The organism is Variovorax fucosicus (assembly GCF_030316825.1).
GTDB lineage: Bacteria > Pseudomonadota > Gammaproteobacteria > Burkholderiales > Burkholderiaceae_C > Variovorax > Variovorax fucosicus.
The window spans coordinates 394,863-450,950 of sequence record NZ_JASZYU010000001.1 but is presented as its reverse complement, the minus strand read 5'-3'; the positions used below and the strand labels follow the sequence as shown (position 1 = coordinate 450,950).

50 protein-coding genes (1 of these 50 cut by a window edge) are annotated in these 56,088 nt (G+C 66.9%); 22 read left to right on the top strand and 28 right to left on the bottom strand.

Annotation, left to right across the window (positions count from 1 at the left end; all coding sequences use genetic code 11):
- Positions 1-5: 5 nt before the first annotated feature.
- The 3 genes from paoA to paoC are packed head-to-tail and all read left to right on the top strand — an operon-like array spanning position 6 to position 3,810.
- Positions 6-647: an aldehyde dehydrogenase iron-sulfur subunit PaoA gene (paoA, locus tag QTI05_RS02105; protein WP_286623332.1), complete on the top strand. Its 642-nt coding sequence runs from the start codon at positions 6-8 to the stop codon at positions 645-647.
- Positions 644-1,594, top strand: coding sequence for an FAD binding domain-containing protein (locus QTI05_RS02100; RefSeq protein ID WP_286622730.1), 951 nt, complete (start codon positions 644-646; stop codon positions 1,592-1,594). Before paoA ends, QTI05_RS02100 begins: the two co-directional genes overlap by 4 nt.
- 5 nt (positions 1,595-1,599) lie before the next feature.
- Entirely contained in the window at positions 1,600-3,810 is a 2,211-nt protein-coding gene (gene paoC, locus QTI05_RS02095) for an aldehyde oxidoreductase molybdenum-binding subunit PaoC (RefSeq protein ID WP_286622729.1), read from the top strand.
- A 40-nt stretch (positions 3,811-3,850) separates the two neighbouring features.
- Here the strand turns inward: paoC and QTI05_RS02090 are convergent, their stop codons facing one another.
- A complete protein-coding gene (locus QTI05_RS02090) occupies positions 3,851-4,270 on the bottom strand; it encodes a hypothetical protein (RefSeq protein ID WP_286622728.1) in 420 nt (139 codons plus the stop codon).
- A gap of 203 nt (positions 4,271-4,473) precedes the next feature.
- On the opposite strand from QTI05_RS02090, the gene QTI05_RS02085 reads away from it, so the two are divergent.
- On the top strand, positions 4,474-7,548 hold the full coding sequence (locus QTI05_RS02085; protein ID WP_286622727.1) for a helix-turn-helix transcriptional regulator: 3,075 nt from the start codon (positions 4,474-4,476) through the stop codon (positions 7,546-7,548).
- A gap of 7 nt (positions 7,549-7,555) precedes the next feature.
- On the opposite strand, the gene QTI05_RS02080 is transcribed toward QTI05_RS02085, so the two are convergent.
- Together QTI05_RS02080 and QTI05_RS02075 are read right to left on the bottom strand one after the other, a co-directional pair.
- Positions 7,556-8,932 carry an FAD-binding oxidoreductase gene (locus tag QTI05_RS02080; protein ID WP_286622726.1) on the bottom strand — a complete coding sequence of 459 codons (1,377 nt, stop codon included), beginning with the start codon at positions 8,930-8,932 and terminating at the stop codon, positions 7,556-7,558.
- Positions 8,933-9,068: 136 nt separating this feature from the next.
- A complete protein-coding gene (locus tag QTI05_RS02075) occupies positions 9,069-9,344 on the bottom strand; it encodes a DUF4242 domain-containing protein (RefSeq protein WP_286622725.1) in 276 nt (91 codons plus the stop codon).
- Between the two features lie 194 nt (positions 9,345-9,538).
- Between QTI05_RS02075 and QTI05_RS02070 the strand changes: the two genes are divergently transcribed.
- Positions 9,539-10,591, top strand: a complete 1,053-nt coding sequence (locus tag QTI05_RS02070; protein ID WP_286622724.1) for an adenosine deaminase — start codon at positions 9,539-9,541, stop codon at positions 10,589-10,591.
- Here the strand turns inward: QTI05_RS02070 and QTI05_RS02065 are convergent.
- Positions 10,549-11,856, bottom strand: coding sequence for an MFS transporter (locus tag QTI05_RS02065; RefSeq protein WP_286622723.1), 1,308 nt, complete (start codon positions 11,854-11,856; stop codon positions 10,549-10,551). The two genes, QTI05_RS02070 and QTI05_RS02065, sit on opposite strands and share 43 nt — an antisense overlap.
- A gap of 81 nt (positions 11,857-11,937) precedes the next feature.
- On the opposite strand from QTI05_RS02065, the gene QTI05_RS02060 reads away from it, so the two are divergent.
- The 3 genes from QTI05_RS02060 to QTI05_RS02050 all read left to right on the top strand — a co-directional run bounded on the left by QTI05_RS02060 (position 11,938) and on the right by QTI05_RS02050 (position 16,051).
- Positions 11,938-12,894, top strand: a complete 957-nt coding sequence (locus QTI05_RS02060; RefSeq protein WP_286623330.1) for a LysR substrate-binding domain-containing protein — start codon at positions 11,938-11,940, stop codon at positions 12,892-12,894.
- 72 nt (positions 12,895-12,966) lie between these two features.
- A complete protein-coding gene (locus tag QTI05_RS02055; protein WP_286622722.1) occupies positions 12,967-14,067 on the top strand; it encodes a BMP family ABC transporter substrate-binding protein in 1,101 nt (366 codons plus the stop codon).
- A gap of 58 nt (positions 14,068-14,125) precedes the next feature.
- Positions 14,126-16,051 carry an acyl-CoA synthetase gene (locus QTI05_RS02050; RefSeq protein WP_286622721.1) on the top strand — a complete coding sequence of 642 codons (1,926 nt, stop codon included), beginning with the start codon at positions 14,126-14,128 and terminating at the stop codon, positions 16,049-16,051.
- Between the two features lie 334 nt (positions 16,052-16,385).
- On the opposite strand, the gene QTI05_RS02045 is transcribed toward QTI05_RS02050, so the two are convergent.
- Both QTI05_RS02045 and QTI05_RS02040 read right to left on the bottom strand, forming a co-directional pair.
- On the bottom strand, positions 16,386-17,048 hold the full coding sequence (locus QTI05_RS02045; RefSeq protein ID WP_286542297.1) for an acyltransferase: 663 nt from the start codon (positions 17,046-17,048) through the stop codon (positions 16,386-16,388).
- The gene (locus QTI05_RS02040) at positions 17,045-18,187 is read right to left on the bottom strand and encodes a glycosyltransferase family 4 protein (RefSeq protein ID WP_286657778.1); all 1,143 of its coding nucleotides are present in this window, start codon (positions 18,185-18,187) and stop codon (positions 17,045-17,047) included. The genes QTI05_RS02045 and QTI05_RS02040 overlap by 4 nt, the downstream gene beginning before the upstream one ends.
- Positions 18,188-18,327: 140 nt before the next feature.
- On the opposite strand from QTI05_RS02040, the gene guaD reads away from it, so the two are divergent.
- The 4 genes from guaD to QTI05_RS02020 all read left to right on the top strand — a co-directional run bounded on the left by guaD (position 18,328) and on the right by QTI05_RS02020 (position 22,862).
- Entirely contained in the window at positions 18,328-19,668 is a 1,341-nt protein-coding gene (gene guaD / locus QTI05_RS02035; RefSeq protein ID WP_286622719.1) for a guanine deaminase, read from the top strand.
- Positions 19,669-19,762: 94 nt separating this feature from the next.
- Positions 19,763-20,329 carry a dCTP deaminase gene (gene dcd, locus QTI05_RS02030; protein ID WP_286542300.1) on the top strand — a complete coding sequence of 189 codons (567 nt, stop codon included), beginning with the start codon at positions 19,763-19,765 and terminating at the stop codon, positions 20,327-20,329.
- Between the two features lie 88 nt (positions 20,330-20,417).
- The gene (gene ypfJ, locus QTI05_RS02025) at positions 20,418-21,296 is read left to right on the top strand and encodes a KPN_02809 family neutral zinc metallopeptidase (RefSeq protein WP_286542301.1); all 879 of its coding nucleotides are present in this window, start codon (positions 20,418-20,420) and stop codon (positions 21,294-21,296) included.
- 78 nt (positions 21,297-21,374) lie between these two features.
- Entirely contained in the window at positions 21,375-22,862 is a 1,488-nt protein-coding gene (locus tag QTI05_RS02020; protein WP_286622718.1) for a DEAD/DEAH box helicase, read from the top strand.
- Between the two features lie 39 nt (positions 22,863-22,901).
- Here the strand turns inward: QTI05_RS02020 and QTI05_RS02015 are convergent, their stop codons facing one another.
- Positions 22,902-23,744, bottom strand: a complete 843-nt coding sequence (locus QTI05_RS02015) for a symmetrical bis(5'-nucleosyl)-tetraphosphatase (RefSeq protein WP_286622717.1) — start codon at positions 23,742-23,744, stop codon at positions 22,902-22,904.
- Between the two features lie 22 nt (positions 23,745-23,766).
- Here QTI05_RS02015 and QTI05_RS02010 point away from each other — a divergent pair, with 22 nt between their 5' ends.
- Entirely contained in the window at positions 23,767-25,080 is a 1,314-nt protein-coding gene (locus QTI05_RS02010; protein WP_286623329.1) for a hemolysin family protein, read from the top strand.
- Between the two features lie 7 nt (positions 25,081-25,087).
- On the opposite strand, the gene QTI05_RS02005 is transcribed toward QTI05_RS02010, so the two are convergent.
- The 6 genes from QTI05_RS02005 to QTI05_RS01980 form a co-directional block, all read right to left on the bottom strand.
- The gene (locus QTI05_RS02005; protein WP_286542305.1) at positions 25,088-26,401 is read right to left on the bottom strand and encodes an adenylosuccinate synthetase; all 1,314 of its coding nucleotides are present in this window, start codon (positions 26,399-26,401) and stop codon (positions 25,088-25,090) included.
- Between the two features lie 7 nt (positions 26,402-26,408).
- A complete protein-coding gene (locus QTI05_RS02000) occupies positions 26,409-27,386 on the bottom strand; it encodes a VWA domain-containing protein (protein ID WP_286542306.1) in 978 nt (325 codons plus the stop codon).
- Positions 27,387-27,406: 20 nt separating this feature from the next.
- A complete protein-coding gene (locus QTI05_RS01995; RefSeq protein ID WP_286622716.1) occupies positions 27,407-28,384 on the bottom strand; it encodes a BUD32 family EKC/KEOPS complex subunit in 978 nt (325 codons plus the stop codon).
- 102 nt (positions 28,385-28,486) lie between these two features.
- Positions 28,487-28,708, bottom strand: a complete 222-nt coding sequence (locus QTI05_RS01990) for a hypothetical protein (RefSeq protein WP_286542309.1) — start codon at positions 28,706-28,708, stop codon at positions 28,487-28,489.
- 105 nt (positions 28,709-28,813) lie between these two features.
- Positions 28,814-29,350 carry an Rrf2 family transcriptional regulator gene (locus QTI05_RS01985; RefSeq protein ID WP_286542310.1) on the bottom strand — a complete coding sequence of 179 codons (537 nt, stop codon included), beginning with the start codon at positions 29,348-29,350 and terminating at the stop codon, positions 28,814-28,816.
- Between the two features lie 21 nt (positions 29,351-29,371).
- A complete protein-coding gene (locus QTI05_RS01980; protein ID WP_286622715.1) occupies positions 29,372-30,067 on the bottom strand; it encodes a Bax inhibitor-1 family protein in 696 nt (231 codons plus the stop codon).
- Between the two features lie 119 nt (positions 30,068-30,186).
- On the opposite strand from QTI05_RS01980, the gene nhaR reads away from it, so the two are divergent.
- Positions 30,187-31,083 (top strand): transcriptional activator NhaR, encoded by an 897-nt coding sequence (gene nhaR, locus QTI05_RS01975; protein WP_286542314.1) that lies wholly within the window; start codon positions 30,187-30,189, stop codon positions 31,081-31,083.
- Positions 31,084-31,286: 203 nt separating this feature from the next.
- Here nhaR and QTI05_RS01970 read toward each other — a convergent pair whose 3' ends face one another.
- The 11 genes from QTI05_RS01970 to QTI05_RS01920 form a co-directional block, all read right to left on the bottom strand.
- The gene (locus tag QTI05_RS01970) at positions 31,287-32,489 is read right to left on the bottom strand and encodes an ABC transporter substrate-binding protein (protein WP_286622714.1); all 1,203 of its coding nucleotides are present in this window, start codon (positions 32,487-32,489) and stop codon (positions 31,287-31,289) included.
- Positions 32,490-32,527: 38 nt separating this feature from the next.
- Positions 32,528-33,442 carry a beta-keto acid cleavage family enzyme gene (locus tag QTI05_RS01965; protein WP_286542317.1) on the bottom strand — a complete coding sequence of 305 codons (915 nt, stop codon included), beginning with the start codon at positions 33,440-33,442 and terminating at the stop codon, positions 32,528-32,530.
- 375 nt (positions 33,443-33,817) lie between these two features.
- On the bottom strand, positions 33,818-34,519 hold the full coding sequence (locus tag QTI05_RS01960) for an ABC transporter ATP-binding protein (protein WP_286542319.1): 702 nt from the start codon (positions 34,517-34,519) through the stop codon (positions 33,818-33,820).
- A gap of 1 nt (position 34,520) precedes the next feature.
- Positions 34,521-35,267 (bottom strand): ABC transporter ATP-binding protein, encoded by a 747-nt coding sequence (locus QTI05_RS01955; RefSeq protein WP_286622713.1) that lies wholly within the window; start codon positions 35,265-35,267, stop codon positions 34,521-34,523.
- Positions 35,264-36,217 (bottom strand): branched-chain amino acid ABC transporter permease, encoded by a 954-nt coding sequence (locus QTI05_RS01950; protein WP_286622712.1) that lies wholly within the window; start codon positions 36,215-36,217, stop codon positions 35,264-35,266. Before QTI05_RS01950 ends, QTI05_RS01955 begins: the two co-directional genes overlap by 4 nt.
- Complete coding sequence (locus tag QTI05_RS01945; RefSeq protein ID WP_286542324.1) at positions 36,214-37,086, bottom strand: branched-chain amino acid ABC transporter permease; 873 nt, start codon at positions 37,084-37,086, stop codon at positions 36,214-36,216. The genes QTI05_RS01950 and QTI05_RS01945 overlap by 4 nt, the downstream gene beginning before the upstream one ends.
- Positions 37,087-37,230: 144 nt before the next feature.
- A complete protein-coding gene (locus QTI05_RS01940) occupies positions 37,231-38,400 on the bottom strand; it encodes an ABC transporter substrate-binding protein (RefSeq protein ID WP_286542326.1) in 1,170 nt (389 codons plus the stop codon).
- Between the two features lie 105 nt (positions 38,401-38,505).
- Positions 38,506-39,324, bottom strand: a complete 819-nt coding sequence (locus tag QTI05_RS01935; RefSeq protein WP_286542328.1) for an alpha/beta fold hydrolase — start codon at positions 39,322-39,324, stop codon at positions 38,506-38,508.
- Entirely contained in the window at positions 39,321-40,892 is a 1,572-nt protein-coding gene (locus tag QTI05_RS01930; protein ID WP_286622711.1) for a benzoate-CoA ligase family protein, read from the bottom strand. The genes QTI05_RS01935 and QTI05_RS01930 overlap by 4 nt, the downstream gene beginning before the upstream one ends.
- Positions 40,893-40,927: 35 nt before the next feature.
- Positions 40,928-42,484, bottom strand: coding sequence for a 3,4-dehydroadipyl-CoA semialdehyde dehydrogenase (locus QTI05_RS01925; protein ID WP_286622710.1), 1,557 nt, complete (start codon positions 42,482-42,484; stop codon positions 40,928-40,930).
- Positions 42,481-42,951 (bottom strand): DUF4863 family protein, encoded by a 471-nt coding sequence (locus QTI05_RS01920; protein WP_286622709.1) that lies wholly within the window; start codon positions 42,949-42,951, stop codon positions 42,481-42,483. Before QTI05_RS01920 ends, QTI05_RS01925 begins: the two co-directional genes overlap by 4 nt.
- Before the next feature lie 171 nt (positions 42,952-43,122).
- Between QTI05_RS01920 and QTI05_RS01915 the strand changes: the two genes are divergently transcribed.
- The 5 genes from QTI05_RS01915 (at position 43,123) to QTI05_RS01895 (ending at position 49,206) form a co-directional block, all read left to right on the top strand.
- A complete protein-coding gene (locus QTI05_RS01915; protein WP_286622708.1) occupies positions 43,123-44,031 on the top strand; it encodes a helix-turn-helix transcriptional regulator in 909 nt (302 codons plus the stop codon).
- Positions 44,032-44,173: 142 nt separating this feature from the next.
- Positions 44,174-45,853, top strand: coding sequence for a 2,3-epoxybenzoyl-CoA dihydrolase (gene boxC / locus QTI05_RS01910; protein ID WP_286542338.1), 1,680 nt, complete (start codon positions 44,174-44,176; stop codon positions 45,851-45,853).
- A 136-nt stretch (positions 45,854-45,989) separates the two neighbouring features.
- Positions 45,990-47,417, top strand: coding sequence for a benzoyl-CoA 2,3-epoxidase subunit BoxB (gene boxB, locus QTI05_RS01905; protein ID WP_286542340.1), 1,428 nt, complete (start codon positions 45,990-45,992; stop codon positions 47,415-47,417).
- Positions 47,418-47,449: 32 nt separating this feature from the next.
- Positions 47,450-48,727: a benzoyl-CoA 2,3-epoxidase subunit BoxA gene (gene boxA / locus QTI05_RS01900; RefSeq protein ID WP_286622707.1), complete on the top strand. Its 1,278-nt coding sequence runs from the start codon at positions 47,450-47,452 to the stop codon at positions 48,725-48,727.
- A gap of 53 nt (positions 48,728-48,780) precedes the next feature.
- Positions 48,781-49,206 (top strand): hotdog fold thioesterase, encoded by a 426-nt coding sequence (locus QTI05_RS01895; RefSeq protein ID WP_286622706.1) that lies wholly within the window; start codon positions 48,781-48,783, stop codon positions 49,204-49,206.
- Positions 49,207-49,214: 8 nt separating this feature from the next.
- Here the strand turns inward: QTI05_RS01895 and QTI05_RS01890 are convergent, their stop codons facing one another.
- Complete coding sequence (locus QTI05_RS01890) at positions 49,215-51,014, bottom strand: feruloyl-CoA synthase (protein ID WP_286622705.1); 1,800 nt, start codon at positions 51,012-51,014, stop codon at positions 49,215-49,217.
- Between the two features lie 11 nt (positions 51,015-51,025).
- Entirely contained in the window at positions 51,026-51,970 is a 945-nt protein-coding gene (locus tag QTI05_RS01885; protein ID WP_286622704.1) for a 3-hydroxyacyl-CoA dehydrogenase NAD-binding domain-containing protein, read from the bottom strand.
- Positions 51,971-52,127: 157 nt separating this feature from the next.
- Here QTI05_RS01885 and QTI05_RS01880 point away from each other — a divergent pair, with 157 nt between their 5' ends.
- On the top strand, positions 52,128-52,865 hold the full coding sequence (locus QTI05_RS01880; RefSeq protein ID WP_286542353.1) for a Crp/Fnr family transcriptional regulator: 738 nt from the start codon (positions 52,128-52,130) through the stop codon (positions 52,863-52,865).
- Positions 52,866-52,876: 11 nt separating this feature from the next.
- On the opposite strand, the gene QTI05_RS01875 is transcribed toward QTI05_RS01880, so the two are convergent.
- On the bottom strand, positions 52,877-54,118 hold the full coding sequence (locus QTI05_RS01875; protein ID WP_286622703.1) for an aromatic ring-hydroxylating oxygenase subunit alpha: 1,242 nt from the start codon (positions 54,116-54,118) through the stop codon (positions 52,877-52,879).
- Positions 54,119-54,256: 138 nt separating this feature from the next.
- Between QTI05_RS01875 and QTI05_RS01870 the strand changes: the two genes are divergently transcribed.
- A complete protein-coding gene (locus QTI05_RS01870; protein ID WP_286622702.1) occupies positions 54,257-54,934 on the top strand; it encodes a TetR/AcrR family transcriptional regulator in 678 nt (225 codons plus the stop codon).
- Positions 54,935-54,944: 10 nt separating this feature from the next.
- On the opposite strand, the gene QTI05_RS01865 is transcribed toward QTI05_RS01870, so the two are convergent.
- Positions 54,945-55,436 carry an Lrp/AsnC family transcriptional regulator gene (locus tag QTI05_RS01865; protein ID WP_286622701.1) on the bottom strand — a complete coding sequence of 164 codons (492 nt, stop codon included), beginning with the start codon at positions 55,434-55,436 and terminating at the stop codon, positions 54,945-54,947.
- Positions 55,437-55,500: 64 nt separating this feature from the next.
- Here QTI05_RS01865 and ilvB point away from each other — a divergent pair, with 64 nt between their 5' ends.
- Positions 55,501-56,088, top strand: the 5' portion of a protein-coding gene (gene ilvB / locus QTI05_RS01860) for a biosynthetic-type acetolactate synthase large subunit (protein ID WP_286622700.1). It continues 1,215 nt past the right edge of the window; only the first 588 of its 1,803 coding nucleotides appear in the window; its start codon is at positions 55,501-55,503; its stop codon lies beyond the right edge, outside the window.

Genomic DNA, 56,088 nt, shown 5'->3' with positions numbered 1-56,088 from the left:
CAGACATGGACAGTCCCACGCCTCACTTGATCTCGCGACGCGACGCTCTCATCGTCAGCGCCGCCACCGCCGCGGCGGTTTCGTCAACGGCGCCCGTTGCGGCAGCGCCCGCCGCGGCATCTGCATCGGCCGTGCCGCTGATGAAGGTCTCGCTGAACGTCAACGGCCAAGCCCATGCGCTCGAACTCGATACGCGCACCACCCTGCTCGATGCGTTGCGCGAACATCTGCACCTGAGCGGCACCAAGAAGGGCTGCGACCACGGCCAGTGCGGGGCCTGTACGGTCATCGCCGATGGAAGGCGGATCAATTCCTGCCTGACGCTCGCCGTCATGCATGAGGGCGGGCAGATCACCACCATCGAAGGACTTGGGACCCCGCAGAACATGCACCCGCTGCAGGCCGCATTCGTCAAGCATGATGGCTACCAGTGCGGCTACTGCACGCCCGGCCAGATCTGCTCGGCGGTCGCCGTGCTCGACGAGGTCAAGCGCGGTGTTCCGAGCCACGTGACCGCCGATCTCACTGCACGGCCCATCCTGTCGGCCGAAGAGCTGCGCGAGCGCATGAGCGGCAACATCTGCCGCTGCGGCGCCTACTCCAACATCGTCGATGCCATCACCGAAGTGGCGGGGAGCAGAACATGAAGCCGTTTACCTATGAGCGCGCGCATTCCCCGGCACAGGCTGCGGCGGCTGTCGCGCGGAGTCCGGGCGCCAAGTTCATTGCCGGCGGCACCAATCTGCTGGACCTGATGAAGCTGCAGATCGAAGCGCCGACGCACCTGGTCGACGTGAACGGTCTTGCGCTGGACAAGATCGAACCGACGGCCGAAGGCGGCTTGCGCATCGGCGCCTTGGTGCGCAACACCGACCTGGCGGCCGACGAGCGTGTGCGCCGCGACTACGGCGTGCTGTCCCGCGCGCTGCTGGCTGGCGCCTCGGGCCAGTTGCGCAACAAGGCCACGACCGCAGGCAACCTGCTGCAGCGCACGCGCTGCCCCTACTTCTATGACACGGACCAGCCCTGCAACAAGCGCCGGCCCGGCAGCGGTTGCAGCGCCATCGGCGGCGTCACTCGCCAGCATGCGGTGGTGGGCACGAGCCAATCCTGCATCGCGACGAATCCGGGTGACATGGCCGTTGCGATGCGCGTGCTGGACGCGGCGGTCGAAACCGTGCGCCCCGATGGGCGCACCCGCGTGATCCCGATTGCCGACTTCCATCGCCTGCCCGGCAACACGCCGCACATCGAGACCGCGCTGGAGAGGGATGAACTGATCACCGGCGTCACGCTCCCGAAGCCCATCGGTGGCACGCAGATCTACCGCAAGATCCGCGACCGTGCCTCCTATGCCTTCGCCCTCGTTTCCGTCGCGGCGATCGTGCAGCGTGACGGGTCGGGCCGGGTGGCACTGGGCGGCGTGGCCCACAAGCCGTGGCGCCTGGAGGCTGCCGAAGCCGCGATGCCGCAGGGTGCCAAGGCGGTGACCGCGCAGTTGCTGGCCGGCGCGCAGCCAACCCACGAGAACGCATTCAAGTTGCCGTTGGCCGAGCGCGCGCTGGCTGCGGCCCTGCTGCAAGCGAGGAGCTGATCATCATGAAATTCGACACCCCCGCCACGACCAACCCGATCGACCAGCTCAAGATCATCGGCAAGCCGACGGATCGGATCGATGGGCCGGTAAAAACCACGGGCACCGCACGCTACACCTACGAACGCAACGCCGAGGCGCCCAATGCCGCCTATGGCTACGTGGTGGGCGCCGGTATCGCGAAAGGCCGCATCGCCTCGATGGATCTGAGTGCTGCCCGCGCGGCACCGGGCGTCCTGGCCATCGTCACTGCGCGCAATGCCGGCAAGCTGGGCAAGGGTGACTTCAATACGGCCAAGCTGCTGGGCGGGCCGGAGATAGACCACTACCACCAGGCCGTGGCGCTCGTCGTGGCCCATACCTTCGAGCAGGCGCGTGCTGCGGCGCAGTTGGTGCGCATCGAGTACACGCGTGCACCAGGGCGCTTCGACCTGAGCGCAGAGATGGGTGCAGCGCAGATGCCGGCAGCCAATCCGTTTGCGGGCGAGCCGCAAACGAAAACCGGAGATTTCGCGGGCGCGTTCGCGGCCGCCGCGGTGCAGTTCGATGCAACCTACACGACGCCCGACGAGTCGCACGCCATGATGGAACCGCACGCCTCGATTGCGCAGTGGCAGGGCGACAAGCTAACCATCTGGACATCGAACCAGATGATCGCCTGGGGCGTCGGCGATGTCGCCAAGACGCTCGGCATTCCCAAGGCGAATGTCCGCTTGGTCTCGCCCTTCATCGGCGGTGGCTTTGGCGGCAAGCTGTTCGTGCGAGCCGATGCGGTGCTTGCCGCGCTGGGCGCGCGGGCAGCCCGGCGGCCGGTGAAGGTTGCACTGCCGCGACCCTTGATGATGAACAACACCACGCACCGGCCGGCGACCGTCCAGCGCATCCGCATCGGCGCCGCGAGGGACGGCAAGATCACCGCCATCGCCCACGAAGGCTGGTCTGGTGACCTGCCCGGCGGACAGGCGGAGACGGCGGTCAACCAGACCCGGCTGCTGTATGCGGGCGCAAACCGTCTGACGACCACGCGACTGGCCGTACTGGACTTGCCGGAAGGCAATGCCATGCGTGCACCAGGCGAGGCGCCGGGCTTGATGGCGCTGGAGATCGCCATGGACGAGATGGCGGAGAAGCTGCGACTCGACCCGGTCGAGTTTCGCGTGCTCAACGACACACAGGTCGATCCAGAGAAGCCGGAGCGCCCCTATTCCCAACGCAAACTGATCGAATGCCTGCGCACAGGCGCCGAGCGCTTCGGCTGGAGCAAGCGCAGCGCGGCACCGGCACAGCAGCGCGACGGACGCTGGCTCGTGGGGATGGGAGTCGCCGCTGCCTTCCGCAACAACCTTGTCATGACGTCGGCCGCGCGCGTGCGGCTGGACAATCGAGGCATGGTCACGGTGGAGACCGACATGACCGATATCGGGACGGGCTCGTACACCATCATTGCGCAAACCGCTGCCGAAACCATGGGGGTGCCGCTCAACAGGGTTCTCGTGAGGCTGGGCGACTCGGCACATCCGGTCTCGGCCGGCTCCGGCGGGCAGTGGGGCGGCAACAGTTCGACCTCGGGTGTCTATGCCGCGTGCATGAAGCTGCGCGAAGCCGTGGTGAACAAATTGGGTCTTGCCCCGGCCGACGCGGAGTTCTCGGATGGCATGGTGCGTGCAGGCGGGCGTGCGGTGCCCCTGGCTGAAGCGGCAGGCGCAGGCGGCTTGGTGGCCGAGGACAGCATCGAGTTCGGCGACCTCGACAAGAAGTACCAGCAGTCCACCTTCGGTGCACATTTCGTCGAGGTCGGTGTCGACGCCGCCACCGGCGAGATCCGTGTACGGCGCATGCTTGCGGTTTGTGCTGCCGGGCGCATCCTGAATCCCAAGTCCGCCCGCAGCCAGGTGATCGGTGCCATGACGATGGGCGTCGGAGGGGCGCTGATGGAGGAGCTGGCGCTCGACAAGCGGCATGGCTTTTTCGTCAACCACGACCTGGCGGGTTACGAGGTGCCGGTGCACGCCGACATCCCCCATCAGGAGGTGATCTTCCTGGATGAGACGGATCCGATCTCATCTCCGATGAAGGCAAAGGGCGTAGGCGAACTGGGGATGTGCGGCGTGGCGGCTGCAGTAGCCAATGCCGTCTACAACGCGACCGGCGCTCGAGTGCGCAACTACCCGATCACACTTGACAAGCTACTGGATCGCTTGCCGCCGGTCGCATGAGCCGAAGGACGGCGTGGCCAGCTGGCACCCGCCGCTCGGGTCATAGAGCCAATTGCGTCAAGGCCCAGGCCACAGTACCCAACTGCACCATGTTGAGCATCATCCCGGCGATGTGAAGCTGGCGAAACCGGAAGATCGAGGTGTCGGCGGCTGGGATCGTGTGACGCAGGACGTCCATGCGCGGGATGACGATCCAGCGGCGCAGCGCGAACGCCAGGGCTGCGATGAAGCCCATACCAAAGGCGAAGGCGGGCTTGCCGCACCAGGCATAGCTGAGTGCCGCCGCGCTCGCCGTCAGCATCACGGCAACGTAGTAGACGTTGAACAGGCCCCGGATGAAGCGCGAGTCCAGCGGGGTGTCGTGCTTGAGCACCAGAAGTGGCAGCGAGCCCATCATGAAAAAACCCATCCAGACGAGCAGGATGACCGTCGTTATGAGCGCAATGACGATGGGAAGCATCTGAACCCTCTGCGAATCGGCGCTATTGCGGTTTCGCAGAAATGGGTTTTGCAGCCTCTTCCCAGTTCTCGCCGTGATCAGTCATGGCTGTACCTCGCTTGTTTCGTCATCATGCCAGTCAAACACCACTCCGGCCACGCCTCGACTCCGTCCTCTTCCCGGTGCCCGCCGTTTGACCGGGCGCGCGACGACGCAGATACTTCATGCGTGCGCTTGCACCTCCCACCCGGAGCACTGCGTTGAACGAACCTGCCGTCAGACATGGGCTCACAGCGATCCTTGCTGCTGATGCCGCCGTGTCGGCATCGGCAGCACCATACCCAGCGTCACGTCCGTCGAGTCTGTTCGTTGGCCGTCAGCAGGAAATGGGGCTCCTCACCAGCGCGCTTGCAAATGCCCGCCAGGGACGCGGGCAGGTCGTTCTGCTGGCCGGCTCGGGCGGCATCGGCAAGACGCGCCTGGTGCAGCAGATGGCCGCGCGAGCGGAGCAGGATGGCGTGTCCGTCGTGTGGGGGCGCTGTCTCGAAGAGCCCGGCGCGCCGCTGTACTGGCCGTGGCGGCAATTGATCCGCGGCTATCTGCGTCGCAGTGGCGATGCCGATCCGGCCCGGACGCTCGGCGTGGGACTGGCCGACATCGCAAGCATTGTTCCCGAGCTGGCCGCGCAGTCCTCTGCACCCCAACCCAACGCCGAAGCGGGAGACACCGCGCAGTCGCGCTTCCGCCTGTTCGACGCCGTCGCCGGGTTCTGGCGCCGCGCCGCGCAGCAAGGGCCGCAGATGCTGGTCTTCGAAGACCTGCATTGGGCCGACGCGACCTCGCTGCGCCTGTTCGCGTTCTTGGCCGCGGAGCTCGAAGACAGCGCCTTGCTGGTGGTGGGAACCTACCGGGATACCGAACTGTCGCGCCAGCATCCGCTGTTCGACACCCTGGCGGAACTCGCGCGCTCGCCGGCATTTCAGCGAGTCGAATTGACCGGTCTGAACCACCGGGAAACCGAGGAGTTCGTGGTGGGCGCCGGTGGAGGCCCTGCGAGTGCCAACTTCCTGAGTGCGATTCACGCGCGCACCGAAGGGCATCCGCTGTATCTCGAAGAGCTGCTGCGGTTGATGAAGGAGACGCGCGCGCCGCAGGCCTTGGGATCGTTCATCGACGACCCGCGCCTGCTGGTCACAATTCCGACCGGCGTGCGCGAAGTCATCGGCAAGCGGCTGAACCGCCTGTCCGTGTCGGCCGGCAGGTTGTTGTCGCTCGCTGCATGTATCGGCCGAAGTTTCGATCTGGATCTGTTGGCGCAGCTGGAGGCCGACAAGTCCGAAGACGAAGTGTTGCTGGCGCTCGAAGAAGCACTGGCCGTGCACCTGATCGAGCCGGTGCCGCAGACGCACCAGTTTCGCTTCAGCCACGCCTTGATCCGCGAGTCTGTGTATGACGAAATGCTGGGCCTGCGCCGTGCGCGCCTGCATCTTCGCATTGGAGAAATACTCGAGCGGCGTTATGGCACCGCCGACTACACGGTGTTGCCGCAGCTGGCCTACCACTTCAGCGAGGCCGGACCCGGCGGTGCAGCGGTCAAGGCGCTGGCCTATGCGAAGCAGGCGGCCGAGCACGCGGGACAACTGCTCGCCTTCGAGGAAGCCGTGCGCCTCTACCAACTGGCGCTGCAGCTGCAGCAGGCGCATTTCGCCAGCGATGCCGGCCAGCGCTGCGGCTTGCTGCTGGATCTGGGCAAAGTCGAGTTGTTGCTTGGGGCCGGTGAACAGGCACGCGCGACCTACCAGGAGGCGGCCGAACTCGCGCGCAGCCAGGGCCTCGCCGCGCTGTTTGCGCAGGCCGCCGTCGGTTTCGAAAAAAGCAGTGTCGTCGCAGCCCGGTTCGGCGAGCCGGCGGTGGTTCTGCTGCTGGAGGCGATCGCGCTGCACCAGGCGGAAGACCCGTTGCGGGTGGAACTGCTGGGCTGCCTGTGTCGGGCACATGTCTATTGCGCCCGCGCGGACGAGGCGAAAGAGGCCCACCACCGTGCCGTCGCACTCGCGCGGAAGATCGGCGACATGAGCGGGCTTCGCCTGGCCCTGGCCTCGATCGCCTCGGGCATCTACTGGCCCGGCCTGCTGCACCAGCGCCTGGCGGCCGCCCGCGAAGCGTGGGGCATCGCCGAGGCGCTGAAGCAGCCGCTGCTCAACCAGGATTTGTTGTCGTACTTCCTGCTCGATCTCATCGGCGTTGGCGACATCCGCTTGCTGACGCGCGTGAGGGAACAAGGCCTGCGCCTTTCGGAACAGTCGGGCTCGCTGCGCGACCGGGCCGTCTGCCGATGCATCGAGGCATTGGTGGCCATCAACGAAGGCCGCTTCGCCGAAGCCGAGGCCTGGGCCACCGAGGCGCTGGAACTCGGTCGGCGCGTCGCCGAGCACCTGGCGGTGGGTGCCTATGGCATGCAGATGTTCTGCCTGCGGCGCGAGCAAGGCCGGCTGCGCGAGGCACTGCCGCTGCTGCAGCACTTCGTGGGAACCACGCCCAAGGCGCAGATCTGGCAGCCCGGGCTGGCCCTCCTGTATGCAGAACTGGACATGCGGCCCGAGTGCCAGGCGCAATTCGAAAGCCTGCCCTGGAACCGGGCCCTGGCTGCGCCGACGGACGCCAGCACGATGACGATCACCATGTTCGCCGCCGAAGTCAGTGTCTACCTCGACGACGCCGAGCGAGCAGCGCTGCTGTACCCGTTGCTGAAGGGCCATGCCGGCACCAACCTCGTGGCTGATTCGGGCGGGCCTTGCCTGGGCTCGGCCGACCGGTTGCTGGGTCGATTGGCGACCGTGATGGGGCAGTGGGAAGTGGCCGAGCGCCACTTCGAAGCCGCGCTGGCGATGGATCACAGAACGGGTTGGCGCGTCTGGCTGGCGCACAGCCGCTACGCGTATGCCGTAATGCTGCAGCGGCGTGCGTCCGCCGGCGATCTCGATCGGGCACGCACGGTGCTTGCCGGCGCATTGGCCGAGAGCACCGCGCTGGGCATGGATGCCTTGACGCCGCGCATCACCGCGCTGACCGCAGCCATCGCCGCGCCGCGGCCGGCCTTCCCCTGTGGACTGACCGAGCGCGAAGTCGGCGTGCTTCGCCTGATGGCAATCGGACGCAACAACCGCGAGATCGGCCAGGTGCTGACGATCAGCCCGAACACCGTCGCCAACCACGTGCGCAGCATCCTTGAGAAGACCTACACCGCCAACCGAACCGAGGCCGCGGCCTATGCCAGCCGCGAAGGCCTGCTGAAGTAGCGTGGGGTCATTCCGGGCGGATGTTCTGGTTGACGCGGAACAGGTTGTTCGGGTCGTACTGGCGCTTGACTTTCGCCAGCCGCGGGTAGTTGTCGCGATAGGACGCGCGGATGCGCTCATCGCCTTCGTCCATCATCATGTTCACGTAGGCGCCGCCGGCCGAATACGGGTGCAATGCGTCCCAGTAGCCCTTGGTCCAGGAGCTGATCGTCGCTGCATCCTGCGGGTCGGGGCTGACGCCGACAATGACCTCGGCCCAGGTCGCGTCCCGATACGAAAACGGGGTGTCGGACGACTTGACGCGATGCGCTGCGCCGTCGATCGGGTACAGGTGCATCGTCGATTGCGGCGTTGGCATCTTTGCGCCGAAGCGCTGATGCTCGGCGATGGCAGCGTCCGACAGTTCATTGACGAAGTCGGCGCGCCAATACCACTGGTGTCCCGGCGGATACAGCGCGTCGAATGCACCTTGCAAGGCCGGGAAGGGCATCGGCTGCACACCGTGCATCAACGGCGAGCCGAACTCACGCACGGGCTTGAACGCCGCATCGGCATCTTCCGGCGCGCCCGTGTAGCACCACACCACGCCGCACACGGCCTGGCCATGCAGCGCCTGCGGAAAGGGCTCGACCGGCGGTACCGTCAGGAAGGCAAAGAAGCCATTCAGATCCTCCGGTGCGGAGACGATGAAATCGCGATACCAGCGCATGACCTCGCCGGCGCTCTCGAGCGGCCAGAAGGTCGGGCCGGCGACCACCGTGTCCACCGGATGCAGCTTGAACAGGAAGGACGTCACCACGCCGAAATTGCCGCCGCCGCCCCGCAGCGCCCAGAGCAGATCCGGGTTCGTTTCCGCGCTGGCGCGAACCAGGCTGCCATCGGCCAACACCACATCGGCTTCGAGCAGGTTGTCGACGCTCAGGCCGCATTTGCGCGTCAGGTGACCGAGGCCGCCGCCGAGCGTGAGACCGCCAACGCCGGTGGTACCGATGATGCCGCTTGGCGTGGCCATGCCGAACGCATGGGTCGCGTGGTCCACGTCGCCCCAGGTGCAGCCGCCTTCGACCCGCACGGTGCGCGCCGCCGCATCGACACGAATGCCCCTGAGGAGCGACAGGTCGATCACCAGCCCCTCGTCGCAGGTCCCGAGGCCGCCGCCGTTGTGGCCGCCGCCGCGAACGGCCAGCAGCATCGACTGTTCGCGTGCAAAGTTGACGCAGTGCATGACATCGGCGACATCGCGGCAATACACGATGAGCCTCGGATGCCGGTCGATCATCGCGTTGTAGACCTTGCGCGCGGTGTCGTAGTCGGACTCGCCGGGCTGCACGATACGGCCGCGCAGCACGGAGGAAAGTTGGGCAATTGCGTCGGGGCTCGGCATGGCGTTTCTCCTGTTGGGTGGCACGTTCGAATGAACATGAAGCCACGCCGCAGTTGTACGCACCGTTCCATTGCGGGGGAATAGTCAGTTCTGACCACTGCCGCGAAGACGGCACCGGCCGGGGCGTGGTGCCCGATCAGGCCAGCGGCGCAAGAACCCGGGGATCAGCCCCAAAGATCTGCTGCACTTCGATGATCACGTCGGCCGGCACGTTTGCACGGCGTGCCGCCTCCCGGATCGCTTCGGGATCCTTCGCTTCGTACAGGCAGTAGGTCTTGCGCTTGTCTGCACTCAGGAATGAGAACAGCCAGTTGACCCCCGTCTCGCCGTTGATCTTCGAAATCGCGGCGATGCCGTCGGCGGTGAGGTCGAGTTTTTCGGCAAAGTGGCGCTCAATCAGGAACAGCGGCATGGGAGCCTCCGCGACACCGGTGCGAGGAGCGGTACGCCATGGGGGGCCAGCGTTTATCCGGTCTTCGGCGATGTAGCTTGCCAGACAGTAGCGGAACTGCGCACGTCCGGCAACTGCCGCGAAGCCCTTCTCGTGCATCACACCGGGGTGGCTGCGCTTATGCTTTGCGGCATCACAACGCAGATTTCCCCGCCATGACCGACCACCGCCCCGCCTTCGACAGGATTTCCGCCGATCGCCTGCCCGCCCTGCTGCGCGCCATGCCCAAGGCCGAACTGCACATGCACATCGAAGGCTCGCTCGAGCCCGAGCTGATCTTCGCGCTCGCGCAGCGCAACGGCGTGACCATTCCCTACGCCGGCGTGGAGGATCTGCGCCGCGCCTACGCCTTCACCAACCTGCAGAGCTTTCTGGACATCTACTACGCCGGCGCCAGCGTGTTGCTGAAGGAGCAGGACTTCTACGACATGGCCTGGGCCTACCTCGAGCGCGCCGCGGCCGACAACGTGGTGCACTGCGAGATGTTCTTCGACCCGCAGACGCACACCGCGCGCGGCGTCGACATCAAGACGGTGATCGACGGGCTGCACCGCGCCTGCGTCGATGCCAGGGCGAAGCTCGGCCTCGGCGCCGCGCTGATCCTGTGCTTCCTGAGGCACCTGAGCGAAGAGGATGCCTTCGAGACGCTGGAGCAGGCGCTGCCGTACCGCGACAAATTCATCGGCGTCGGGCTCGATTCGAGCGAGGTCGGCAATCCGCCCGAGCGTTTTGCGCGCGTGTTCGCGCGCTGCCGCGCACTGGGCTTGCACCTGGTGGCGCACGCTGGCGAAGAGGGCCCGCCCGCGTACGTGTGGAGTGCGCTCGATGTGCTCAAGGTCGAGCGCATCGACCACGGCGTGCAGGCCACCAAGGACGCGGCATTGATGAAGCGATTGGCGCAGGACAGGATCCCGCTGACCGTCTGCCCGCTGTCCAACCTCAAGCTCTGCGTGTTCCCCGATCTGGCCCAGCACAACCTCGGCGCCTTGCTCGACGCCGGCCTGGTCGCCACGGTGAACTCCGACGACCCGGCCTACTTCGGCGGCTACATGAACGAGAACTTCGTGCAGACCTTCGCGGCCACGGGCCTCACGGCGCAGCAGGCGTGGCAGCTCGCCGCCAACAGCTTCGAGGGCAGTTTCATCGAGGCCTCGGCCAAACGCGCTTACGTCGACCGCCTCAACGCCGCGTTCGAAACCTTTGCCTGAGGTTCGGGCAGCGCGGCCTTCGGCACCAGCAGGGGCAGCGCCACCAGCGCGCAGGCGCTCGCCGCGCACCAGACCAGCGGCCAGCCCTGGAAGGCAAGCAGGTGCGGGATCGAAAACGGCGTGATGAAGCAGACGGCAAACACGCTGGTGTTGGCCATGCCGAGCGCGGTGCCGGCGCGCGCGGCACCGGCCAGCGTGGCGAGTTCGGTGTAAGCCACGCCGTGCCAGGCCGAGACGCAGATTCCGCAGGCCGCAAGCAGCCCGACCAGCAGTGCGCGCAGCGGCCATGAGCCCGCGACGTTCTCTCCGCCGCTCCAGGCGACTGCGCCGAGCCCGGCAAACAGCAGCACGCTGAGGAGCGCGCAAGCGCGCAGGTAGGCCGGCCGGTTTCGGTGGCGATCCGTCCACCGGCCGCTCCATACGCGCATCGCCATGGCGCCGGCCTGCACCACCACCATGGTCGCCGTGATCGTGGCGAGGCCCGCGTGCCCGAAGTCGTGCAGGAACACGGTGCCGAAAGACAACACCGCGAACTGCGGCGCGCACAGGATGCCGATGCCGGCCACGATGCGCCAGACGCGCGGATCGCGCAGCGGCCCTGCGCGTGCGCCGGCCGCCGCGCGCGCAGCAGGCGCCCTGTTTGCCGATGGGGGCTCGTGCACCCACGCAAGGCAGAGCAGGGCGCTCGCCGCGCACAGCGCGGCCAGCACGCCATAGAGCGCCGCAAAGCCCCAGTGCAGCGCCAGGAACGGCAACACCAGCGCGCCGATCGCGCCGCCGAGCGGAACGGCGGTCTGGCGGATGCTCATGGCGAGCCCGCGCTCGCCGTCGGCAAACCAGGTCATCACGGCGCGGCCGCTCGCGCCGTTGACGCTGCCACCCAGCAAGCCAACCAGGAGCAATCCGCCGGCCAGCCAGCTCAGCGCGGGGATGTGCTGCGCCGTCGGCGCGGCCCACAGTGCCATCGCCACCAGTGCCAGTGCGGTTGCACCCAGGCCGGTGAGCAGAACCGGCCGGTCGCCCCACCGATCGGTCAGCAGACCCCAGGGCAATTCGCTGACCGCGATGCCCAGGCCCATCAGGCCCAGCACCAGGCCGAGCGTGGCGTTGTCGAGCTGGTAGCCCGAACGCATGAGAACGGCCGTCATGGGGATGCCGCTGAAGGCGACCGAGAAAGCGGCGTTCGCCGCCACGCCGGCGGCCAGCACTTTCCAGCGGTGGCGAGGTGCGGCGACGGGAGAAAAGGCGAGGGTACTTTGCGACATGAGCGCCAGTCTCTGCGCTTGCAAGGGTTTTGAAAATCAGAAAATAATCATCTGATAGTCCCGAAAAACAGGATGATGAAGATGACCCAGGTGATGTTCGACCTCGATGTGCTGCGCAGCTTTTCCACCGGCATGGCACTCGGCAGCTATGCCCGTGCCGCCGACCGGCTCGGCCGTTCCACCTCGGCCGTGAGCGCGCAACTCAAGAAGCTCGAGGCGCAGGCCGGCACGGCGTTGTTCCGCAAGGCCGGGCGCGGGCTCGAACTCACCGACGCCGGCCAGACCATGCTGGCCTATGCGCATCGCCTGCTCGAACTCAACGACGAGGCGGCGGCAGCGATGCGCGGCGCGGATCTGCAGGGCTGGGTGCGGCTGGGCCTGCAGGAGGACTTCGGCGAAAGCCTGTTGCCGGCCGTGCTGGGCCGTTTTGCGCGCGCCCATCCCAAGGTGCGCGTCGAGGCCAGCGTGGCCCGCAGCGCAGACCTGCGGGAGCGGCTCGCGCTCGGCCGCCTCGATCTGGCGCTCGCCTGGGATGCGGGCGACAGCGCGGCCGTGCGGCAGGGCGAGCGCGTGCTCGAAGTGCCGCTGCAATGGATCGGCATGGCCGGCGATCCCGCGAACCGGCCGGCCTGGTGGCCCACGCGCGAGCAGGGCGGCTGGCGTCGTGGCGCCGAGCCGCTGCCGCTGGTGCTGCTCGATGCGCCGTGTCCGCTGCGGGAGATCGCCACCACGGCGCTCGATCGCGCGGGCATCGCCTGGCGGCACGCCTTTTCGAGCGCGAGCCTCGCGGCATTGTGGGCCGCGGCCTCGGCCGGGCTCGGCCTGACGCTGCGCACACCGATCGGCGTGCCGGCCACCGTGCAGGCGCTGGACGCGAAGGCACAGGGCCTGCCCGCGCTGCCCTCGATTGCGCTCTCGCTGTACCGCGCGCAGGCGCAGCCGGAGCCGCCGGTCGCGTTGCTGGCCGATCTGCTCATGCAGGCCATGCGGCAGGAGCAGCAGCAGGCGCGCAAGCCGGCCGCACGACGCAGCGCCTAAAATACGGCCCGCGTTGCAGGCGTCCCGGCTGCAGCGCGTTCTTTTTTTACCGGGGCCATGTAGAGGAACACCATGTACAAAAACCTCGTGGCCGCGCTTGCGGCTGCCTGTTGCTTTTCGTCGCCCGCTTTTTCACAAACCACCGCGCCCGCGACCGATCCGCTCAAGGTCGGCTTCGTCTACGTCGCGCCGCTCACCGATGCCGGCTGGGTGCGCCAGCATGAAGAAGGCCGCAAGGCCGTCGAGGCCGCATTGCCGGGCAAGGTCAAGACCACCTTCGTCGAGAACGTGCCCGAGGGTGCCGATGCCGAGCGCGTGATCCGCGATCTGGCGCAGCAGGGCAACAAGCTGATCTTCACGCCCAGCTTCGGCTACATGGAGCCGACGCTGAAGGTGGCGAAGGACTTTCCGGACGTGAAGTTCGAGTCCGTCACCGGCTACAAGACCGCGCCCAACGTGGCCGTGGCGAACGCGCGCTACTACGAAGGCCGCTACCTCGCGGGCATCGCGGCCGGCCGCATGACGAAGACGCACGTCGCGGGCTACGTCGCGGGCTTCCCGATTCCCGAGGTGCTGCAGGGCATCAACGCCTTCACGCTCGGCATGCGCTCGGTGGATCCGAAAGCGCAGGTCAAGGTGATCTGGCTCGACGCCTGGTTCGATCCGCCGAAGGAGCGCGACGCGGCCATGACGCTGTTCAACCAGGACGTCGACGTGATCGCCTTCCACACCGGCTCCACCGCCGTGATGGCCGCCGCGCAGGAACGCGGCCGGATGGCCGTGGCCTACCACTCCGACATGCGCCGTGTCGCGCCCGATGCGCAGATCGTCGCCGTAACGCACCAGTGGGGCGGCTACTACACGGAGCGCGCCCGCGCGGTGCTGGACGGTAGCTGGAAGAGCGGCTCGGTCTGGGGCGGCGTCAAGGAGGGGATGATCCGCGTCGGCGACTTCGGTTCCAAGGTGCCCAAGGCGGTGCAGGACGAGGTGCTGGCGCGCCAGCGCGACATCGCGGCCGGCAAGCTGCAGCCGTTTCGCGCGGCGGCCGATGTGCGCGACAACGAAGGCCATGTCGTGATCCCGCGTGGCACGTCGCTGACCGACGCGCAGATCCTCCAGATGAACTGGCTGGCCGAAGGCGTGCAAGGCAAGCTGGTGCGCACCGGCTCGTAGGCGACTGACCCTGGCCACGGGTGGGGGTAGCATCGACTGCGATCCCCAGGAGACTTGCATGCGCCCCGTGGCCCCGCCTTTCAAGGCATCCTTTCCCATCCGTTCCCTCGCCGACGTGCGCCGCCTCGAGGCCACGCCGCTCGAACAAGCCATCACCGCGCGCAGCACCTACGAGCTGTTCCGCAACGCGGCGGCGGCCCATGGCAATCGCACGGCGCTGACCTTCCTGCGCGACGCCGACCCTGAAACGCCACCGATCCGCTGGACATACGCGCAGTTGCTGGCCGGCATCCACCAGACCGCCAACCTGCTGCATTCGCTCGGCGTCGGCCCGCAGGACGCGGTTGCGGTGCTGCTGCCCGGTTGCCTCGAATACCACCTGGCGCTCTGGGGCGGCGAGGCGGCCGGCATCGTGCAACCACTCAACCCGCTGCTGACCGACGAAAAGCTGGTGTCGCTGATGAGCGCGGCCGGCGCCAAGGTGCTGATCGCCTACGGCTCGGACGCCGACTCCGGCATGTGGTCGAAGGCGATGCGATTGCGCGGGCAGGTGCCGTCGCTGCGCAAGGTGCTGCGCGTCGCGCCGCACGACGAGCCGGCGAATGCCGGAGGCGAACTGCCTGAGGGCATCGGCGACTTCGCCGCCCTGCGCAGGGCGCAGCCCGACGACCGTCTGGTCAGTGGTCGCGACATCGCACCCCAAGACATCGCCGCCTACTTCCATACCGGTGGCACCACCGGCGCGCCGAAGCTGGCGCGCCACAGCCACGGTGCGCAGGTGTTCACGGCCTGGGCCTGCGTCAAGCTGCAGGGGCTCACCCATGAGGATGTGACGATCAACGGCTATCCGTTGTTCCACGTCGCGGGCGTGCTGCCGGCGTCGCTGGCGGCCCTGTCGGCGGGTGTCGAAACCATCATGCCGACCACGGCGCTGCTGCGGAGCAAGGCGGTGGTCGCCAACTACTGGCGGCTGGTCGAAAAATTCCGGCCGACCTCGCTGTCGGCCGTTCCCACCGTGCTGGCGGCGCTGGCCAACGTGCCGCTGGCCGGCGCCGACATTTCTTCCATCAAGTACTGCCGCACCGGGGCTGCCGTGCTTGCGCCCGAGCTTGCGGCGCGTTTCGAGCGCCTGTTCGGCCTGCATGTGCACGAGAGCCTTGGCATGACCGAGATGGCCGGGATTTCGACCGTCACGCCGCCGGGTGTGAAAGGGCCGGCCGGCTGTGTCGGCTTCCCGCTGCCCTATTCGCAGATGCGCATCGTGGCGCTCGACGACCACGGCGGCGCCAGCGACCGCGAGCAGCCGCCAGGCGAGCACGGCATGGTGCTGTTCAAGTCGCCCAACGTGTTCTCGGGTTTTCTGGATGCCGGCGATACGGCCAAGGCGTTCACGGCCGACGGCTGGCTCGCGACCGGCGACCTTGGCTGGATCGACGGCGAAGGGAGGCTGAACCTCACGGGCCGCTCCAAGGATCTGATCATCCGCAGCGGCCACAACATCGACCCCAAGACCATCGAGGATGCGCTCGGTGCGCACCCTGCCGTGCAGCTCTGCGCCGCGGTCGGCGCGCCCGACGCCTACGCGGGTGAGCTGCCGGTGGCGTTCGCGACACTGGTGCCTGGCGCCGAGGTGACCGAGGAGGAACTGCGCGCGTTCACGGCCGGCCGTGTCGACGAGGCACCGGCCCGGCCGAAGTCGGTCACCGTGATCGAGCACATGCCGATGACGAACGTCGGCAAGATCTACAAGCCCGAACTGCGGGCGCTGGCCGCCGGCCAGGTGGCCACTGCGCTGGTGGCGCAAGGCTGCGACGAACTTGGCATCCCGCCGGCCGCACGCCCGCGCGTCGTGGCCGACGAACACCAGGGCGTGCGGGTGCTGATCGACGCTGTCGCGGCCGGCGCGCTGGCCGGGCCGTTGCAGGCAAGTCTGGAAGCCGCATTGAAGCCGCTGCCGGTCAAGACTGCGGTGCAACTGGGCTGACGCTTGGGGCTTGGGGCGGGCCGCTGGCGGTGGGTGGCCCCTTCCGCGAATGTCCCCCGGCCTGCGGCCTCCTCCTTTATTTCGCTGCAGGGGCCACCCACCACCATCGGCCTTGGGCACGCTCTGCTTGTTCAGCGCGAAACGGACACGCTGCGTCCAGGATCAGGGCGGTGGGGCACGCTGCGCAGCGAAATAAAGGAGGAGGGCGAAGCCCGGGGGACATTCGCGGAGCAGCGTGCCCCGCCGCCCTGAGCCCACCCCGGAACCGAAGCGCCCCGGAACTCGAGCGCCCAGATCACCCGCTGGATTCAGAGCTTTGAATGCAAGACCGTTGTCAGTCGACAAACCCCTCGGCGCGGTGGAAGTAGGCCGCATCGGCCGGCAATGCCTTCACGCGCACGGCCGGCTGGCCGGCGTAGAGCGCGTGTTCTTCGAGGTAAGGCTTGTTCAGCACCGCGCCGGCGCCCAGCACACACCGGTCGGGCAACACAGCGCCGCCGAGCACCGTGACGCGGGTGCCCACGAGGCAGTACGCGCCGATCGAGATCGGCTTGCAATCCTGCCGGCCGGCCACGATGTCGATGCCGTGCGTGATGATCTGCGAGTGGTAGCCCGCCACCGTGCTGAACGCGCCGATCTCGACCCGGTCGGTGCAGTCGATGATGTGCGATTTGGTGATAGCCGCATGCGCGCCGAGCAGCAGCGCCGGATCGCGTGCGGTGCGGTGCGTGAAGTGCGCGCCGTCCGGCGCATGGCCGGTGATCCAGTTGCCGCGTTCGATGATCGAGTGTTCGCCGCATTCGAGCCGGCCGAGGTGGATCGCGACGTTGAAATGCCCGATCCGGGCACCGGAGCCCATCTCCAGCTGGCCCGGAAAGATGTACGAGAGCCCGATGCGCGCATCGTCGGCAATCCGATAGCCCCACACGCGGCGCAGCAGCCAGCGCTTGAGCGGCCAGGGCAGCAGCACCACCGCCAGCGACAGCAGCTTTCTCACGCGCGTTGCCGGGCTTCGATGACCCGGCGATAGGTTTCGATGTAGCCGAGAGCCATGCGTTCCGAGGAATAGAGCGCGGCATTCGCGAGGCCGAGCTTGCGCATCTCGCCCAGCCGTGGTGTGGCCTGCTCGATCGCTGTCGCAAACGCCGAAGCGTCGAGCGGGTCGACATACACCGCGCCTTCGCCGCCGATCTCGTTCATCGGCGCGAGATCGGACGTGAACACGGGGCAGCCACAAGCCTGCGCCTCGATGACCGGCCAGCCGAAGCCCTCCTGCAGCGAGGGAAACAGGAGGGCCGTGGCGCTCGCATAGAGCGCGCACAACTCGTCGTGCGACACATCGCGAATCACCAGGATCTGCTCGAGCACACCGTTTGCGCGCGCCAGTTCGGCCATCTCCGCCGACAAATCCGGCCCGACGAACAGGAGCTTGTCCGCGACGGGCGAGCGACCGCCGGCCGCCGCTCGCTGCTGCAGTTCAATGAAAGCCTTGAGCGCGGCCATGCGGTTCTTGCGCGCCAGATCCCAACCGATGTGCATGAAGTAGCGGTCCTGCACGGTGAGGCCGAAGCGCTCGATCAGCGGCGCGGCCTGTTCGGGGGACACCACGGTGAAGTCCGCGTTGAGGCCGTTGAGCACCACGCTGGCCTTCTTTTCGTTGACCAGTTCCAGCTCGAGCAGGTGGCGCCGCGTCAGGTGCGAAACGCAGGTCACCAGGTCGGTGCGCTGCAACCCCTGAGAGATCAGCCGCTGGAAAAGCCGACCGGTTCGGCCAACGCTCCAGCCGTCGACCATGCCCAGCGCGGCCTGGATCGCGATCACGTCGTGGCAGGTCACGATGTTCGGCTTGCCGACCACGCGCGGCACGTACATCGCATTGGAATGGTCGGTCACGTGCACCACATCGGCCCACCGCACGTGCCGCCAGAGCGTCAATGGGAAGAAGACGAACTTGTCGATGTAGCCCACCCATTTGCGCAGGCGCTTCGGATAGGGCAGGCGCAGCGCCAGCGGTTTGGCCGTCACCAGCCGGACATTGCAGCCGAGGCGGGCAAGTTCGCGCTCGATCACGGCCTGGAACAGCAGCATGCTGGTCTGCCCGTCCATTGGCAGGTTGCCTATTAAAAGCACTTTCATCGATGCGTAGAGTCCGTGGAAAGAAGATGCAGCGTCAAAGGAAGATTCCGATGGACGCACGGGCGCGCGCTATGGAACTGGATAGCAATTATCGTGACACACGTATCGTGCCCCTCCCGATTTTGCGTAAGCTCCCCATCATGCAAGCCTATCGTGCCTCTCTTTTGCGTTTCGACAACGCAGGCAACGCCCTGTTCGATCAGGACGGCCTGCTGGTGGTCGGGCCGGATGCACGCGGGCGCCAGATCGTGCAGGACGCAGGCGCCTGGGATGCGCTGGCCGCGCGTTACAGCCACCTGAATGTAATGCGCCTGCCGGGCCGGATCCTGGCGCCGGGCTTCATCGACATGCACATCCACTTTCCGCAGACCGACATCATCGGTGCGCCCGCGGACGGGTTGTTGCCGTGGCTGCAGAACTACACGTTTCCGGCCGAAAGTCTTTTTTCCGATCCGGCGCACTCGGCCGAAGTGGCAGAGGTGTTTTTCGACGAGCTGCTGCGCAATGGCGTCACCACGGCGGTCACCTTCGCAACCTCGCATCCGGCTTCGGCCCAGGCGTTTTTTGCCGCGGCCCAGCGCCGCAAGCTGCGCATGATCGGCGGCAAGGTGCTGCAGGATCGCCACTCGCCCGACGGCGTGCGCGACGAAACCGAGCAGAGCCTGATCGACACCGAAACCCTGATCCAGCGCTGGCACAACGTCGACCGGCTCGGCTATGCCATCACGCCGCGTTTTGCGCCGACCTGTTCCGAAGCCCAGTTGCGCGGCGCCGGCGCGCTGGCGGCGCGCTATCCCGACACCTGGATCCACACCCATGTGGCCGAGAACGAAGACGAGGTGAAGTGGGCGGCCGAGCTGTTCCCGCAGGCCCGCTCGTACCTCGACGTGTATGTCGGCTTCGGCCTGATGCGCCGCCGTTCGGTGTACGCGCACTGCATCCATTTCGACGACGACGACCGCCGGCTGATGCGTGAAACCGGCGCCGCGGCGGCCGTGAGTCCCACCAGCAACCTGTTTCTGGGCAGCGGCTTCTTCGATTTCGAAGGCGCCAACCGCATTGGCTACCGCTACGGCCTGGCCAGCGATGTCGGCGGCGGCACCAGCTTCAGCCCGTTCCACACGATGCTCGCGGCGTACTACGTGGGCCGGCACGGGCAAACCAAGCCGGGCATCAGCATCGCGCCGTCGCAGCTCTGGTGGCGCCACACCGCTGGCGCGGCACTCGCGCTCGGCCTCGATGGCGTGGTCGGCAATCTTCAACCCGGCTGCGAAGCCGACTTTCTGGTGCTGAACCCCGAGGCAACGCCATTGCTGGCGCGCAAAACAGCGCGTGCCGACAACCTCGAAGAACTGCTGTTCGCGATGATCGTGCTGGGCGACGACCGGGTGATCGAGCAGGCCGTGGTGTCGCAAGCGCTGGCCGTGCCGGCGCGTACGGCCGTGCCTTTCGCCGAAGCGGCGCGCACCACCACGGCGTGATCCATAGCGTGATCGACCCCTGCGCGAGCCGGCGCCGGGCGCTTTTGCCCGCCGTGCCACAATTCGCGCCACCTTTCTGCAGCCCCGATTTCACATGAGCATCAAGAGCGACAAATGGATCCGGCGCATGGCCGAACAGCACGGCATGATCGAGCCCTTCGAGCCGGGCCAGGTGCGCCAGCAGGACGGCCACAAGATCATCAGCTACGGCACTTCGAGCTACGGCTACGACATCCGCTGTGCACCCGAGTTCAAGGTGTTCACCAACATCCACAGCACCGTGGTGGACCCGAAGAACTTCGACGAGAAGAGCTTCGTCGACATGCACGGCGACTTCTGCATCATCCCGCCCAACAGCTTTGCGCTGGCGCGCACGGTGGAGTACTTCCGAATTCCGCGCAACGTGCTGACCATCTGCCTGGGCAAGAGCACCTACGCGCGCTGCGGCATCATCGTCAACGTGACGCCGTTCGAGCCCGAGTGGGAAGGCTACGTGACCCTCGAGTTCAGCAACACGACGCCGCTGCCCGCCAAGATCTATGCGGGCGAAGGGTGCGCGCAGGTGCTGTTCTTCGAGAGCGACGAGGTCTGCGAGACCAGCTACAAGGATCGCGGCGGCAAGTACCAGGGCCAGCGCGGCGTGACCCTGCCGAAGGCCTGAGCGAGTAGGGCCATGACGGTTGGTTACGCCGCCTTCCGTTGAACCGCTACCATCCCTGTAGCCGGTTGGCGCCGGCAAGGAGCGCGTCATGAAATGGGAAGGCAACGAACAGTCCGACAACGTTGAAGACCGCCGCAGCGACGGCGGCGGGGGTGGCGGATTTCCGATCGGCGGCCGCAGTGTCGGCATCGGCACCGTTGCCGTGGCGCTGATCGCAGGCTGGGTGTTCGGCATCAACCCGCTGACCGTGCTCGGGCTTCTCACCGGCGGAGGCGATCCGGCGCCGCAGGTGCAGCAGGGCCCCGCGCCCAAGCCCCCGGCCAATGACCGCGAAGCGGCCTTCGTCTCCACCGTGCTCAAGAACACCGAAGTGGTCTGGACGGCGATCTTTCGCCAGAACAACGGCACCTACAACGCGCCCAAGCTGGTGCTGTTCCGTGGCGCGACCGCGACGGCCTGCGGCACCGGCCAGGCGGCGATGGGTCCGTTCTATTGTCCCGGCGACCAGAAGGTCTACATCGACCTCGGTTTCTACGACACCCTGAAGAACCAGCTCGGCGCGCCCGGCGAGTTCGCCCAGGCCTACGTGATCGCGCACGAGGTCGGCCACCACGTGCAGGACGAACTCGGCGTGACCGCCAAGGTCGACGGCATGCGCGGGCGGCTGAGCCAGACCCAGAACAACGCGCTGAGCGTGCGCGTGGAGCTGCAGGCCGACTGCTTCGCCGGGGTCTGGGCGCACCATTCGCAGGAATCGAAGAAGTGGCTCGACCCGGGCGACATCGAGGCGGCCATGAACGCGGCCCAGAAGATCGGCGACGACGCGCTGCAGCGGTCGGCCGGCCGGGCGGTGGTGCCCGACAGCTTCACCCACGGCACCAGCGCCCAGCGGCAACGCTGGTTCGGCGCCGGCTACCAGAGCGGCCAGATCCAGTCCTGCGACACCTTCGCCGCACGGACTTTGTAGCGCGGCCGCAGCGGTCGGCTGGCCCCGGTTTCTTGTTGTCACTGCCGGTTTTTGCGGCAGTGCGACAATTGAAGGTTAATGACAAGTTCTTTTTCCAATCTTTCGCTGGCCGAACCGCTGGCACGCGCCGTGGCCGAAATGGGCTACGAGACCATGACACCGATCCAGGAGCAGGCCATTCCGGTCGTGCTTGCGGGGCAGGACGTGATGGGCGCGGCGCAGACCGGCACCGGCAAGACAGCTGCATTTGCACTGCCGCTGCTGCAGCGAATGCTCAAGCACGAGAACAGCTCCACGTCGCCGGCGCGCCATCCGGTGCGCGCACTGGTGCTGTTGCCCACCCGCGAACTGGCCGTGCAGGTTGCCCAGCAGGTCGAGCTCTATGCCAAGTACACCAACCTGCGCAGCGCCGTGGTGTTCGGCGGCATGGACATGAAGCCGCAGACGCTCGAGCTCAAGAAGGGTGTCGAGGTGCTGGTCGCCACGCCGGGCCGCCTGCTCGACCACATCGAAGCCAAGAACGCGGTGCTGAACCAGGTCGAATACGTGGTGCTCGACGAAGCCGACCGCATGCTCGACATCGGTTTTCTGCCCGATCTGCAACGCATCCTGAGCTACCTGCCCAAGCAGCGCATCACCTTGCTGTTCTCGGCCACGTTCTCGCCTGAAATCAAGCGGCTGGCCGGCAGCTACCTGCAGAACCCGATCACGATCGAGGTGGCGCGCCCGAACGAAACAGCGTCCACGGTCGAGCAGCACTTCTACAGCGTGGCCGACGACGACAAGCGGCGCGCCCTGAAGCAGATCGTCAAGCAGCGTGGCATCACGCAGGCTTTTGTCTTCGTCAACAGCAAGCTCGGCTGTGCCCGGCTCGCGCGTTCGCTCGAACGCGAGGGCCTCAAGACCACCGCGCTGCATGGCGACAAGAGCCAGGACGAGCGGCTGAAGGCGCTCGAATCGTTCAAGAAGGGCGAGGTCGACCTGCTGGTGTGCACCGACGTCGCGGCCCGTGGCCTCGACATCAAGGACGTGCCGGCGGTGTTCAACTTCGACATTCCGTTCAATGCCGAAGACTATGTGCACCGCATCGGCCGCACGGGCCGCGCGGGCGCCTCCGGCCTGGCCGTGAGCTTTGCCAGCGGCGGCAACGACGTGCGGCTGGTGGCTGACATCGAAAAGCTCATCAAGAACAAGATCGAGCTGGAACCCATCGAGTTCGAGGAAGACCGTCCACGCGGCCACATCAACGACGGCCGCCGTCACTGGCGCGAAGAGGGTGAGGCCGGCGACGCGCGCGACGTGCTCGACCAGCCGCGCGAACGCGCCGCCGAACCTCGCGCACTGCGCGGCGGCGGGCGCCCGCACCGCGCGCCGTCCGCGCCGCGCGATCCGTTCTTCGACCAGCCCTACGAGGCGGAGGCAGGCCAGCCCGATGCCACGCCGGCGTGGGAGGCAGCGGCCAAGGCTGCGCCTGCGGCGCGCGGCATTTCGGCCAACATCAAGAGCAAGCGCAAGGTGGCTGCGTTGTTCAAGACGGCCGACCCGACGGCCGAGTCGAGCTCCTGACGCTGTTTTCCTTGCGCTTTTGAGCTTGCAAAGCCCGGCTCAGCCGGGCTTTTGGCTTTGCGGGCACTGCACCTTGATGTGCTCGCGCTCGGCGAGCGTGGCGCCGATGCGCGCCGCGCTGAGGCATCCACCCCAGACGCAGCCGGTGTCGGTCGACAGCAGGTCGGGCCGCGACACCCAACCCAGGGTCGACCAATGGCCGAAGGCGACCGTCGCGTGCGCAGTGCGCCGGCCCGGCACGTCGAACCAGGGCATGAAGCCGTCCGGCGCGGAAGCGGCGCCGTCCTTGGACTCGAATTCCATCACGCCCTCGGCGCTGCAGAAGCGCAATCGCGTCAGCGCATTCACGATCGCACGCAACCGGGCGCTGCCGGTCAGCGTGGCGCTCCATTGCGCCGGCTCGTTGCCGTACATGGTTTGCAGAAACTCCCCCAGGGCCGGGCCGCGCAGGACAGCCTCGACCTCCGATGCGAGCACGAGCGTATCGCCCACGCTCCATTGCGGTGGCACTCCGGCGTGCACCATCAGCAAGTCGGCGCCGGCGATCGTTTCGTGCAGTGCCATGTGCTGTTGCCCCAGCCAGTCGAGCAGCAGTTCGCGGTCGGGCGCGTCGAGCACGGCGGCCAGCGTGTCCTTGCGGCCGGCCTTGCGTGCGCCGTGTGCCACGCCGAGCAGGTGCAGGTCGTGGTTGCCGAGCAGGCTGCGCGCCGAGGCGCCATAGCCCTGCACCCGCCGCAGCACGGCGGCTGAGTCGGATCCGCGATTGACGAGGTCGCCGAGCAGCACGATGCGGTCGCGGCTCGGCGAGAAGGCGATCTTGTCGAGCAGCCGGCCCAGTGCGTCGTCGCAGCCCTGCACATCCCCTATCAAGTAAAGTGCCATGTCCCCATTCTCACCCGCGTACATGGATGTTTTTCTGCTGGCCCTGCTGACGACGCTCAACGCGTTGTTCTCCATGTCCGAAATGGCCCTTTCGACCAGTCGGCGTGCGCGGCTCGCAGCCATGGCCGAAACCGGTGATGCGGGTGCTGTTGCGGCGCTTCGCCTGATGGAAGACCCAACCCAGTTCCTGTCGAGCGTACAGATCGGCATCACCTCGATCGGCATGCTCAGCGGCATCGTGGGCGAAGCTGCCTTCGCGGCGCCGCTGGCCGACTGGCTCGAAGTCCTCGGCATGGGGAGGGGCACCGCCAGCGTCGTCTCGACCGCGCTGGTGGTGACCTGCATCACCTTCTTCACGATCGTCTTCGGCGAGCTGGTGCCCAAGCGCATCGGCCAGCTCTACCCCGAGCCGGTGGCGCGCTGGGTGTCGCGCCCGATGCGCGCGCTGGCCACCGGCGCCAAGCCGTTCGTGGTGCTGCTCTCGGGCGTGACCGGCATGACGCTCAAGTTGCTGCGCATCGACGCCAATGCCGCGCGGGTGGTGACCGAAGAAGAAATCTCGGCCAGCCTCGAGGAAGGCGTCGATGCCGGCGTGATCGAGCACCACGAGCATCAGATGGTGCGCAACGTGTTCCACCTGGACGACCGGCGGCTCTCGTCGCTGATGATTCCGCGCGCCGACATCGAATGGCTCGACGCCTCCGACACGGTGGCGCAGGCGCTGCAGAAGGTGGCAGCAGCCGCCGCGTTAAATCTGGTTCATTCGTGGTATCCGGTGTGCCGCAACTCGCTCGACGACGTGGTCGGCGTGATCAGCGTTGCACAGCTGCTGCAGCTTGGGCCGCAGCATGAAGGCCCGATCGAGACGGCCGCACAGCCCGCCTCGTTCGTGCCCGAGACGCTGACCGGCATGGAATTGCTCGAACAGTTCCGTGTGCGCGCCGGCCGTCTGGTGTTCGTGGTCGATGAATACGGCGTGGTGCAGGGCCTGATGGCGCCGCGCGACCTGCTCGAAGCCATCACCGGCGAGCTGCAGCCCGGCATGCAGACCGACGCCTGGGCCACGCTGCGCCCGGACGGTGCGTGGGAGCTCGACGGCCTGATGCCGGTATCGGAACTGCGCGCGCGGCTCACCATCAAGGAACTGCCGGAGGAAGAGCGTGGTCGCTACAACACCGTGGCCGGCCTGCTGATGTCGGTGTCGGGCCATCTGCCGACGGTGGGTGAGCGCATCGACTGCGCCGGCTGGACTTTCGAAGTGGCGGCACTCGATGGTCGGCGCATCGACAAGATCGTGGCCCGCCCCGATCCCAACTACGACGCCGACGAGTCCTGAAGAAGCGTCAGCAGGGCGCCAGGGAACGCACGGCCGCATGCGTGGCGCCACATGAGGCCCAGCGGACCGGTTGGCCCGACAGCGCTTCGACACGCTCGATCCAGGCCTGGGGTGTGCTCAGCGCCGTACCGTCATACACCGGTTGCGCCTGCTTGAGCACTTGCGTCAGCTTGGCCTGGTGCGCGAGATCCGGCGTGGCACTGAGCGGCAGCGCGGCAAGCTGCTCGCCCGCTGCCAGCCGGTAGCCACTGCACCAGCGCAACGCGGCCACGCGTTCGAACACGTCGAGGTGGCTCGCCACCAGTCCGTCGAGAGGGCCCACGGCATCGAGCGCGTAGCGCAGCAGCAGCGCGTCGGGCTGGCCGCGCCGGAATGCGCCCTGCCAGCCGGCATCGGGGTTGTGCGGCTCGGCGATGCCGTCGAGCGCGGCATCGGCCGTGGGCAGGGGGCCGGCGCCATGGCGGGTGAGGTAGCTGCGCAGCACGCCTAGATGCTGGACCGGCGCGCGCAGGCCCAGTTCCGCCAGGACGGCCTCGACCGCCGCGGTGGACACCGTGCTCCAGCTGGTGTGCGGATGGAAGCCGCGCCACTCGTCGAGCAGCACGCCTTGCGCGCCTTCGAACAACACCGTGCCGGGGCGTGCAATGCGCGCCGCGATCGCGTCGCGGCTCTGCGGTGGCACCTGCCGCGTCACGGCCTGCGCGGCTGCCAGCCAGTGGTGCGCGGCCTGCGCATCTGCCAGCAGGGCCAGTTCCTGCAGGGCGGCGTCATGCGCTGGCGCATGCGTTGCGAACTCGGCATGCAGCCGCCGCCGAAGGGCTTCGAGCTTGTGGCGCGCGCCGGCGGTATCGGTCAGGTCGCCGTAGTGCAGCGCCAGTTCGGGTGCGGCGAGTGCCTGCCGCACGGTTTCGCCGACGCCGACGCCGCAACTGCCGTGGCCTTCAGCCCATTCCCGCAGCCGGCCGGCGGCCTGGTGGAACGGCGTCGTGACGCGGCAGCGCGCGTCGATCTGCAGGCGCTCCAGTGCGTCGTGCACGCCGGCCTGCTGCAGCGCCCGATGTTCGAAGTGAAGCGCGGTGGGATGCACCACGACCGGCTGCGCCAGCACCGTGGCCACGCCCGGTTGGAATGTCGCCGCGCCGAACTGCGAGAAGGTGTGATGCCGGCCGTCGGGCAGCACCACGTTGTGGCCGGCCTGCGCCCCGCCGTTGAAGCGCACGACGGTGTGCGCCTGCCAATGGAGGCTCAGGAAATCGGTGAACAGCCCCTTGCCGCAGTCGCCGAAGCCGAGGCCGAGCAGCGAGACATAGCGGGTGGTCAACCGCGGCTCAGCCGAACAGCCGCTTCCACCAGGACGAGCGCGCCGTGGACGCGCCGGCCGTTGCCGCACGCACGCGCTTCGGTGCATCCGGATCGATGAGTGCGGCATAGCCTTCGAGCGCGTGCACCACCGCGCCCACGCGCTCGCGCGGCGTGCCGTGCGCACCCATGACCTGGGCCAGGCCGTCGAGGGTTGGTACCGCGCGCTCGGTCAGCGCCACGATGCCCGCGGCCACGGCACAGGCATCGTCGGGCGCGTCCATGCAGATGACATGGTCGCCGAGCAATTCACGCCAGCGCTTTTCACAGTGCTGGCGCCGCTTGGCATCGGGAATCAGAAAGAACAGGTGGTAGGTCTCGGCGGCCGCGGCGATGGCTTCCTCGATCGGAATGTCCTCGTCGAGCTTCTCGCCGATCAGTGCTTCGATCTGGTGGCGCGAGACGGCGGAGTAGGGCAGCTCGTCGCCGGTCATGAACAGATAGCCGCGCTTGCGGCGTTTGACCCAGCAGTCGAGGTCGGTGTGCTGCGCGAGCACATAGAAAGCCAGCTCGTAGCTTTCCTCGCCGGTGCCGCCACCGCCGCCCTCGAGGTAGCTGCGGGTGAGCCACTGGTCCATCAGTTCTGCGGTGGTTTCGAACTGGCCGACCTGTAGCGCGGCATGGTCGGCGTTGGCGTCGCCGATGGCCATGAACATCAACTGCGGGTCGGTCACGCCGCAGTCGGTCAGCAGCTTCATGAAGGTCGGCAGTTCGCGCCGCGCAAGGATGTCGGGAATGTCGCCCATCGACCCGGTGACGTCGAGCGCAAACACAATGCCCAGCGAGTTCGGGTGGTCGGCGTTGTCGCGCGACTCGCGCACCTTGAGCCCCTGCGGGTTCATCAGCGGGTGCGTGGCACGTTGCGTGAAGACTTCGGCGCCGGAGCGGGAGGCCCGGTCGGCCACGAGGGCAGCGTGTGCGGCGTGCGAATAGTTTCCGTAACCCATGGGGTGGCGTCCTCGGTGTGTCAGGCGCCCTGCGGCGCGGGGTGGAAGGGGATGAACTGCGGTGGGCCGAAGGCTTCGCGCGCCACGGTCGACAAGGCCTGCTCGAGGCCGCGCGCGCCGAACTGCGCGCAAGCGGCCGCATCCTCGCTGCATTGGCGCAGCAAGGCCGCCATCGGGGCCGGCGTGCGGGCGCCGGGCCCCGGTGCATCGGCCGCATGCCCGGCCAGCAGCGCACGAATCGTCCAGGCCGACTGCATGAGGTCGCGCGCCATCGCCGCGCTGCGGTCGTGCGCCGGCGGCTGGCGTGCGTCGGCCCAGCCGATCAGCAACACGCCGTGGTCGTGCGGGTGCACCAGCGCATGCTCCGGTGCCAGCGCGCCATGCACCCAGCCGTTGTCGTGGACGAAGGCCAGCACCTCGAGCATGCGGCGCCAGAGCCAGACGCCATGGCGCGGGTCGATGCCCTGCGGGTTGAGCAGCCGCACTTCGGCCAGGCTGCCCCAGAAGCCGGCAGGGTGGCGCAGCAGCAGCGCCGTGCGGGTGCCCCCGGCCAGACCCTCGGCAACGCCGGTGCCGAGCGGCTGCGGCAGCCGGCGCGTGAAATAGGCGGCGCCCGGCGTCGCGAGGCGCTGCAGCGCTTCAAGCGCGGCGGCTTCGGCGAGCAGCCGGTCGCGCGCTGCCTGTTCGTCCAGCGCCAGCTTGAGGGTCACCCGTTCCGGCAACGCGCCGCAGCGCCGTGCAAGCCAGAGTTCAGCGCTGTCGCCGGTGCCCAGCGGTGCCAGCAGGCCGTAGCGGGCGCTGCGCCAGACCAGCTCGCGCCCTTCTGCGGGCGCCGAGTTCGAGCGCTGCCATGCCATCCGGAACGTGGCCCGTTCCACCGTTTCGGCGCCGCGCACGATGGTTGCACCGCAATAGATGCAGTTGACCGTGCGCCAACGCGCCGCCCGCGGCAGCGGGGCTGAGCATTGGGGGCAGCTGAGGGAAAGGAGGGTGAGCATGGCAGGGGTGGGAGCCCCCGATTCTGCCGCGCCCGAAAAGGCAAGGGGCGCCGCCTTCCGGCGGCGCCCCTGCGCTGGCTGACACCGCGTCGCGGCGCGGCCTTAAATGGAAACCGGGCCGCCCGCCGGCAGGCCGGTGAGACCGCACAGCCGCTGCAGCACGCCGTAGCCCTGGGCCAGCGCCGCTGCGTAGGTGGCGAAGGGGCGTTCCGCCTTCTGCATGGGCTCGTAGCGTCCGTCACGGCGCACATCCTCCTGGATCACCCAGTAATAGGCGCCATCCCGCGGCTGTTCGACCAGCAAACCAATCTTGCGAACCTGCATGTTGCCCCCAGACAAGAAAAATGAATGCCTGGACTTTAGAACTTAGGTATCCATTTTTCGAGGAAAGATTTCACGCTTTTCGGGGTTTGAGCACGGTGGCGGCGATCAACCCGCCTGGAACTTGCCGAGTTCGAACACGGAGTTCGGCGCCTTCGGGCGGCTCGGCGCCACTCGTGCACGAACCGGTTCGGCCTGCCTGACGGGGGCGCTTTCGCTTTCGATCCGCACGCCGCTGGCGATCTGGTCATCGACCAGCTTCTGCAGGCTGATCGAATCCAGGAACTCCACGACACGCTGGCTCAGCGAAGACCAGAGGTCGGGGGTCAGGCATCGTTGGTCGTCCGGGGCGACCAGATCGAAGCCGCGCTGGCCCGACTCGGTACCGGAACCATCGACCGCGTAGACGATGTCTGCCACCGAGATTTTTGCCGCGGGCCGGCCGATCGTGTAGCCGCCGCCCGGTCCGCGCGTCGATGCCACGAGGCCGTGCCGGCGCAGGTCGGCGAACATCAGTTCGAGGTACGAGATCGAAATGCGCTGCCGGCGGGCGATGACGGCCAGCGCAATCGGCCCGGTCTTTCCGTGCAAGGCCACGTCGACCATTGCAACGACGGCCATCCGGCCTTTGGTGGTGAGACGCATGGCGGCTCCTTGAAAAACGGTTTACTCGTCGCGTCCACCGCCGATGCCGAGCAGCATGAGCAGCGACTGGAACACGTTGTAGAGGCTGAGATAGACGCCGAGCGTGGCGGTGATGTAGTTGGTTTCGTGGCCGTCTTTCACGCGCTTCAGGTCGTGCAGGATGAAGGCCGAGAAGATGCCCACGGCCAGCACCGACAACGTGATCATCAACGCGCTCGACTGGATGAAGAAGTTGGCGATGCCGGCGACCAGCAGAAGAATGGCGCCGATGAAAAGCCACTTGCCCATCGACGTCAGGTCGCGCTTGATCACCGACGACAGCGAAGCCATGCCGAGGAACACGGCACCCGTGCCGGCGAAGGCGGTCATCACCAGGCTCGCACCGTTCGAGAGGCCCAGCACGCTGCCGACCAGGCGGGACAGCATCAGGCCCATGAAGAAGGTGAACGCCAGCAGCACCGGCACGCCGGCCGCGGAGTTCTTGGTCTTTTCGATCGCGAACATGAAGCCGAAGGCACCGGCCAGAAAGACCACCATGCCGATGCCGGGCGACATCGCGCTGGCCACGCCCGTCGCCACACCGATCCAGGCGCCCAGAACCGTAGGCACCATCGACAGCGCGAGCAGCCAGTAGGTGTTGCGCAGCACCTGGTTGCGCTGCGCGCTCGAGTCCCCGATGGACTGGCCGGCGCCGAATACCTGAATGTTGTCTCTCATCTGATTTCTCCTGTGAAGGTGGTACTCGTCCAATGTAGGGGCAGTCAGGTTTCGATAAAAGTCGTATATTTGGCATCGTTACATCGCTTTTCACGCAGTATCGACAGCGTCCTGCAACCTTGAACTACAAGCACCTCCACTATTTCTGGGCTGCGGCCAAGGCGGGCGGCGTCGTCCGCGCGGGCCAGCAGCTGCACATCACGCCGCAGACCCTGTCGGCGCAGATCAAGATGCTCGAAGACTCGCTGGGATGCCGCCTGTTCCAGAAAAGCGGGCGCGGTCTCGAACTGACGCCCGAGGGTCGCACCGCGCTGAGCTACGCCGACCACATCTTTGCGCTGGGCGCGGAGCTCGAGGCCGCGGTCAGCAGCAGGAGCCCGGCCGGGCGCAGCCTGAGTTTTCGAGTCGGGATCGCGGATGCGGTGCCCAAGGCCATCGCCTACAGGCTCCTCGAGCCCGCCCTCACCATTCCCGAGCAGGTTCGCCTGGTTTGCCACGAAGGCAACTTTCGCGATCTGCTGGCACAACTTTCGGTGCAGCGCCTCGATCTCGTGATTGCCGACGAGCCGATGAGCAAGCAGACCAGCGTCAAGGCCTTCAACCACACGCTCGGCACCACGGCGATGACGTTCTTCGCGGCGCCCGCGCTGAAGCAATCGCTCAAGGGATCGTTTCCCGGCTGCCTCGATGGCGCGCCGATGCTGATCCAGGGGTCGTCGTCGGCCATGCGGCAACGCCTGGATCTGTGGCTGGCCGAGCATGCCTTGCGGCCGCGTCTCATCGGCGAGTTCGACGATGCCGCGTTGCTCAAGGCGTTCGGCGGCGAAGGGCGCGGCGTGTTCATGTCGCCGGCCGTGCTCGAGGAGGAGACCTGCGCGCAGTACGGTGTCGAGGTGGTGGGGCGCACCTCCGAACTGGTCGAGGAGTTCTTTGCCATCTCGGTCGAGCGCCGCATCAAGCATCCGTGCGTCGTCGCCATCACGCACGCGGCGCGGGTGAGTTTCTTGCGGACGTGAGGGGCTCGATCTGGGCGCTGAGGTTCGGGGCGCTCAGGTTCGGGGGTGGGATCAGGGCGGCGGGGCACGCTGCTCCGCGAATGTCCCCCGGCCTTCGGCGGCCCGCCCCACAGACCTACCCCGAAACGTCAAGCACGAAGCTCCTGCCGGCAAACGCCAGGGTTCACTGTCCTTGAGCGCGATCCGGTATCAGCCGCTGACCATCAAACCTTCCATCGGGCGCACCGGCTTTCTGCTTTCGTTGTCCAGGCTGCTTCGCCCTTGATCCGCTCGACCACCTTGTAGTAGTCCCACGGTTCGCTGGACTCGGCCGGCGTCTTGACCTGCATCAGCTGCATGTCGTGCACCATGAGTCCGTCTCCGCGCAGCCAGCCGCCCTTGACGAACATGTCCTCGAACTTCGACTTCTTCAGTTGCGCCATCACCGTGTCCGCGTCGTCGGTGCCGGCTGCTTTCACCGCCTTCAGGTACTGCACCGCAGCCGAGTAGTCGCCTGCGTGGAAGGAGGAGGGCATGCGCTTGTGCTTGTCGAAGAAGCGGCGTGCCCATTCCCGGGATTCCGGCGTCTGGTTCCAGTACCAGCTGTCGGTCAGGTACATGTTCTGGGCGGTCTTCAGGCCGAGGGCGTGTACATCGTTGATCGTGATGATCATGCCGGCCAGCTTCATGTTCTTGCTGAGCCCGAACTCGGCAGCGGACTTGAGGGCGTTGACGGTATCGCCGCCTGCATTGGCCAGTGCCAGAACCTGGGCGTTCGAGCCCTGCGCCTGCAGCATGAACGAAGAGAAGTCGCTGGCGCCGAGCGGATGCTTGACCGACCCCGCCACCGTGCCGCCATTGGCAAGGATGACCTTGCTGGCATCGTTTTGCAGCGCTGCGCCGAAGGCATAGTCGGCCGCCACGAAGTACCAGCTCTTGCCGCCGGACTTGACCACCGCGCTGGCGGTGCCGCGCGCCATGGCCACCGTGTCGTAGGCGTAGTGCACGGTGTAGGGCGAGCAGAACTCGTTGGTCAGGCTGGAGGCTCCGGAACCGACCACGAAGAAGGGTTTCTTCTTGTCCGCGGCAACGCCCGCCATCGCGATGGCTGCGCCGGAGTTCACGCCGCCGATCAGCATGTCGACCTTGTTGACGTCGAACCATTCCCGCGCCTTCGCGGCAGCGATGTCCGGCTTGTTCTGATGGTCGGCGGTGAGCAGTTCGATCTTCTTGCCATTCAGCACGCCGCCCAAGTCGGCGATGGCCATCCGGATCGCCTCGGCACCGGCAGGGCCGTCGTAGTCGCGGTAGATGCCGGACATGTCGCTGATGAAACCGATCCGGACGACGTCGTCCGAGATCTGGGCGGAGGCGCTGATGGCGGTCGCGCCGAGAACCAGGGCGGTGGCGATGCGTGCGGTTTTCATGTTCTGTCTGTCTTTTGGATGAGTGGGCAGGGATGACTTCAGAGCGCGAACGCTGGCCGGACGGAACCGATGCGCGGCAGGCCCATCATTTCGCGCGCCTCGGCCGGTGTTGCCGGCTCCATGTCGAGCTCGCGCATCACGCGGACGATCCGCTCGGTCAGCTGTATGTTGGTTGCGAGTTCGCCCTGGCGGAAATACAGGTTGTCTTCCAGGCCCACGCGCGCATGGCCGCCCAGTAGCAGCGAGGCCACGTTGGCTTCGAGCTGCGAAGGGCCGATGCCGCTGACGCAGAAGATGCTGTTCTTCGGAAGGGTGTCCACCATCATCTGAAGGAAGCGCGGCGAGTAGGGCATTGCGTTCTGGAAATTGCGATGCACGTTCATCACGAGATTGATGAAGTGCGGTGCGTCGTCCAGCCCTTCGTCGATCAGCGTGGTGGTGTCCTGGAGGATGTGCGTCGGGCTGAAGACTTCCCATTCGGGCTTGATGCCGCGCGCTTTCATTCCCGCCGCGAGTTCACGGCCGCGGGTCAGCGAGGTGTCCATGAGGATCTCCTTGCCTTCGAAGCTCAGATTGAGCGTGGTCGCGTCCAGCGTGCACATCTCGGCGCCGGCATCCATGCCTTTCAGTCGCTCCTCCCAGAGGATTTCCCAGCGGTCGCCGGCCAGCGGCTTGACCATGTCGCCATGCACGCCGCCGCCCGTGGAGTTGTTGATCACGATGTCGCTCTTGGCGCGGATGCGGGTGTTGATGTCGCGGTAGATGTCGGCGTTGCAGGTGGCGCCGTCGTCGGGGCGGCGGGCATGGATCGCGACCACGCTCGCGCCGGCGTTCCAGCATCGAATGACGTCTTCGGCGATTTCTTTCGGCTGGGTGGGGAGGGCGGGGTTCTGCGACTTGTGCGCCATGCCGCCGGTCGGGGCAATGGTCAGAATCACTTTGCGTTTGGACATCGTTGGCGTGTGCTGTTGCGGAGGGGTGATCGGTAGGAACCCATTGTTTTTTGCACGCGTCGCGCGGTCAGTCGTTTCAACGACATTTCGGGTCAGGGTTTACGAGACGCGCTGGACGCATGCAGGCGCGTCGCTGCGGACGCCTCGGATGAGCGTCGTTTCGAACAGGGGGCTTGGGGCAGGCCGCTGGCGGCGGGTGGCCCCTTCCGCGAATGTCCCCCGGCCTGCGGCCTCCTCCTTTATTTCGCTGCAGGGGCCACCCACCACCAGCGGCCCAGGGCACGCTCTACCTGTTCAGCGTGCCCCGCCGCTCTGAGCCCACCCCGAAACCGAAGCGCTCAGATCAACGCCGGACGCTGTGAATGCAAGACCGCATCAAACGCCCAGCAGGGCAGACAGGGCTTCGGGCGCCGCCGCCAGCGCGCCCGATTCCGACGCGAGCACGATGCGGCCTTTCTCCATCACGGCCGCGCGGTCGGTGTGCGCCAGCACCTTGCGCCAGTCGCGGTCGACGATCAGCGTGGCGATGCCCGTCGCGCGAATGTCGGCGATCACGCGCCAGATTTCCACTACCACCAGCGGCGCCAGCCCCTCGGTGGCCTCGTCGAGGATCAACAGGCGCGGATTCGTCATGAGCGCGCGGCCGATCGACAGCATCTGCTGTTCGCCACCCGAGAGCTGCTGGCCACCGTGTCCGAGCCGCTCCGTCAGGCGCGGAAAAGTCGCCATGACGCGATCGAAGGTCCAGGCGCGCTGGCCGTCGATGCCGGCACGCGCGCTCATCAAGAGGTTCTCGCGCACCGACAGGTTCGGAAAGATGCCACGGCCCTCCGGCACGTAGCCGATGCCGCGCCGCGCCATCTTTTCGGGCACCCAGCCCGTCACGTCCTGGCCATCGAGCTGCACGCGGCCGGCCGCGGGCCGCACGTAGCCCATCAGCGTGCGGATCAGCGTGGTCTTGCCCATGCCGTTGCGTCCGAGCAGGCCGACCGAGGTGGCCGCCGGCAGTTCGATGTCGACGCCGCGCAGGATGTGGCTGTCGCCGTAGTAGGTGTTGAGACCCTGGACTTGCAGCATCTCAATCCTCCTCGCCGAGATAGGCGGTGCGGACGTCCGCGTTGTTGCGGATCGAGGCCGGGTCGCCGGTCGCGATCACCGTGCCGTTGACCATCACCGTGATGCGGTCGGCAATGCGGAACACCGCGTCCATGTCGTGTTCCACCAGCAGGATCGCATGCGATGTCTTGAGCCGCGTCAGCAGTGCCAGCATGCGTTCCGTTTCTTCGGCGCCCATGCCGGCGAGCGGCTCGTCCAGCAGCAGCACGCGCGGCCGCGTGGCAAGGCACATCGCGACTTCGAGCTGGCGCTTGGCGCCGTGGCTCAGCGTGCCGGCAATGCGGTGCGCGTCGGCCTCGAGGCCGGCTGCGCTCAGGGCTTCGTCGGCCGCCGCATTGCTCGCGGCGCAGCGGCTCGAGGCCTGCCAGATCGCCCACGGCCGCGGCGCTGCGGCCTGTGCCGACAGGCGGCAGTTTTCGTGCACGGTGAATTCCGGAAAGATGGTGGTGCGCTGGTAGCTGCGGCCCACGCCTTCGCGCGCGCGGCGCGACTGGGCGCGCGTGGTGATGTCGTCGCCTTCGAGCGTGATGCGCCCTTCGGAGGCGGCGATCTCGCCGGAGAGCATGTTGATCAGCGTCGACTTGCCTGCGCCGTTGGTGCCGATTACCGCGTGCACCTCGCCGCGATGCAGGTCGAGCGTCACCGCGCTCACGGCGACCAGACCGCCGAAACGGCGGGTCAGGCTGTTGACGGCCAGCAGGGCACTCATGCCGCGCTCCTCGGCGCGAAACGCGCAGCGATGCCGATCAGGCCCTTGGGCAGCAACGCGACGAACGCGATGATCGCGAGGCCCAGCGTCAGCTGCCAGTGGTCGGCCAGCGGCCCGACGAAGGCCTGCGTCGACAGGAATTCCTTCAGCAGCGTGAATGCCACCGCTCCGATCACTGCGCCGCGCAGGTGGCCCAGCCCGCCGAGAATGATCATGAGCAGCACCTCTCCGGAGTTGTGCCAGGCCAGCAGTTCGGGGTTGACCACGCCGTCGCGCGCCGCCACCAGAAAGCCGGCCAGGCCGGCCAGCGCGCCCGCCAGCACGAAGGCCGCGAGCTTGTAGCCGTAGACCGGAAAGCCGGCCGCGCGCATGCGCTGTTCGTTGACGCGGATGCCGGCCAGCGCAGCGCCGAAGCGCGAGCGCCGGATCAGCGCGAGCAGGCCGTAGGTGGCCACCAGCGCGGCCAGCACCGCATAGAACTGCACGCGCCGGTTCTCCATGTCGAGCGCGCCGAGCACGGGCCTCACGTACATGTAGATGCCGTCGCTGCCGCCGCCGACCTTGGTGTCGTGGAACACGAAGAATGCCATCTGCGCGAAAGCCAGCGTGACCATGATGAAGTACACCCCGCGCGTGCGCAGGCTGAGCGCGCCGACGACCAGCGCATACGCCGCGGCCGAGCCCATCGCCAGCGGCAGCAGCCATGCAATGGAGCCGCCCTCCGCGCCGGAGCCCAGCACGGTGGCATAGGCGCCGATGCCGTAGAACGCGGCATGGCCCAGGCTCACCAGCCCGGTCATGCCGACCAGTAGTTCGAGGCTCAGCGCAAAGATCGAGAGAATCATCACCTTGACGATGAAGTCCGACAGATAGGGGCTCAGCGCCGGCCCGAGCAGCGCGAGCACGATGGCGCAGAACAGCGGCAGAAAGTGGTTGAGGCGGCGCATCATGCTTTGCGTCCCATCAGGCCTTCGGGGCGCCAGATCAGCACGATCGCCATCAGCACATACACCCCCATGCCGCTCAGCTCGGCGAAGAAAACCTTGCCGAAGGTATCGACGAAACCGACCAGCAGCGACGCGACCAGCGCGCCGGTGATCGAGCCGATGCCGCCGATCACGACCACCACGAAGCAGATGATGAGCACGCTGCTGCCCATGCCCGGGTAGACCGACGACATCGGCGCCGCGATCATGCCGGCGAGTGCGGCCAGCGCCACGCCGGCCGCGAACACGATGCGGTAGAGCCGCCGGATGTCGATGCCGAGGCCGCGCACCATGTCGCGGTTGCTCGCGCCGGCGCGCACCATCATGCCGAGCCGCGTGCGGTTCACCACCAGGTAGAGGCCGATCGCCAGCGCGATGCAGGCCGCCGAGGCGAACAGGCGATACCACGGGTAGCTCATCAGGTCGCCCAGCGCGAAGCTGCCTTCGAGCCAGGGCGGCGCCTTGACGCCATGCACGTCATTGCCGACCAGCAGCGAGCGCAGCTCCTCGAACACCAGGATGAGCCCGTAGGTCATCAGCACCTGCTGCAGGTGGTCGCGTTGGTAGAGGTAGCTGAAGAAGACCCACTCCAGCAGGTAGCCGAACACCGCGGCCAGCACCACGCCGGCCGCGAGCATCACGATGAACTGGTCGCCGAACAGCGGCGACAGCGCGAACGCCATGTAGGCGCCCAGCATGTAGAAGCTGCCATGCGCCAGATTGATGACGCCCATGATCCCGAAGATCAGCGTCAGCCCCGAGGCGACCAGGAAAAGCAGAAGTCCGTACTGAACCGAGTTCAGGCATTGGACGAGAAAGGTGCCGATGTCCACGTTTCAAATTCTTGGTTGCAGCCGTTGACGAAAAAATGCCCCTTCGGGAAACACCGCGGAACCGGCTTCGCCGGGCCGCTGGTGTTGCCCCCTGCAAGGGGGTTGGCGTAGCGACACGAAGTGCGCGAAGACTGGGGGTGTGCTTTACATCCTGCACCCGCGAGCCGGATCGGCCAGGCTCTTGCTCGCGATGCTGACCATCTTGTTTTCCTTGCCCTCGACCTTGCGCAGGTAGATGTCCTGCACCGGGTTGTGCGACTTGCCGATCGAGAACGGACCGCGCGGGCTGTCGATCTTCGCCTTCTCGATGGCCGAGGCGAACTCGGCCTTCTTGCCGATGTCGCCCTTGACCGCGGCCAGGCCGATGCCGAGCATCTGCGCCGCGTCGTAGCCCTGCACTGCGTACACGTCGGGCTGCAGCTTGAAGGCCTTGGCATAGGCGGTGCGGAAAGCGGTGTCGCGCGGCGTGTTGAGGCCGTCGGCATAGTGCAGCGTGGTGAGCATGCCTTGCGCCGCCTCGCCCTGTGCGTCGAGCGTGCCGTCGGTCAGGAAGCCGGGGCCGTAGAGCGGAATGGTCTTGTTGAGCCCGGCCGCCGCATAGTCCTTGACGAACTTGACCGCGCCGCCGCCCGCGAAGAAGGCATACACCGCATCGGGCTTGGCGGCTGCGATCTCGGTCAGCAGCGCCTGGAACTCCACGTTGGGGAACGGCACGTTCAGTTGCTTGGTGACCTGGCCACCCGCCTTCTCGAAGCCTTCCTTGAAGCCGGCGACCGACTCGTCGCCCGCCGCGTACTTCCAGGTGATGGTCATGGCCTTCTTCTTGCCCTGCTGCTTGGCCGCGACCTCGCCCATCGCGAAGGCCGGCTGCCAGTTCGAGAACGAGCTGCGAAAGATGTTCGGCGCGCACATCGGGCCCGTCACGGCGTCGGCGCCGGCGTTCGGCACGATCAGCACGGTGCCGCTCTCCTTGGCGGCCTTGGCCATGGCCATCGCCACGCCGGAGTGCACGGTGCCGACGATCACGTCGACGTTGTCGCGCTTGATCAGCTTGTTCACGTTGTCGGTGGCCTTGGCCGGATCGGATTCGTCGTCGACCTTGATGTACTCGATCTCCCGGCCGCCGAGCTTGCCGCCTTGTTCCTCGACGCGCAGCTTGAAGCCGTTCTCGATCGCCACGCCGAGCGCGGTGAAGGTGCCGCTGTAGGGCAGCATGAGACCGACCTTCAGCTTGGCCTGCTGGGCATGGCCCAGCGTGGCGACGCAGGCCAGGGCGAGGGCGGTCAGGGTGGTGCGTGCGACGCTGGTGGTCATGGGTATCTCCTGGCGTTGATGATGAGGGTGAAAAAGACGGAAACAGCCTGGCGACGGTTGGCAGGAATGGGATGGCAGATACTTTAAGGGTAAATCATTTATCTCTCAAGAACGAGTTTTCCCTGCCCGCCGGTCGGCTGCTTCGACGAACGAAACGGCCGCCACTATGACCTGTTCCGGCTGGTCCCGATGCGGGGAATGCCCGCAGTTGGGGAGCTCGAGCAGCCGGGTTCCGGGCACCCGCTCGGCGATGCCGCGAATCTGGCGCAGTGTGCCGTACTCGTCGTCGATTCCCTGGATAGCAAGAACCGGGCAACGGATGGCGTCGAGCCCGGCTTCGATGTTCCATTGCCTGAAGGGCGGGTGCAGCCAGATGTGGTTCCAGCCCCAGAAGGTGGCTTCGGCGTCGTCGTGGTAGCGGGCCAGCTTCTTCGGCAGGTCGGTCTCGAGCCAGGCCACGCGCGCCTGGTCGATGTTCGCCACAGTCAGGTCTTCCACGAAGATGTGCGGCGCGAGCAGCACCAGCCCGGCCACGCGTTCGGGAAAATGTGAGGCGTAGAGAAGCGAGATCGAGCCGCCGTCGCTGTGGCCGAAGAGCCAGGGCTTCTCCTTGAGGCCGATGGCTTCGAAGAAGGCGGGCAGCACCTCGTGCGCCTGGCGGTGCATGTAGTCGACGTCCCAGAACTCGTCGGGTTCGCGCGGTGTCGAGCGGCCGTAGCCGGGGCGCGAGAACACCAGGCCGCGGAAACCACCGGCCTCGCAGAGCTTCACGGGGAAGTCCTTCCACATCGCGACCGAACCCAGGCCTTCGTGCAGGAAGACGACCAGCGGCGCGTCGGTGCGTTCGGGTGCGATGCGCGCGTATTCGATGCACACGTCTTTTCCCCGCCAGGGGATGGCGGTGAATTCGGACGGATCGCTCACGCTTCGCGCTCCCGTTCGCGCAGGCGAAAGCGTTGGATCTTGCCGGTCGCCGTCTTCGGCAGTTCGTCGACGAACTCGATGAAGCGCGGGTACTTGTAGGGCGCCAGCCGCTCCTTCACGAAGGCCTTGAGTTCGTCGTCGCTGGCGGACCGGCCGGCCTTCAGCACCACGTAGGCCTTGGTCTTGGTGAGGCCGTCCGCGTCTTCCTTGCCGATCACGGCGGCCTCGAGCACGGCAGGGTGCAGCATCAGCGTGGATTCGACCTCGAACGGCGACACGTAGATGCCGCTGACCTTGAGCATGTCGTCGCTGCGCCCGGCGTAGGTGTAGTAGCCGTCCGCGTCGCGCGAGTACTTGTCGCCGCTGCGGGTCCAGCCGTCCTGGAAGGTGTCGCGCGTCTTTTCGGGGTTGCCCCAGTACATCAGCGCGGCGCTCGGTCCCTTGATGAACAGGTCGCCCACCTCGCCGTCGGGCACGGGCCGGCCGTCCTCGCCGCGAAGTTCGATCGCGTAGCCCTCTACCGGGCGGCCGGTGGTGCCGTAGCGGATGTCGCCGGGCCGGTTGGAGATGAACACATGCAGCATCTCGGTCGAACCGATGCCGTCGATGATCTCGCAGCCGAAGTGCGCCTTGAAGCGCTGCGCGATCTCGCCCGGCAGTGCCTCGCCGGCCGAAGAGCACATGCGCAGCGCGACCGCCTCGCGCACCGGCAGCGAGGCCGAAGCGAGCATCCCCGCGAAGCCGGTGGGCGCGCCGAAAAATACGGTGGGCTTGACGCCACCGCCGCTCGGGGTGGCACCGGTCCAGCGCCGGAAGGTGGCATCGGGCGTCGGCCGCTCGGCCATGAGCACCACGCTCGCACCCACCGAGAGTGGAAAGGTCAGGGCGTTGCCGAGGCCGTAGGCGAAGTACAGCTTGGCGGCCGAAAAGCAGACGTCGCTTTCGGTCAGGCCGAGCACCGGGCCACCGAACAGCTTTTCCGTCCACCAAGGGTTGGCGTGCGAGTGCACCGTGCCCTTGGGCCGGCCGGTCGAGCCGGACGAATAGAGCCAGAAGGCGTGGTCCCCGGGCGCCGTCAGGGCGGGCGCGGCGAGCGGTTCGGCGGCCGCAACAGCCGCGCCCATGTCCAGCGCGTTGTCCGGCAGCGCCCCGGCCGGCTGCGACACGATGAGCTGTCTGGGTGCGCTTTTTGGCGCCTTCGCGACGGCCTGCAGCAGCACGTCCGTCAGCGCGCCCGACACGAGGGCCGCCGTCGCGCCGCTGTGCTCGAGCATGTAGGCATAGTCATCGGCCGTCAGCAGCGTGTTGACCGCGACCGGCACGATGCCCGCATAGAGGCAGCCGAGAAAGCTCACCGGCCAATCGGTGCTGTCCAGCTGCAGCAACAGGACGCGGTCTTCGCGCTGGATGCCTGCGGCCAGCAACACCGAGGCGAAGCGCCGGGCGCCATCCTCGAGCTCGCCATAGCTCAGCGTGCCGCGGTCGTCGATGTAGGCGGTCTTTTGCGCGCGCCCGCGGTTGAGCGCAAACAGGTGTTCGGCGAAGTTGAAGGTTGGGGGCAGGCTCATCGGTGTCTCCGGGGGCTCTTGGTTCGAGCGTGCTGTCAGCTCGCCGTGCCCAGGCGCGCCAGAACCTCTGGGCTGGCCTGGATCGCGCTGCGGCGGTGATAGAAATCAAGGGCGCGCAGGCCGCCCAGTTCGGCACCGCCGCCGGCGCGGCCCGGGCCGCCGTGCAGCGACATGGGCATCACGTTGCCATGGCCCGTGTGGGTTTTGCCCACGGCGGGCGTGATCACATGAACGCGCCCGTGGCTGGCCGCAAGTTGAACCGCGACCTGGCCCAGCGCCGCATCGTCTGCGCCGTAAAGCGACGTGACGAGCGATCCCTGGCCGCGATGGGCCAATGCCACCGCGTGGTCGATATCGCGGTAGGGCAGGAGCGTCGCGACCGGGCCGAACACCTCGACCTCGTGCACCCGTCCTGCACCGTCCGCATCGCGCGTGCCGAGCAGCACCGGCCCGATGCAGCAGGCCACGGCAGGGTCGGCGTCGACCAGCGGTGCCTGGCTGCCGTCGTAGAGCACGCCGGCTTGGGCCTTCAGCACCTCCAGCCCTTCGCGCACCGCATTCAGCTGCGCGCGACTGACGAGCGAACCCATGCGCACGGATTCGTTGCGCGGATTGCCGACGGTGACGGCCGCGAGCTTGGCACCGATCGCTTCGGCCACGGCGTCGTAGTGGGCGGCCGGCACCATCACGCGCCGGATCGCGGTGCACTTCTGGCCCGACTTGACCGTCATCTCGCGCACCACCTCGCGCACCAGCAGGTCGAAGGCTTCCGAGCCCGGCGCCGCATCGGGCAACAGCAGTGCCGAGTTGAGGCTGTCGGCCTCGATGTTCGCGCGCACCGAGTGCTTGGACACGGACGGATGCGAACGGATCACCGCGCCGGTTTCCGCCGACCCGGTGAAGGAGACCACGTCGAACACCTGCAGCTGATCCATCAGGCCCTGCGAACTTCCGCAGATCACCGACAGTGCGCCGGCCGGCAGCACGCCGGCGTCGACGACGTCGCGCACCATGCGCTGCGTCAGCCACGCGGTCGAGGTGCCGGGCTTGACGATGACCGGCACGCCCGAGAGCAGCGCGGGCGCGGCCTTTTCCCAAAGCCCCCAGCTCGGAAAGTTGAAAGCGTTGATCAACAGCGCCACACCGGGCGTCGGAACCTGGATGTGACGGGACTGGAACACCGGCTCCTTGCCGAGCTTGACGGCGTCGCCATCGGCCAGCACCCGGACGTCGCCCAACGCCTCGCCCCATCGGGCGTACTGGCCCAGCGTGAAGATTGCGCCATCGATGTCGACGGCCGAGTCGTTCTTCACCGTGCCCGAGTTGGCCGTCGCAATGTCGTAGTAGAGGTCGCGATTGGCTTGCAGCACCTTCACGATGGCGCCCAGCAGGGCCGCACGTTCGCGGTAGGTCAGCGCGCGAAGCGCAGCGCCGCCGGTGTCCCGCGCGAAGCCGAATGCATTGGTGAGGTCAAGCCCGGTCGCGTCGACGCGTGCCAGTTCGGTGCCCAGCACCGGGTCGAAAAGCGGCACGCCTTCACCGCTGCCTGCTTGCCAGCGGCCGGCGACGAAATTGGGAAGAAGTTCGGTCATGAAGATTTTGTGAATTGGATCTGCCCTTCGGGCAGGAGGTAGAGGACGAGCGCCCGGCCCGAGGCCACGGTCGGGCGGTGCGCGCTGCCGGGCGGGTAGACGCACCAGCCGGCCGGCCGATGGTCGAAGGTGGCCTCGCCTTCGAGCGGCATGATCAGGTCGATCTCGCCGTTCGGATGGCTGTGGTGCGGGCCGGCGATGTCCTGCATGTCGACCACGTCGACCGAAAAGCGGTGCAGCGCATCCTCTGCCTTGAAGACACGCCCGTAACGGATGCCGCCGCCTTCGCGCTCGCACAGCCAGCCCTCGGCGACGCCGTCGATGCAGGCCTGCTTCAGGTTGTCGAAGGTGGGGGTGCCGGCGCCGTGCCGGGCGTTGAGCCACTGGTCGAGCGCAGGGCCGAGCGGCCGGTCGGCAATCTCGGCCGTGAGGGTCGCGATGAGTTGATGAAATGTTTCTTTGGACATCGTGAGTGGGGCGATCTTGTGGGTTAGAACTTGCGCCGGGCTTGCAGTATGGCGTCGCGTGCAGTATCTTGCCTGTTGAGAAACGATACGCAGGCCCTTAAGCCGTGTCAAGCAATATAGTGCATATATGGCGTTTACCCTGAGGCGCCGGCACGCAGTCAAGGAATGGACATGAACGAGCGAGCCGACGCGGTCATCAGCGTCGCGGAAGAAGCCAAGAACCCGCTGCTGATGGCGCTGGGCGAGCGGGTTCGCAACCTGCGCGCGCGCCGCGGCCTGACGCGCAAGGCGGTGGCGCTGACAGCCGGTGTGTCCGAGCGGCACCTGGCCAACCTGGAATACGGGATCGGCAATGCGTCGATCCTTGTGCTGCAGCAGGTTGCGAATGCGCTGCAGTGTTCCCTTGCCGAACTGGTCGGCGACGTGACCACCAGTTCGCCGGAGTGGTTGCTGATCCGTGAACTGCTGGAGCGCCGCGGCGAGGCGGATCTGCGCCGGGTGCGCGTCGCGCTGGGCGAACTGCTCGACTCGGCCTCGAGCGACCCTGCGCGGCAGCGGCGTATCGCCCTCATCGGCCTGCGCGGCGCGGGCAAGTCCACGCTCGGGCAAATGCTGGCGGACGACCTTGAAGTGCCCTTTGTGGAACTGAGCCGGGAAATCGAAAAGTTCGCCGGCTGCAGCGTGCGCGAGATCCACGATCTGTATGGCACCAACGCCTACCGTCGCTACGAGCGGCGCGCGCTCGAAGAGACGGTGCAGATCTACGGCGAAGTCGTGATCGCCACCCCGGGCGGCATAGTCTCGGATCCGGCCACCTTCAACCAGTTGCTGACGCACTGCACCACCGTGTGGCTGCGGGCCGCGCCCGAGGAGCACATGGGCCGCGTCGCCGCGCAGGGCGACACGCGCCCCATGGCCGCGAGCAAGGAGGCCATGGACGATCTGCGCCGGATCCTCACCGGGCGCGCGGCCTTCTATTCCAAGGCGGACATCACCATCGACACGTCCGGGCACGGCCTGGCCGAAAGCTTTCAAACCTTGCGCGCCGCCGTGCGGGAGCGCCTGATGCCCGCGCACTGACGCCGCGCGCCGGCCGCGGCTGTAATAAATCGATGCGAGGGTTGACACGCTCGAGAACATGCAGGATGATGCATGTTCTGGCGGTAACCCAGCCAGTCAAATGCAATATGTTGCTTCAATTTGCCGCATCAGGAGACTCCTAATGACTGAAATCGCCACCGCCCCGGCCTCCGTGGACTACCGGACCGACCCGACTCAATACCGCCACTGGAAGCTCAGCGTCGACGGCGCCGTGGCGCGCCTGTCGCTCGACATTGCCGAGGACGGCGGCATTCGCCCCGGCTACAAGCTCAAGCTCAACAGTTACGACCTGGGCGTCGATATCGAACTGAACGACGCGTTGAACCGCGTGCGCTTCGAGCATCCCGAAGTCCGCTCGGTCATCGTGACGAGCGGCAAGGACCGGATCTTCTGCTCGGGTGCCAACATCTTCATGCTGGGCGTTTCGAGCCACTCCTGGAAGGTGAACTTCTGCAAGTTCACCAACGAAACCCGCAACGGGATCGAAGACACCTCCAAACACTCCGGCATCAAGTTCCTGGCCGCGGTCAACGGCGCCTGCGCCGGCGGCGGCTACGAGCTGGCCCTGGCCTGCGACGAGATCTACCTGGTGGACGACCGCTCGTCGGCGGTGTCGTTGCCCGAGGTGCCGCTGCTCGGCGTGCTGCCCGGCACCGGCGGACTGACCCGCGTCACCGACAAGCGCCACGTGCGCCACGACCTGGCCGACATCTTCTGCACCAGCGTGGAAGGCGTGCGAGGCCAACGCGCGGTTGACTGGCGCCTGGTCGATGCCGTGGTCAAGCCGGCCCAGTTCGCGGCGACCGTGCAACAGCGCGCGGTTGAGCTGGGCCAGGCCAGCGATCGTCCGCAAACGCCTGCGGGCACCCAGGGTGTTGCGTTGACCCGCATCGAACGCGAGGACAGCGAGAACGGTCTGCGCTACCGCCATGTGCAGGTCGAGATCGACCGGGCATCGCGCTCGGCAACGTTCACGGTTCATGCACCCGTCGGCGCGCAGCCGGCCGACATCGCCGCCATCGAGGCAGCGGGCGCCACCTGGTGGCCGTTTGCGATGGCGCGGGAACTCGACGACGCGATCCTCTCGATGCGCACCAATGCACTCGACATCGGCACTTGGCAGCTCAAGACCAAGGGCGACCCGGCCGCGGTGCTCGCCAGCGACGCAACGATGTTGGCAAACAAGGACCACTGGTTCGTGCGCGAGACGATCGGCTTGATGCGCAGAACCTTCGCGCGCCTGGACGTCTCTTCGCGCAGCCTGTTCGCCCTGATCGACTCCGATTCCTGCTTCGCAGGCAGTCTGGCCGAGCTGGCCTTCGCGGCCGACCGGGCCTACATGCTGGCGCTGCCGGACGACCCGGAGCATGCACCGACCCTGTCGCTCAATGCCTTCAATTTCGGTCCCCTGGTCATGGTCAACGACCAGAGCCGCCTGCAGCGCCGCTTCTATGAAGAGGAAGCCCCGCTGGAGGCCGCGCGCGCCAGCTTCGGCAAGGCACTGAACGCAGACGAGGCACTCGCCCTTGGCCTGGTGACCGCTGCACCGGACGACATCGACTGGGCCGACGAGATCCGCATTGCGCTCGAGGAGCGGGCCGCCATGTCGCCGGATTCGCTGACAGGCCTCGAGGCCAATCTGCGCTTTGCGCAGCGCGAGAACATGAACACCCGCATCTTCGGCCGGCTGACCGCATGGCAGAACTGGATCTTCAATCGTCCCAACGCCGTGGGCGAAAAGGGCGCGCTCAAGGTCTACGGCACCGGCGAGAAGGCCGGGTTCGACTTGAACAGGGTATGACCCCCAGGCTTCGCGCACTTCGTGTCGCTACGCCAACCCCCTTGCAGGGGGCAACGCTGGCGGCCCGGCGAAGCCGGTTCCGCAGCGTTCCCAGCACAGATATCTCTTCAGCAACCAAATCGATAAAGGTTCCGTCATGAGCACGATCAACTACAGCGAGAAGATTCCCAACAACGTCAATCTCGGGGAAGACCGCACGCTGCAACGCGCACTCGAAGGCTGGCAGCCGAACTTCATCAACTGGTGGGACGACGTCGGCCCCGACGGCTCGACCAACTACGACGTGTACCTGCGCACCGCGGTCAGCGTCGACCCGCAGGGCTGGGCGCAGTTCGGCCACGTCAAGATGCGCGACTACCGCTGGGGCATCTTCCTGAACCCGGGCGATGCCAACCGCGAGATCCATTTCGGCGACCACAAGGGCGAGAAGGCCTGGCAGGACATCCCCGGCGAACACCGCGCGAACCTGCGCCGCATCATCGTGACGCAGGGCGACACCGAGCCCGCATCGGTCGAGCAGCAGCGGCACCTGGGCCTCACCGCGCCCAGCATGTACGACCTGCGCAACCTGTTCCAGATCAACGTCGAAGAAGGCCGCCACCTGTGGGCCATGGTGTACCTGCTGCACAAGCACTTCGGCCGCGATGGCCGCGAAGAAGCCGAAGCGCTGCTGCAGCGCACCTCCGGCGACGAGAACAACCCACGCATCCTGGGCGCCTTCAACGAGAAGACGCCCGACTGGCTCGCGTTCTTCATGTTCACCTACTTCACCGACCGCGATGGCAAGTTCCAGCTGTCGGCGCTGGCCGAGAGCGCCTTCGATCCGCTGGCACGCACCACCAAGTTCATGCTGACCGAGGAAGCGCACCACATGTTCGTCGGCGAGAGCGGCGTCTCGCGCGTGCTGTCGCGCACCGCCGCGGTGATGAACGAGCTCAAGACCGACGATCCGCAGAAAGTGCGCGCGGCCGGCGCGATCGACCTCGGAACGATCCAGCGCTACCTGAACTTCCACTACAGCGTGACCATCGACCTGTTCGGCGCCGACCAGTCGAGCAATGCCGCGACCTTCTACAGCACGGGCCTGAAAGGCCGCTACGAAGAAGGTAAGCGCACGGACGACCACATCCTCAAGGGCCAGACCTACAAGGTGCTCGAGGTGCAGAACGGCCAGCTCCTCGAGAAGGACGTGCCGATGCTCAATGCGCTCAATGAAGTGCTGCGCGACGACTTCATCAAGGATTCGGTGGCTGGCGTGACACGCTGGAACAAGGTGCTGGAAAAGGCGGGCATCCCGACACGGCTGATCGTGCCGCACAAGGCGTTCAACCGCCAGATCGGCGCCCTGGCCGGCATCAGAATGTCGCCGGACGGCCGCGTCGTGAACGAGGCCGAATGGGCCGCGAAGAAGAACGAATGGCTGCCGACGCCGGACGATTTCGCTTTCGTCGCTTCGTTGATGGGGCGTGTGGTCGACCCCGGCAAGTTTGCCGGCTGGATCGCGCCGCCGGTCATGGGCATCAACCGGCAGCCCGTCGATTTCGAGTACGTGCGCTTCGGTTGATTGGGTATTGGGGAGGGCTTTAGGAGAACAACATGGACATGGTCATTGAAGCCGGGCTGATCAAGCAGCACCTGATCGATCCCGAGATCTGCATTCGCTGCAATACCTGCGAAGCAACCTGCCCGGTCAATGCTATTACGCATGACGACCGCAACTACGTGGTGCGTGCCGACGTGTGCAACGGCTGCATGGCCTGCATCTCGCCATGCCCCACGGGATCGATCGACAACTGGCGAATCATGCCCGTGGTGCGGGCCTACTCGATCGAAGAGCAACTGACGTGGGACGAGCTTCCGGCCGAGCTCACGCCCGAGCAGCTCGAGGCAGAAGGTGTCCCGGCAACAGGCCAGGCTGTCATGCCGGCACCGGCCGCGGCGCCGCAGCCGGCGTCGGAGCCGGGTGCGGCTGTTTTCAACTCGGCCCAATACGGCGCCACCAGGCCGCCGTGGTCGGCCGCGCACGCCTACACCAACCTGCATTCCCCGAAGGATCCGGTCACCGCCATGGTGGTCGGCAACTTCAACTGCACCGAAGCCGGTTTCGAGAACCAGACGCACCACATCGTGCTGGACTTGGGCGCGATGCCGTTCCCGGTGCTGGAAGGGCAGTCGATCGGCGTCATTCCACCCGGCGTGGATGGCAAGGGCAAGCCGCACTTCGCGCGGCAGTACTCCATTGCGAGCCCGCGCAACGGCGAGCGGCCCGGCTACAACAACATTTCGCTGACGGTCAAGCGCGTCACCGAAGACCACCAGGGCAAGCCGGCGCACGGCGTGGCCAGCAACTACGTGTGCGACCTGAAGGTGGGCGACAAGGTGCAGGTGGTGGGCCCGTTCGGCGCATCGTTCCTGATGCCCAACCACCCCAAGTCGCACATCGTGATGATCTGCACCGGCACCGGCAGTGCGCCGATGCGGGCCATGACCGAATGGCGTCGCCGCCTGCGCAAGAGCGGCAAGTTCGAAGGGGGCAAGCTGCTGCTGTTCTTCGGCGCACGCACGCAGCAGGAGCTCCCGTACTTCGGCCCGTTGCAGACGCTGCCGAAAGACTTCATCGACATCAACTTCGCGTTCTCGCGCACGCCGGGGCAGCCCAAACGCTACGTGCAGGACGTGATGCGCGAACGCGCCGCCGATCTCGCCGCCTTGCTGAAGGACGGGCAGACGCATTTCTATGTGTGCGGCCTGAAGAGCATGGAAGAGGGCGTGGTGCTCGCGCTGCGCGACGTGGCTGTCGAAGCCGGCCTCGATTGGGACGCGGTCGGCATGGCGCTCCAGCGCGAAGGGCGTCTTCACCTCGAAACCTACTGAACGCGGCCCGCGTCCTATGATCGGCGGCCGCCACCCCGAACATGGAGACACCGATGAGCATCTGGAAAAAGGACATCTCGATCGCAGCCCTGGCAGAGGCCCACCAGAATTCCGCCACGGCGGCTTTGGGCATCGAGTTCCTTGAAGTCGGCGACGACTTCATCCGCGCACGCGCCCCGGTCGACGGGCGCACCGTGTGGGGCGAAGGGCTGCACAGCGGCGTCAACGTCGTTCTGGCCGAAACGCTCGGCTCCTGTGGCGGGCATTACGCGACGCCTGCGAGCCAAAGGGCCGTGGGCCTGAGCATCAACGCCAATCATCTGAAGACGGCCACGTCGGGCTGGGTCACCGGCATCACGCGTCCGCTGAAAAGCGATTCGGAAGGCCAGGTCTGGCAGATCGACATCCGCGACGACGAAGGCGATCTCGTCTGCGTGTCGAAGATCACCATGGCGTTGATGAACGTTCGACCCCGCTGACCTGCGTTTCAGGGGGCGAGGATCACGCGGGCATGCGGCGAGGCGGAATAGAGCAGGGCGACTTCGTCCGCACGGCGCGTGAGCACCGCGCGCTGGTTCACGTAGCCCTTGTCGGTGATCTCCCCCGCATCGGCGTTGGGCGGCTCCTCCAGCAGCATCGCGCGGCAAGGGCATTGCGATGAGCCGCCGCCTTCCATGCGGAAGGCCTGCAGCACTTCCCGGATCTTCCCGGCCACGACCCCGGCTTCGGCCTGCGCGCATGCGGCCCCCGGAAAGATCAGCGCGCCGATCTCGTCGCGGTCATGGCCGGTGATGACGGCGTCGGCCGCATACGGGGACAGTGCGGAGACCAGCTTCAGGCGCAGGGTTCCCACCGAAACCCAGGTGCCCGTGCCGAGCTTGAAGTCCTCGGCAACGCGCCCGTCGAACATCACGCCGTACTCCGGGTGCGCCGGGTCGGCCAGGTAGCCGGCGTCGCCGATCCTGTAGAAGCCGTCTTCGTCGAATGCCGCGGCCGTCAGCTCGGGTGCATTGCGGTAGCCGGGAAAGACGGACACGCCGCGCACACGCATTTCCTGCTTTTCGCCGTTGGGAACCAGTTTCAGTTCAAGGCCCGGCAGCGGCAGCCCGATGCAACCCGCGCTGTCGAGCTTGTAGTGGGCACTGGTGACCAGGGGCGAAGTCTCGGTGGAGCCCCACGAGGTCGTCAACCACAAGGGCTCCTCGCGCACCTGCGCCGCGAGCCGTTCGAGTCGCGACCAGGTGGACGCAGGCAGGGCCGCCGCGGCGTAGAAGACCAGCAGCAGCCGCGAGAAGACGTCGCGCGCCAGCGCGTGATCGGCTTCCAGGAAAGGCAGCAACATGTCCAGGCCACGCGGCACGTTGAAGTGCAGGTTGGGCCGCACGTCGCGCAGATTGCGCACCGTGCGTTCGATCAGCCCCGGCGCCGGGCGGCCCTCGTCGATGTAGAGAGCGCCGCCGTTGCGCAACACCAGGTTCAGGTTGTGATTGCCGCCAAAGGTGTGGCTCCAGGGCAGCCAGTCGAGCAGGATGGGCTTCTCCGTTGCCAGGAACCGCCAGGTCTGCGCCAGCGTCTGCTGGTTCGCGCAGAGCATCCGGTGGGTGTTGATGACGACCTTCGGATGTCCGGTGGAGCCGGAGGTGAGCAGGTATTTCGCATGGTCGTCGCCGGTGACGCCGGCGAAGGCGGCCATGACCGCGGGCGTCTCGACCACGTCCAGCAGCGAACGCAGGCTCAGGGCGCCGGGCAGCTCTTCGAAGCCTTCGCTCAGAACCTTGATGGCCGGGGTGGTGCAGCCCTGTAGTGCGGGGCCGTAGACCTTGGCGTCGGAAGCGTAGATGAGCGAGGGCTGCAGCGCGTCCAGGATGCCCTGGACTTTCGAATAGTTGCGGGTCAGCCGGCAGTACGCGCTGGAGACCGAGCAAACCGGAATGCCGATGTGCATCGCGGCCAGCATCAGCAGCGCATGGTCGATGGAATTGTCCGAAAGCACCACCACCGGTTGTTGCCGCGGCAGCTTCAGGTCGAGCAGGCCCTGTGCGATGGCACCCACTGCCCGTCGGAGGTCGCCCCAACTCAGGCGCTTCCAGGCGCCGGTGCTGTCGCGTTCCGCGAGCGCCAGCGCCTCGGGCGTGGCATGGGCCCACTGCTCGACCCACTCGCCGATGCAGCGCGCGTAAGGGCCCAGCGGTTCCGGCGAGGACAGCACGATGCTGCCGTCGGCGTGGGTGGTGCAGATGGTTTGCGCGGGCGCCACCAGGTCGGGGTTGTCGTAGAGGGCGACCATGTTGTTGTTTCTCAGTCTTTGAACTGTTGGCCTTGTTTGGCCTTGATCAGATCGATCAGCAGCGCATCGCGCGATGCTTCCAGATCTTCGATCCGCCTGCCTTGCATCTCGTCGGCAACGCCTTGAACCACTTGGGCCTTCAACGCTGCGCTCATGTCCGGTCGCCCCAGATCCTGCCACCAATCCGCGATCGGCCCGCCGAGATGGTCCAGCACATGCTGGATGCCGCCGGCACCGCCCGACAGGTGCAGGTTCAGAAAAGGCCCGAGCACGCCCCACCGCAGGCCGGGGCCATGCGCGATGGCAATGTCGATGTCCTCGACCGAGGCCACGCCTTGTTCGACCAGGTGAAAGGCCTCGCGCCAGAGTGCCGCCTGGAGCCGGTTGGCGATGTGCCCCTTGATTTCCTTGCGCCCGTGGATCGGCTTCTTGCCGATCGATGCGTAGAACGCCATGGCACGCTCGATCGTGGCGGGCGACGTGCGCTCCCCGCCGATCACCTCGACCAGCGGTATGAGGTGCGGCGGATTGAAGGGATGGCCCAGCACCACGCGCTCCGGATGGACGCAGGCCGACTGGATGCTGGTGGTCGACAGCCCGGAGGAACTGGACGCCAGGATCACATGGGGCGGCAGAACCGCGTCGAGGCGCCCGAAGAGTTCTGCCTTGAAATCCTGCCGTTCAGGCCCGTTCTCCTGGACGAAGTCGGCGCCTGTGACGGCCTGCTCCAGATCCGCGTTGAAGTGCAGGCGGTTCTGCGCGGCACCGGCCGCCAGGCCGAGCCGCTGCAGCGTCGGCCAGTGCTGCGCCACGCTGGCGCGCAGGCGGTCTTCCGCGCCGGGCGAAGGATCGGTGGCCGAAACGTCGAGGCCGTGGGCCAGGAAATGCGCGGCCCAGCTCGCGCCGATCACGCCGGTGGCGACGACGGCAACACGCTGGATGACGGGAGGGTTCATGGTCGTGGGGCAGGTTCGATGGAGGTCGGGGGCACCTCGGGGAAGCCTCGTATTGTTCGATGGCAGGCCGGGGCTGCACAGTCGTTTGCACGACAATCGGCCCCCGGGAAACCACTAGCCCGGTGGCGCCGCCGAGGCGGCCGTGCAGGAGCGAACCATGACCACCAAGACGGCGCAACGAGCGTCCGCATTCTCGATGCCCCAGCTGCTCGCCAAGTCCGCGTGGTATCCCCAACTCGACGAAGCGGCGCGGCAACAGGTGCTGTCGGACGCCTTCGAGCGGACGGTCGTTGCCGGCGATGCGCTGATCCGTCACGGCGAAACGCCGCTCTGGTGGTTCGGTGTGCTGGAAGGGGTGCTCAAGTGGTCGACCGGTACGCCCGACGGCCGCTCGGTCACCCTCGGGGGCCTGTCCGTCGGCAGCTGGTTCGGGGAAGGCAGCCTGCTGCGCGGGCGCCCGATGCAGGCCGAAGTCGTCGCCCTGCGCTTCAGCCGCGTCGTGATGCTGCCCAAGGACACGTTCGACTGGCTTCACGCCACGCAGCCCGCGTTCGGCCGGTTTCTGCTGAGCCAGATCAACGAGCGCCTGCACTGGTTCATGGGCGACTTTGCGGCGCACCGGCTGCTGGGTGTCGAGGCACAGGTTGCACGGGCACTGGTCGGACTGCTGCACCCCTGGCTGCATCCCGGCGCAGAACACCATCTGCAGATCTCGCAGGAGGAACTGGCCAACCTCGTCGGCCTTTCTAGGCAACGTTGCAACCAGGCGCTCAGCCAGTTCAAGGCGGCCTCGCTGGTGCGCATCGAGTACGGTGGCATCACCATCCTGGAGCTCGCGCGCCTGAACGAACTGGCGCAGCCCACCTTCACGGAACAGGCGGCGCCTGTGCGCTGAATCTCATCGCCCTATGACGACGGATCCCCGCCGGCGGGCGCCAGCGTTCCGTCGATGGCATCGTCGATGCCGCGGTGAAAACGCAGCACCTCGTGTTCGAGCCGGCCCAGGTGGAAGTCCGTGTTGGCGCCGCAGGACAGGCCGCGCTGGATCGCCACCGCGGTGGCGATGTCCTCCTGCTGGAACACCGTCTGCTCGATGAGCCGGAAGCTCTTCTCCCAATGGGCAGTCCAGTCTTCGCCGGTGCGGTCTGGCGGGATCAGCATCGTGTGCACCCAGCGGATCTGGTCCACCGCCGGCGAGAACATGCCGATCAGGCTCACGTAGTCGGGGTGCCAGATGAGGAAGGTGTTCGGAAACACGAGCTGTGTCGGCGTGGCCAGCTTGCAAAGTTCGTAGCGGTCGCGCGGCGGCTCGAAGGCATCGAAGGCCGTTCGCCGCGCCACCAGCGAGTCCTGGTGCGGCCCTGCATGCAGGTTGACCGTGTAGGCATCGGCAAAGAAGGGGTAGATCGTGTCGCGATGCAGCACCCGGATGTGATAGCCCTCCAGGAACGCGTCGACCGTGAGCTTCCAGTTCGCCGGGTACACCCGGTCGACCTTGCGGAACACGGTCATCCGTGGCAGGCCCATCCAGTGCAGGTGCGTGTCCAGCCCCTGCAGGAACGCCTCGGCCGAGAAGGCCGCGCCGGGCGTGCGCTTCACGAAAATCAGCCCGCCCGCTTCGTCGCAAGGCAGTTCGACCAGGTTCAACGTGGCCGGGTCGATGCCATCGAAGGTCTGCGCATGCAGGCGGTGCCGCAGCCGCCCATCGAGTTCATAGGTCCAGGCGTGGTACGGACAGACCAGCGCCTTGCAGGGCCTGGCCTTGGCCGGTTCGGTGCCGTCGGCGCCGACCAGCGCCATGCCGCGATGCCTGCAGACGTTGAAGAACGCACGCGCGCGGCCGTCGGCCGCCCGGGTCAGGACGATCGGAACCCCGAGCGCGTCGAACGGCAGCGCCGATCCGGCCGGGACTTCCGAGCTGTGGGCCGCGACGATGGGCCACTGCCCGAACAGTGACGCCTGCTCGTGCTGCCAGTGCCGAGGATCCGTGTAGTGGCTGGTGGGCACGGTTGCGGCCTGGTCGCCTTCCTCCCGCGTGCCGGTGAGCCGGGCCTGGTCGAGGCGGTGAACCAGGTCGGCCAGCGTGGCCGGCATCGGCGCGGTGGCCGGAGTGTTCATCGTGATCGCTTCGTGCTCGGGTGGTGCCATGGTCGTCAGCTTAGGCCGGATGCGCGCCAGGCGTGTTCGGGTTTTGCACCGGAGGAGACCGTGCGGGCAAACGACGGGATGTTCAGCTTTGCGCCGTTCGCTGGCGCCGCCTTGCCGCGGCCGCCGCGAAGCACGAAGATGGGCACACCCCTTGATGCCGCGAGCCTCGCCAGACGCATGAACACCATCGTGAAACCCCGGCGCAAGCCCTTGCAGTCGCGGGCCTGGATGACCAGCGGCGCGATCCAGGATGCCTTCGTTCTGCTGCTGGTCGAGCGCGGCTACGAGAAGGTGTCGATGCGCGATATTGCAGGTGTCGCGGGTGTCGGCCTGGGCACGCTCTACCTGTACTTTCCAGGCAAGGATTCGATCGCCGCGGTCACCGTTCGCAGCTGGATGCGCAAGCAAGCTGCGATCCTGGCGCAGGCCGCCATGGTGTCGGTTGTTCCACGCACGACCGGGCAGACGATCCACGCCGTGGTGGCAGCGTACGTGCAAGGCCTGCTCGGCCAGGCCGACGAATGGCGCGCGCTGCTGTTCCTCGAGCGCCGCCTCTCCTCACCCGCAAGCTACCGCCAGATCTACCGTGAGTTCGTTGCCCTGTTTCGCGAAGCCCTCGTTGCGTCTTCCGACTGGCCGGTAGTGCTCGACCCGGTGCGCACCGCGTTCAATGCGTTCTCGATCCTCGATGCGATGGTCGAGCAGGCCCTGTTGGTGCAGGAAGTCTGCCCCGGCACGGAAGAACTCGTGGGCGACGTGGAGTGCGCGATTACCGGCTACATCCGCGCGACGCAGGAAAGCATGCAGCGCGTCTGACCCTGCAAGCTCAGAGCGGCACGCTCGCTTCCTTCAGCACGCGCAGCACGAAGCTCGACTTGCTGTGACGGATGCCCGGAATCTTGTAGAGCTTTTCGCGCAGCAGCCGTTCGTAGTCGCGCGTGTCGCGCACGGCGATGCGGATGTAGTAGTCGTAGTCGCCCGACACCAGGTAGGCCTCCTGGATCTCGGGAATGGTGGCCAGCACGCGGCCGAACTCGTAGAGCGTTTCGTCGGTGTGGCTTTCGAGCGTGAGCTGCACGATGACAAAGTCGTTGTACCCCAGCTTCGCCGGGTCGAGGTCGACCGTATAACGCTTGATCACGCCCTGCGCCTCGAGCTTCTTGATGCGCGTCCAGCAACTCGTCGGCGACAGGCCGACCATCGCGCCGATCTCCTGCAGCGTCTGGCGCGAGTCCTCGCGCAACACGCGCAGGATGGCCAGATCGACCTGATCCGATGATTCTTCGGTGGAAGAGGGTTTTGCACGACTGATTTTCATGGAATGGGCTGAAACAGGCGGAAAGAAGAAGCCTATTCTGCGCGATCGGCGGAAAAATGAAGCCATGGAACTGCTTTCCCCCGAACGCCCTTTGCCGGTCCCACCGGCCACGCCGATCCCCCCGACCCGCCTGCGCAACGGCGCGGTCGCCTTGCTCGACACGCTGATAGCGTGCGGCGTCGACACGATCTTCGGCTACCCCGGCGGCGCCGCGCTGCCGCTCTACGACGCGTTGCACGGCGAGCCGCGGCTGCGCCATGTGCTGGTGCGGCACGAGCAGGCGGCCGTGCATGCCGCGGAAGGCTATGCGCGCACCACGGGCCGCGTCGGCGTGGTGCTGGTCACCTCAGGGCCGGGCGTGGGCAACACCATCACCGGCTTGCTCGATGCGATGAGCGACTCGATCCCGGTGCTCTGCATCAGCGGGCAGGTTGCCACCGGCGTGATCGGCACCAACGCATTCCAGGAAAGCGATGCGCTCGGCATGTCGCGGCCCGTGACCAAGTGGAACCACCAGGCGCGCGTGGCCGACGAGATCCCGGCCGTGATCCGCCGGGCCCTCGACATTGCCGCCTCGGGGCGCCCGGGGCCGGTGCTGATCGATGTGCCGAAGGACGTGCAGCTCACGCCGCTGGGCATGTCGGCGGTCGCA

What these genes read in the sequence shown, in the direction of transcription:
- QTI05_RS02065 (WP_286622723.1), bottom strand. Translation starts at nt 11,856, where the DNA reads ATGTCGCAAAGTACCCTCGCCTTTTCTCCCGTCGCCGCACCTCGCCAC.
- QTI05_RS01970 (WP_286622714.1), bottom strand. Translation starts at nt 32,489, where the DNA reads ATGAAAACCGCACGCATCGCCACCGCCCTGGTTCTCGGCGCGACCGCC.
- QTI05_RS01915 (WP_286622708.1), top strand. Translation starts at nt 43,123, where the DNA reads ATGAACGAGCGAGCCGACGCGGTCATCAGCGTCGCGGAAGAAGCCAAG.
- QTI05_RS02010 (WP_286623329.1), top strand. Translation starts at nt 23,767, where the DNA reads ATGGATGTTTTTCTGCTGGCCCTGCTGACGACGCTCAACGCGTTGTTC.
- QTI05_RS01995 (WP_286622716.1), bottom strand. Translation starts at nt 28,384, where the DNA reads ATGCTCACCCTCCTTTCCCTCAGCTGCCCCCAATGCTCAGCCCCGCTG.
- boxA (WP_286622707.1), top strand. Translation starts at nt 47,450, where the DNA reads ATGGACATGGTCATTGAAGCCGGGCTGATCAAGCAGCACCTGATCGAT.
- QTI05_RS02020 (WP_286622718.1), top strand. Translation starts at nt 21,375, where the DNA reads ATGACAAGTTCTTTTTCCAATCTTTCGCTGGCCGAACCGCTGGCACGC.
- paoC (WP_286622729.1), top strand. Translation starts at nt 1,600, where the DNA reads ATGAAATTCGACACCCCCGCCACGACCAACCCGATCGACCAGCTCAAG.
- dcd (WP_286542300.1), top strand. Translation starts at nt 19,763, where the DNA reads ATGAGCATCAAGAGCGACAAATGGATCCGGCGCATGGCCGAACAGCAC.
- QTI05_RS02075 (WP_286622725.1), bottom strand. Translation starts at nt 9,344, where the DNA reads ATGCCGCTGTTCCTGATTGAGCGCCACTTTGCCGAAAAACTCGACCTC.
- ypfJ (WP_286542301.1), top strand. Translation starts at nt 20,418, where the DNA reads ATGAAATGGGAAGGCAACGAACAGTCCGACAACGTTGAAGACCGCCGC.
- paoA (WP_286623332.1), top strand. Translation starts at nt 6, where the DNA reads ATGGACAGTCCCACGCCTCACTTGATCTCGCGACGCGACGCTCTCATC.
- QTI05_RS01980 (WP_286622715.1), bottom strand. Translation starts at nt 30,067, where the DNA reads ATGAGAGACAACATTCAGGTATTCGGCGCCGGCCAGTCCATCGGGGAC.
- QTI05_RS01960 (WP_286542319.1), bottom strand. Translation starts at nt 34,519, where the DNA reads ATGCTGCAAGTCCAGGGTCTCAACACCTACTACGGCGACAGCCACATC.
- QTI05_RS02040 (WP_286657778.1), bottom strand. Translation starts at nt 18,187, where the DNA reads ATGAAAGTGCTTTTAATAGGCAACCTGCCAATGGACGGGCAGACCAGC.
- QTI05_RS02080 (WP_286622726.1), bottom strand. Translation starts at nt 8,932, where the DNA reads ATGCCGAGCCCCGACGCAATTGCCCAACTTTCCTCCGTGCTGCGCGGC.
- boxB (WP_286542340.1), top strand. Translation starts at nt 45,990, where the DNA reads ATGAGCACGATCAACTACAGCGAGAAGATTCCCAACAACGTCAATCTC.
- QTI05_RS01885 (WP_286622704.1), bottom strand. Translation starts at nt 51,970, where the DNA reads ATGAACCCTCCCGTCATCCAGCGTGTTGCCGTCGTCGCCACCGGCGTG.
- boxC (WP_286542338.1), top strand. Translation starts at nt 44,174, where the DNA reads ATGACTGAAATCGCCACCGCCCCGGCCTCCGTGGACTACCGGACCGAC.
- QTI05_RS01895 (WP_286622706.1), top strand. Translation starts at nt 48,781, where the DNA reads ATGAGCATCTGGAAAAAGGACATCTCGATCGCAGCCCTGGCAGAGGCC.
- guaD (WP_286622719.1), top strand. Translation starts at nt 18,328, where the DNA reads ATGCAAGCCTATCGTGCCTCTCTTTTGCGTTTCGACAACGCAGGCAAC.
- QTI05_RS02100 (WP_286622730.1), top strand. Translation starts at nt 644, where the DNA reads ATGAAGCCGTTTACCTATGAGCGCGCGCATTCCCCGGCACAGGCTGCG.
- QTI05_RS01890 (WP_286622705.1), bottom strand. Translation starts at nt 51,014, where the DNA reads ATGGTCGCCCTCTACGACAACCCCGACCTGGTGGCGCCCGCGCAAACC.
- QTI05_RS01965 (WP_286542317.1), bottom strand. Translation starts at nt 33,442, where the DNA reads ATGTCCAAACGCAAAGTGATTCTGACCATTGCCCCGACCGGCGGCATG.
- QTI05_RS01950 (WP_286622712.1), bottom strand. Translation starts at nt 36,217, where the DNA reads ATGATGCGCCGCCTCAACCACTTTCTGCCGCTGTTCTGCGCCATCGTG.
- QTI05_RS02090 (WP_286622728.1), bottom strand. Translation starts at nt 4,270, where the DNA reads ATGCTTCCCATCGTCATTGCGCTCATAACGACGGTCATCCTGCTCGTC.
- QTI05_RS02055 (WP_286622722.1), top strand. Translation starts at nt 12,967, where the DNA reads ATGTACAAAAACCTCGTGGCCGCGCTTGCGGCTGCCTGTTGCTTTTCG.
- QTI05_RS01875 (WP_286622703.1), bottom strand. Translation starts at nt 54,118, where the DNA reads ATGGCACCACCCGAGCACGAAGCGATCACGATGAACACTCCGGCCACC.
- QTI05_RS02060 (WP_286623330.1), top strand. Translation starts at nt 11,938, where the DNA reads ATGACCCAGGTGATGTTCGACCTCGATGTGCTGCGCAGCTTTTCCACC.
- QTI05_RS02085 (WP_286622727.1), top strand. Translation starts at nt 4,474, where the DNA reads ATGCGTGCGCTTGCACCTCCCACCCGGAGCACTGCGTTGAACGAACCT.
- QTI05_RS01925 (WP_286622710.1), bottom strand. Translation starts at nt 42,484, where the DNA reads ATGACCGAACTTCTTCCCAATTTCGTCGCCGGCCGCTGGCAAGCAGGC.
- QTI05_RS02070 (WP_286622724.1), top strand. Translation starts at nt 9,539, where the DNA reads ATGACCGACCACCGCCCCGCCTTCGACAGGATTTCCGCCGATCGCCTG.
- QTI05_RS01985 (WP_286542310.1), bottom strand. Translation starts at nt 29,350, where the DNA reads ATGCGTCTCACCACCAAAGGCCGGATGGCCGTCGTTGCAATGGTCGAC.
- QTI05_RS01865 (WP_286622701.1), bottom strand. Translation starts at nt 55,436, where the DNA reads ATGAAAATCAGTCGTGCAAAACCCTCTTCCACCGAAGAATCATCGGAT.
- QTI05_RS01990 (WP_286542309.1), bottom strand. Translation starts at nt 28,708, where the DNA reads ATGCAGGTTCGCAAGATTGGTTTGCTGGTCGAACAGCCGCGGGATGGC.
- QTI05_RS02050 (WP_286622721.1), top strand. Translation starts at nt 14,126, where the DNA reads ATGCGCCCCGTGGCCCCGCCTTTCAAGGCATCCTTTCCCATCCGTTCC.
- QTI05_RS02000 (WP_286542306.1), bottom strand. Translation starts at nt 27,386, where the DNA reads ATGGGTTACGGAAACTATTCGCACGCCGCACACGCTGCCCTCGTGGCC.
- QTI05_RS01880 (WP_286542353.1), top strand. Translation starts at nt 52,128, where the DNA reads ATGACCACCAAGACGGCGCAACGAGCGTCCGCATTCTCGATGCCCCAG.
- QTI05_RS01920 (WP_286622709.1), bottom strand. Translation starts at nt 42,951, where the DNA reads ATGTCCAAAGAAACATTTCATCAACTCATCGCGACCCTCACGGCCGAG.
- QTI05_RS01870 (WP_286622702.1), top strand. Translation starts at nt 54,257, where the DNA reads ATGGGCACACCCCTTGATGCCGCGAGCCTCGCCAGACGCATGAACACC.
- QTI05_RS01930 (WP_286622711.1), bottom strand. Translation starts at nt 40,892, where the DNA reads ATGAGCCTGCCCCCAACCTTCAACTTCGCCGAACACCTGTTTGCGCTC.
- QTI05_RS01955 (WP_286622713.1), bottom strand. Translation starts at nt 35,267, where the DNA reads ATGAGTGCCCTGCTGGCCGTCAACAGCCTGACCCGCCGTTTCGGCGGT.
- QTI05_RS01940 (WP_286542326.1), bottom strand. Translation starts at nt 38,400, where the DNA reads ATGACCACCAGCGTCGCACGCACCACCCTGACCGCCCTCGCCCTGGCC.
- QTI05_RS02015 (WP_286622717.1), bottom strand. Translation starts at nt 23,744, where the DNA reads ATGGCACTTTACTTGATAGGGGATGTGCAGGGCTGCGACGACGCACTG.